51 protein-coding genes (2 of these 51 running past the window's edge) are annotated in these 57,671 nt (G+C 48.5%); 31 read left to right on the forward strand and 20 right to left on the reverse strand.

The window, feature by feature from the left end; genetic code table 11:
• The 5 genes from H608_RS22425 to H608_RS0114085 form a co-directional block, all read left to right on the forward strand.
• On the forward strand, window positions 1–303 hold the 3' portion of the coding sequence (locus H608_RS22425) for a LexA family protein (protein WP_071836957.1). Its footprint begins 186 nt before the window's first position; 303 of the gene's 489 nt are visible here — the last part of the coding sequence; its start codon lies beyond the left edge, outside the window; it ends in the stop codon at window positions 301–303.
• Window positions 287–1,567 (forward strand): Y-family DNA polymerase, encoded by a 1,281-nt coding sequence (locus H608_RS0114070; protein ID WP_028788236.1) that lies wholly within the window; start codon window positions 287–289, stop codon window positions 1,565–1,567. The genes H608_RS22425 and H608_RS0114070 overlap by 17 nt, the downstream gene beginning before the upstream one ends.
• 118 nt (window positions 1,568–1,685) lie before the next feature.
• The gene (locus H608_RS24845; RefSeq protein ID WP_281169181.1) at window positions 1,686–1,814 is read left to right on the forward strand and encodes a hypothetical protein; all 129 of its coding nucleotides are present in this window, start codon (window positions 1,686–1,688) and stop codon (window positions 1,812–1,814) included.
• Window positions 1,815–1,889: 75 nt separating this feature from the next.
• Window positions 1,890–2,315, forward strand: coding sequence for a hypothetical protein (locus tag H608_RS0114080; RefSeq protein WP_051268333.1), 426 nt, complete (start codon window positions 1,890–1,892; stop codon window positions 2,313–2,315).
• Between the two features lie 6 nt (window positions 2,316–2,321).
• Window positions 2,322–2,858: a hypothetical protein gene (locus H608_RS0114085; RefSeq protein WP_028788238.1), complete on the forward strand. Its 537-nt coding sequence runs from the start codon at window positions 2,322–2,324 to the stop codon at window positions 2,856–2,858.
• A 193-nt stretch (window positions 2,859–3,051) separates the two neighbouring features.
• Here the strand turns inward: H608_RS0114085 and H608_RS22430 are convergent, their stop codons facing one another.
• The gene (locus H608_RS22430) at window positions 3,052–3,972 is read right to left on the reverse strand and encodes a hypothetical protein (RefSeq protein ID WP_038008461.1); all 921 of its coding nucleotides are present in this window, start codon (window positions 3,970–3,972) and stop codon (window positions 3,052–3,054) included.
• 114 nt (window positions 3,973–4,086) lie between these two features.
• Here H608_RS22430 and H608_RS0114095 point away from each other — a divergent pair, with 114 nt between their 5' ends.
• The 11 genes from H608_RS0114095 (at window position 4,087) to H608_RS0114145 (ending at window position 15,303) form a co-directional block, all read left to right on the forward strand.
• Window positions 4,087–4,929 (forward strand): penicillin-binding transpeptidase domain-containing protein, encoded by an 843-nt coding sequence (locus H608_RS0114095; protein ID WP_245565764.1) that lies wholly within the window; start codon window positions 4,087–4,089, stop codon window positions 4,927–4,929.
• Between the two features lie 288 nt (window positions 4,930–5,217).
• Window positions 5,218–6,120 carry a VWA domain-containing protein gene (locus H608_RS0114100; RefSeq protein ID WP_245565765.1) on the forward strand — a complete coding sequence of 301 codons (903 nt, stop codon included), beginning with the start codon at window positions 5,218–5,220 and terminating at the stop codon, window positions 6,118–6,120.
• The gene (locus H608_RS22435) at window positions 6,117–6,758 is read left to right on the forward strand and encodes a tetratricopeptide repeat protein (protein WP_038008465.1); all 642 of its coding nucleotides are present in this window, start codon (window positions 6,117–6,119) and stop codon (window positions 6,756–6,758) included. The genes H608_RS0114100 and H608_RS22435 overlap by 4 nt, the downstream gene beginning before the upstream one ends.
• A 27-nt stretch (window positions 6,759–6,785) precedes the next feature.
• A complete protein-coding gene (gene ispG, locus H608_RS0114110) occupies window positions 6,786–8,798 on the forward strand; it encodes a (E)-4-hydroxy-3-methylbut-2-enyl-diphosphate synthase (protein ID WP_028788241.1) in 2,013 nt (670 codons plus the stop codon).
• A 1-nt stretch (window position 8,799) separates the two neighbouring features.
• Window positions 8,800–9,477: a lysoplasmalogenase gene (locus H608_RS22440; RefSeq protein ID WP_081658903.1), complete on the forward strand. Its 678-nt coding sequence runs from the start codon at window positions 8,800–8,802 to the stop codon at window positions 9,475–9,477.
• A gap of 83 nt (window positions 9,478–9,560) precedes the next feature.
• Window positions 9,561–11,177 carry an L-aspartate oxidase gene (gene nadB, locus H608_RS0114120; protein ID WP_028788242.1) on the forward strand — a complete coding sequence of 539 codons (1,617 nt, stop codon included), beginning with the start codon at window positions 9,561–9,563 and terminating at the stop codon, window positions 11,175–11,177.
• Between the two features lie 14 nt (window positions 11,178–11,191).
• Complete coding sequence (locus H608_RS0114125; RefSeq protein WP_028788243.1) at window positions 11,192–12,079, forward strand: lysophospholipid acyltransferase family protein; 888 nt, start codon at window positions 11,192–11,194, stop codon at window positions 12,077–12,079.
• 516 nt (window positions 12,080–12,595) lie between these two features.
• Window positions 12,596–13,042 carry a hypothetical protein gene (locus tag H608_RS0114130; RefSeq protein ID WP_155990177.1) on the forward strand — a complete coding sequence of 149 codons (447 nt, stop codon included), beginning with the start codon at window positions 12,596–12,598 and terminating at the stop codon, window positions 13,040–13,042.
• Between the two features lie 84 nt (window positions 13,043–13,126).
• Window positions 13,127–13,780 carry a hypothetical protein gene (locus H608_RS0114135; RefSeq protein WP_155990178.1) on the forward strand — a complete coding sequence of 218 codons (654 nt, stop codon included), beginning with the start codon at window positions 13,127–13,129 and terminating at the stop codon, window positions 13,778–13,780.
• 81 nt (window positions 13,781–13,861) lie between these two features.
• On the forward strand, window positions 13,862–14,647 hold the full coding sequence (locus H608_RS0114140) for a sensor histidine kinase (protein ID WP_028788246.1): 786 nt from the start codon (window positions 13,862–13,864) through the stop codon (window positions 14,645–14,647).
• Complete coding sequence (locus tag H608_RS0114145) at window positions 14,644–15,303, forward strand: response regulator (RefSeq protein ID WP_028788247.1); 660 nt, start codon at window positions 14,644–14,646, stop codon at window positions 15,301–15,303. Before H608_RS0114140 ends, H608_RS0114145 begins: the two co-directional genes overlap by 4 nt.
• On the opposite strand, the gene H608_RS0114150 is transcribed toward H608_RS0114145, so the two are convergent.
• The 4 genes from H608_RS0114150 to H608_RS23755 all read right to left on the reverse strand — a co-directional run bounded on the left by H608_RS0114150 (window position 15,300) and on the right by H608_RS23755 (window position 18,504).
• Complete coding sequence (locus tag H608_RS0114150) at window positions 15,300–16,709, reverse strand: MBL fold metallo-hydrolase (protein ID WP_028788248.1); 1,410 nt, start codon at window positions 16,707–16,709, stop codon at window positions 15,300–15,302. The genes H608_RS0114145 and H608_RS0114150 overlap by 4 nt on opposite strands.
• 94 nt (window positions 16,710–16,803) lie before the next feature.
• The gene (locus H608_RS0114155; RefSeq protein ID WP_028788249.1) at window positions 16,804–17,142 is read right to left on the reverse strand and encodes an ArsR/SmtB family transcription factor; all 339 of its coding nucleotides are present in this window, start codon (window positions 17,140–17,142) and stop codon (window positions 16,804–16,806) included.
• Window positions 17,143–17,205: 63 nt separating this feature from the next.
• Window positions 17,206–17,886 carry a tRNA (adenosine(37)-N6)-threonylcarbamoyltransferase complex dimerization subunit type 1 TsaB gene (gene tsaB / locus H608_RS22445; RefSeq protein ID WP_051268335.1) on the reverse strand — a complete coding sequence of 227 codons (681 nt, stop codon included), beginning with the start codon at window positions 17,884–17,886 and terminating at the stop codon, window positions 17,206–17,208.
• Between the two features lie 6 nt (window positions 17,887–17,892).
• Entirely contained in the window at window positions 17,893–18,504 is a 612-nt protein-coding gene (locus H608_RS23755; RefSeq protein ID WP_051268336.1) for a 3-hydroxyacyl-CoA dehydrogenase family protein, read from the reverse strand.
• A gap of 107 nt (window positions 18,505–18,611) precedes the next feature.
• Between H608_RS23755 and H608_RS0114170 the strand changes: the two genes are divergently transcribed.
• Entirely contained in the window at window positions 18,612–18,992 is a 381-nt protein-coding gene (locus tag H608_RS0114170; RefSeq protein WP_028788250.1) for a RidA family protein, read from the forward strand.
• 133 nt (window positions 18,993–19,125) lie between these two features.
• Here H608_RS0114170 and H608_RS0114175 read toward each other — a convergent pair whose 3' ends face one another.
• Window positions 19,126–21,639, reverse strand: a complete 2,514-nt coding sequence (locus H608_RS0114175; RefSeq protein ID WP_028788251.1) for a M12 family metallo-peptidase — start codon at window positions 21,637–21,639, stop codon at window positions 19,126–19,128.
• Between the two features lie 139 nt (window positions 21,640–21,778).
• Window positions 21,779–24,313 carry a M12 family metallo-peptidase gene (locus H608_RS23760; RefSeq protein ID WP_028788252.1) on the reverse strand — a complete coding sequence of 845 codons (2,535 nt, stop codon included), beginning with the start codon at window positions 24,311–24,313 and terminating at the stop codon, window positions 21,779–21,781.
• Between the two features lie 152 nt (window positions 24,314–24,465).
• Here H608_RS23760 and H608_RS0114185 point away from each other — a divergent pair, with 152 nt between their 5' ends.
• Window positions 24,466–25,560: a metallophosphoesterase gene (locus H608_RS0114185; protein WP_028788253.1), complete on the forward strand. Its 1,095-nt coding sequence runs from the start codon at window positions 24,466–24,468 to the stop codon at window positions 25,558–25,560.
• Between the two features lie 12 nt (window positions 25,561–25,572).
• On the forward strand, window positions 25,573–26,550 hold the full coding sequence (locus tag H608_RS0114190; RefSeq protein ID WP_028788254.1) for a 2-hydroxyacid dehydrogenase: 978 nt from the start codon (window positions 25,573–25,575) through the stop codon (window positions 26,548–26,550).
• A 56-nt stretch (window positions 26,551–26,606) separates the two neighbouring features.
• Here H608_RS0114190 and H608_RS0114195 read toward each other — a convergent pair whose 3' ends face one another.
• From H608_RS0114195 to H608_RS0114210, 4 genes are all read right to left on the reverse strand, one after another.
• Window positions 26,607–27,134 carry a YceI family protein gene (locus tag H608_RS0114195; protein ID WP_028788255.1) on the reverse strand — a complete coding sequence of 176 codons (528 nt, stop codon included), beginning with the start codon at window positions 27,132–27,134 and terminating at the stop codon, window positions 26,607–26,609.
• Window positions 27,135–27,281: 147 nt separating this feature from the next.
• Window positions 27,282–29,231, reverse strand: coding sequence for a M1 family metallopeptidase (locus tag H608_RS0114200; protein ID WP_028788256.1), 1,950 nt, complete (start codon window positions 29,229–29,231; stop codon window positions 27,282–27,284).
• Between the two features lie 241 nt (window positions 29,232–29,472).
• A complete protein-coding gene (locus H608_RS0114205; RefSeq protein ID WP_028788257.1) occupies window positions 29,473–30,189 on the reverse strand; it encodes a nucleotidyltransferase family protein in 717 nt (238 codons plus the stop codon).
• A gap of 14 nt (window positions 30,190–30,203) precedes the next feature.
• Window positions 30,204–31,676, reverse strand: a complete 1,473-nt coding sequence (locus H608_RS0114210) for a RapZ C-terminal domain-containing protein (protein ID WP_028788258.1) — start codon at window positions 31,674–31,676, stop codon at window positions 30,204–30,206.
• 245 nt (window positions 31,677–31,921) lie between these two features.
• Between H608_RS0114210 and H608_RS0114215 the strand changes: the two genes are divergently transcribed.
• Window positions 31,922–32,470 carry a DUF4760 domain-containing protein gene (locus tag H608_RS0114215; protein ID WP_028788259.1) on the forward strand — a complete coding sequence of 183 codons (549 nt, stop codon included), beginning with the start codon at window positions 31,922–31,924 and terminating at the stop codon, window positions 32,468–32,470.
• A 491-nt stretch (window positions 32,471–32,961) separates the two neighbouring features.
• Window positions 32,962–36,306: a methylmalonyl-CoA mutase family protein gene (locus tag H608_RS0114220; protein ID WP_028788260.1), complete on the forward strand. Its 3,345-nt coding sequence runs from the start codon at window positions 32,962–32,964 to the stop codon at window positions 36,304–36,306.
• A gap of 33 nt (window positions 36,307–36,339) precedes the next feature.
• On the opposite strand, the gene H608_RS0114225 is transcribed toward H608_RS0114220, so the two are convergent.
• The 5 genes from H608_RS0114225 to gndA form a co-directional block, all read right to left on the reverse strand.
• A complete protein-coding gene (locus H608_RS0114225; RefSeq protein WP_028788261.1) occupies window positions 36,340–36,546 on the reverse strand; it encodes a hypothetical protein in 207 nt (68 codons plus the stop codon).
• 82 nt (window positions 36,547–36,628) lie between these two features.
• Window positions 36,629–37,207, reverse strand: a complete 579-nt coding sequence (locus H608_RS0114230; RefSeq protein WP_028788262.1) for a type 1 glutamine amidotransferase domain-containing protein — start codon at window positions 37,205–37,207, stop codon at window positions 36,629–36,631.
• 90 nt (window positions 37,208–37,297) lie between these two features.
• Complete coding sequence (gene pgl, locus H608_RS0114235; RefSeq protein ID WP_028788263.1) at window positions 37,298–38,026, reverse strand: 6-phosphogluconolactonase; 729 nt, start codon at window positions 38,024–38,026, stop codon at window positions 37,298–37,300.
• A 31-nt stretch (window positions 38,027–38,057) separates the two neighbouring features.
• On the reverse strand, window positions 38,058–39,602 hold the full coding sequence (gene zwf / locus H608_RS22460) for a glucose-6-phosphate dehydrogenase (RefSeq protein ID WP_051268337.1): 1,545 nt from the start codon (window positions 39,600–39,602) through the stop codon (window positions 38,058–38,060).
• Between the two features lie 46 nt (window positions 39,603–39,648).
• The gene (gndA, locus tag H608_RS0114245; RefSeq protein ID WP_028788264.1) at window positions 39,649–41,094 is read right to left on the reverse strand and encodes an NADP-dependent phosphogluconate dehydrogenase; all 1,446 of its coding nucleotides are present in this window, start codon (window positions 41,092–41,094) and stop codon (window positions 39,649–39,651) included.
• A 164-nt stretch (window positions 41,095–41,258) separates the two neighbouring features.
• On the opposite strand from gndA, the gene H608_RS0114250 reads away from it, so the two are divergent.
• The 3 genes from H608_RS0114250 (at window position 41,259) to H608_RS22465 (ending at window position 47,496) form a co-directional block, all read left to right on the forward strand.
• Window positions 41,259–42,077: an N-acetylmuramoyl-L-alanine amidase gene (locus H608_RS0114250; protein ID WP_028788265.1), complete on the forward strand. Its 819-nt coding sequence runs from the start codon at window positions 41,259–41,261 to the stop codon at window positions 42,075–42,077.
• Between the two features lie 93 nt (window positions 42,078–42,170).
• Window positions 42,171–44,564, forward strand: coding sequence for a Plug domain-containing protein (locus H608_RS0114255; RefSeq protein ID WP_155990179.1), 2,394 nt, complete (start codon window positions 42,171–42,173; stop codon window positions 44,562–44,564).
• A 265-nt stretch (window positions 44,565–44,829) separates the two neighbouring features.
• The gene (locus H608_RS22465; RefSeq protein ID WP_051268338.1) at window positions 44,830–47,496 is read left to right on the forward strand and encodes an MGH1-like glycoside hydrolase domain-containing protein; all 2,667 of its coding nucleotides are present in this window, start codon (window positions 44,830–44,832) and stop codon (window positions 47,494–47,496) included.
• On the opposite strand, the gene H608_RS0114265 is transcribed toward H608_RS22465, so the two are convergent.
• A complete protein-coding gene (locus H608_RS0114265) occupies window positions 47,453–48,382 on the reverse strand; it encodes an AraC family transcriptional regulator (protein WP_028788267.1) in 930 nt (309 codons plus the stop codon). The two genes, H608_RS22465 and H608_RS0114265, sit on opposite strands and share 44 nt — an antisense overlap.
• Window positions 48,383–48,550: 168 nt before the next feature.
• On the opposite strand from H608_RS0114265, the gene H608_RS0114270 reads away from it, so the two are divergent.
• From H608_RS0114270 to H608_RS22470, 3 genes are all read left to right on the forward strand, one after another.
• A complete protein-coding gene (locus H608_RS0114270; protein WP_028788268.1) occupies window positions 48,551–50,083 on the forward strand; it encodes an aldehyde dehydrogenase family protein in 1,533 nt (510 codons plus the stop codon).
• A gap of 65 nt (window positions 50,084–50,148) precedes the next feature.
• Window positions 50,149–50,526 carry a DUF779 domain-containing protein gene (locus tag H608_RS0114275; RefSeq protein WP_028788269.1) on the forward strand — a complete coding sequence of 126 codons (378 nt, stop codon included), beginning with the start codon at window positions 50,149–50,151 and terminating at the stop codon, window positions 50,524–50,526.
• Window positions 50,527–50,719: 193 nt separating this feature from the next.
• Window positions 50,720–51,220, forward strand: coding sequence for a hypothetical protein (locus tag H608_RS22470; RefSeq protein WP_038008469.1), 501 nt, complete (start codon window positions 50,720–50,722; stop codon window positions 51,218–51,220).
• On the opposite strand, the gene H608_RS0114285 is transcribed toward H608_RS22470, so the two are convergent.
• Window positions 51,217–52,764: a sulfatase family protein gene (locus H608_RS0114285; RefSeq protein ID WP_071836960.1), complete on the reverse strand. Its 1,548-nt coding sequence runs from the start codon at window positions 52,762–52,764 to the stop codon at window positions 51,217–51,219. The genes H608_RS22470 and H608_RS0114285 overlap by 4 nt on opposite strands.
• Before the next feature lie 228 nt (window positions 52,765–52,992).
• On the opposite strand from H608_RS0114285, the gene H608_RS0114290 reads away from it, so the two are divergent.
• Together H608_RS0114290 and H608_RS0114295 are read left to right on the forward strand one after the other, a co-directional pair.
• The gene (locus tag H608_RS0114290) at window positions 52,993–53,712 is read left to right on the forward strand and encodes a YetF domain-containing protein (RefSeq protein WP_038008471.1); all 720 of its coding nucleotides are present in this window, start codon (window positions 52,993–52,995) and stop codon (window positions 53,710–53,712) included.
• A 9-nt stretch (window positions 53,713–53,721) separates the two neighbouring features.
• On the forward strand, window positions 53,722–54,621 hold the full coding sequence (locus tag H608_RS0114295; RefSeq protein ID WP_028788272.1) for a DUF72 domain-containing protein: 900 nt from the start codon (window positions 53,722–53,724) through the stop codon (window positions 54,619–54,621).
• A 266-nt stretch (window positions 54,622–54,887) separates the two neighbouring features.
• Here H608_RS0114295 and H608_RS0114300 read toward each other — a convergent pair whose 3' ends face one another.
• Window positions 54,888–55,601, reverse strand: coding sequence for an aspartyl/asparaginyl beta-hydroxylase domain-containing protein (locus tag H608_RS0114300; RefSeq protein WP_028788273.1), 714 nt, complete (start codon window positions 55,599–55,601; stop codon window positions 54,888–54,890).
• A 6-nt stretch (window positions 55,602–55,607) separates the two neighbouring features.
• Window positions 55,608–56,798, reverse strand: coding sequence for a glycine C-acetyltransferase (gene kbl, locus H608_RS0114305; protein WP_028788274.1), 1,191 nt, complete (start codon window positions 56,796–56,798; stop codon window positions 55,608–55,610).
• A gap of 192 nt (window positions 56,799–56,990) precedes the next feature.
• Here kbl and H608_RS24425 point away from each other — a divergent pair, with 192 nt between their 5' ends.
• Together H608_RS24425 and H608_RS0114315 are read left to right on the forward strand one after the other, a co-directional pair.
• The gene (locus tag H608_RS24425) at window positions 56,991–57,194 is read left to right on the forward strand and encodes a hypothetical protein (RefSeq protein ID WP_155990180.1); all 204 of its coding nucleotides are present in this window, start codon (window positions 56,991–56,993) and stop codon (window positions 57,192–57,194) included.
• Between the two features lie 180 nt (window positions 57,195–57,374).
• Window positions 57,375–57,671, forward strand: the 5' portion of a protein-coding gene (locus H608_RS0114315; RefSeq protein ID WP_028788275.1) for an RNA polymerase sigma factor. 189 nt of this gene lie beyond the right edge of the window; only the first 297 of its 486 coding nucleotides appear in the window; the start codon lies at window positions 57,375–57,377; its stop codon lies off the right edge, out of view.

The following is a 57,671-nucleotide window of genomic DNA, read 5'->3' on the forward strand; positions in this document are numbered from 1 at the left end:
GCGATGCTCGAGGCAGGTATTCATGACGGCGATGTATTGATTGTGGACCGCAGCATTCCGCTGCAGAACGGCCGCATCATTATCGCTGCAGTGGAAGGCGAATTGCTCGTACGCAGGTTCGAACAAACATTTAACCAACGCCGCCTCCTTCCCGAAAACAAAAAACACAAACCGGTTACCATCGATGAATTCAGCAACTACGCCAGTTGGGGTGTTGTTACCTGCGTGATCCATGTAACCGATAGCTTATTGCAGGCTTATATGCAAAACCGCAAAACCAAATCACATGATCGCGATCGTTGATTGCAATAGTTTTTATTGCTCCTGTGAACGTTTGTTCCGTCCGCCGCTGCTACAGCATCCCGTAGTCGTGCTCAGTAATAATGATGGATGTATTGTGTCGCGCAGTGATGAAGCGAAAGCATTGGGCATTCCCATGGCAGGGCCTTACTTCGAATCCCGTGACCTGATGCAGGCTCATGATGTAGCGGTGTTTTCGTCGAACTACAATCTTTATGGTGATCTGAGCATGCGCGTAATGGATTCGCTCCGGCATGTTGCGGGTGAAGAACAGGTAGAAGTATATTCAGTAGACGAAGCCTTTGTGAATCTTCCTGAAATGCATGTTTCCGCACTGGATGCGGCCGCACGTGAATTGCGGCAGACGGTTGAACAATGGACCGGCATCTCTGTATCCGTTGGTGTGGCTCCCACCAAAACGCTGGCGAAACTGGCGAATTATCTCGCCAAGAAAAACAAACAGGCATCCGGCTGCGTAACGGTGCTGGCCACGGCAGCGCAACAAAAGGAAGCGTTGCAGCAAACAAGACTGGAAAATATCTGGGGCGTAGGGCGTGCGTATGCACGTAAACTTTACGAGGTTGGCATCACCAACGGTTGGGAACTGATGCATCAACCCGAAGCCTGGATCAATCATCAATTGGGTGGTGTAAACGGCTTACGGTTGCTCCGCGAATTACGCGGCGAGCCGGCCATCGGACTGAAAGAAGAACTGGTGCAGAAAAAAATGATTGCGACCACAAGAATGTTTGGCTATCCCGTATCGGATCTGGTATCAATTAAAGAAGCATTGGCCACTTATACATCGAGGGCCGCGGAAAAACTGCGACGGCAACACAGCGCTGCCGGGGAAATAGGCGTATTCATGGTAAAAAAAGACGAAGATTATTTAACGGATTTCTATCACGGTTCCACCTTGCGGCGCCAGATGCGGCTGCCTACACCCACATCAGCCACGCAAATGCTCATCAAGCCTGCTCTGGAAATGGCGGAAGAACTTTTTGAGTCCGGACATTCCTATAAAAAAGCCGGTGTGCTGCTGAGCGGGCTGGTGCCCGATACCTCGCGGCAGGGCAACCTGTTTGCGGAAGAAACCACCAATTGCACCCCGCGGCTGATGGAGATGATGGACAATATCAACTTTAGCCAACGCGATGATATTCTGAAGTTTGCATCCAGCGGCACCCGGCGCGACTGGAAAATGAGACAGGAAAAACGCAGCCCCCGCTATACCACGCGCTGGGATGAACTGTGCGAGGTACGCTAAAAAATGACCGGATAGGATTATGAAATGCAATTTTCTGGCATTATCTTCGTTTCTCCTCAATTGCATCCCTTCCTCTGAATTTCCGCGAATTAATTTATTGGTTTTTTAAACGTACAGTATGAACAAGTTTATTACATGCCTCGCGGCGATGGTGCTATTGACCTTTGTACTCTCTTCCTGCGCGGCCACCAAACGCGACTGCCAGGGCGTAAAACACACCCGCCTGAAGAACGGCATTTATCTCTGATCTTATTTCGCATAGCGAAAATCAGCGGACAAATTATTTTCCCGGTACATACCGGGATTTTTTTATTTTAACCGGATGAATACGTCCACGCCTCAACCAGAGCAACACATTCTTTATGAACAACGGCTGAAACAGCCCGCCGATTTTAAAGTGGTCTACCGGTTTTACGGTGAAGAAGAAGGTGGGCGCAAATCAATTCCCTTTCAGGGATACCGCTCTGATTTCTGGTATCCGCATGAAGAACATGCAGCTTCAAACATCTTCATGATCTGGCCCGAATTTGAAGATAAAAAGGGAAACGTCATTCTTGAAAAAGACAAATCTGTTCCTGCTACCGGTATTGCAAGAATGTGGATTTTGATACCTGAAGGAAGAGGATATCACAGGGATAAAATAAAGATCGGGCTTAAAGGATATTTTATGGAAGGTTCCAGGAAAGTAGCAGAATGTGAGGTTATCGAAATACTGGGATTGCAAACTAATCCCATTGTCAGTAAATAGAAATTTATGTTTGAGCGAATTGCATTTACAATATTCCTAATTGGCGGACTGCTAACCTTCTCCGCCCGCGCACAATCAGAATTTCCCGGCAAATGGAAAGGTCATTGGAAAGGCAAGATCGCGTGGTACAAGACCGGCGCTGATACGGCAACGATGATAGATACGCAACTCAAAATTTTTCCTACCGACAGCGCACATAAATGGACCTGGCAATTGAGCTATGGAAATGCGGGGCAGGATGATCGCCCTTATACACTCATTGCAAAAGACACATCGAAAGGTCTGTGGACGATTGATGAAAACAATGGTATTGTATTGAGTCAATACTGGATAGGTAATCGTTTCACCGGCATCTTCACCGTGCAGGGCACTACTATTTTAAACAATTATTACCTGGATAATGATGAGTTGGTTGTCGAATTTTATGTGGTTGCCCAACAACCGTCCTATACTTCAGGCAAGGGAACAACCGACATTCCTTTCGTTGATAGCTATTCTGTGAAGGCAATTCAGCGCGGACGATTGGAGAGAGAGAGGTATTAGGTATTAGGTTTTAGGTATAAGGCGTAGGCTATAAGGCCCGACACTTCGGGCTAAGCTATAAGGCGTAAGGCATAGGGGCCGGGTCTGGCAGGTTTCACGCAGAGCACCTTAAGGAGCAAAGGCGCTAAGAAGGGCTGTTTTTATTCACCATTCACTATTGACCATTCACCATTGACCATTCACTATTCACCTCTCAAAGCACCTTCGGTACCATCCCCCTGATTCCCATATCCACCACTGCTTCCTGCTTGCCGGGCTGCCATTTTCCATCCGGTATCCGGTCTTCCCACTCAAAACTTTTATTCACCGAAAGCGACACCTGTACTTTTACATCATTCGTTTCATTACCCGTGATCACCAGTTTACCCGGAGCAAAGGCGGCCGTTACCACACAGGATCCCGCAGGCACCGGCGAGGTGGCAAATAAAGGGTTCACAACAGTGGTGGCACCTGCAGGTGCCTCGCCGCTGGAACTGAGCGGGTAGTTCTGCCCGAGTACATTGATCACCGTTTCAAAGCCCCAATAACCCTGGCGGCGGTTGCCATTTACCTGCAATTGCTGCTGTTTGATTTTATAACTGCTGATGTACGTGTTAAAACCAATGAACGAAGCCACCGTGCCGCCGAATTCGCCCTGGATGGGAATGCCGGAGATCACGGTATCCACATAATATTTTATATCATAGTTCTGGTAAGCGAGCGACAAACGCAGCCATTCATAACTGCCCGGAGCAACCTGGCTGAGCGGAAGTGAATAAAACTCCTGGTCCTGTCCCGCAAAAGCGGCTTTGGAAAAATCGATCGCATTGCTGCCTCCCACCGCCGTTTCCGGCGCCCGGTACAATACGGCACCGGCACCCAAAGCCGTCAATGGACCGGGAGCCAGCTCAAGGTAATGCGCGCTCATGGTATTGAATTTCGGATGCTGCCCGGCATGGCCCGCCGGCATCGGCGAAGGCTGCCCAACATTATTTAAACGGGCCTGTGTGGAATCGAAATGAAACACAAAAATCAGGCGCGGACCACCATTGTTATTAGAAACATCTTTTGTACAGGAAAAAAGGGTTACGGCTGCGCAAAGCAACAGCAGGCAGGCGAAACGGACAGTTGGCATACGGGGTTGTTTTGCTTTTAAACGTACCTGATCCGCAAAAATTGCGGGCTTATTTTGATATAAAAGCCCAGAACCCGGCCATTGGGTTTATTTTTGTCCAAATATATAGCTCGTATGATGTTGAAACGACCAGGTTTATCAGCAGGATTGATCGGTATTGTATTAATAATGGCCGCCTGCTCACAGAACAATGTAACCGTTGATGACAGCCTCAAAAAATATTTCGATGAAAATAAAGTAACCGGCTGCTTCGGCCTCATGAACAATGGCACCGGAGAGTTCACCGTTTACAACCTGAAGCGCTACCGTGACAGTACTTACCTGCCAGCCTCCACATTTAAGATCGTCAACTCGCTGATAGGATTGCAAACAGGTAAGATCTCCGGCGACAGCATGGTCATTCCCTGGGACGGCGTTACCCGCTCCGTAGCCGAATGGAATAAAGACCTCACCATGTACGATGCCTTCCGCGTATCGGCTGTTCCTTATTACCAGGAAGTGGCACGCAGGATTGGACAAAAAGACATGCAGCGCTGGATGGATTCATTGCACTATGGTGCCGGTAAAAAAGATACGCTGTTCCGCATCCATACCGCCATCGATACCTTCTGGCTCGACAACAGCCTGAAAGTAACGCCGGACGAACAACTCGGCCTCGTAAAGCGACTCTACTTTAACCAGTTGCCTTTCTTTAAACTTTACCAGGAAAAAGTAAAACATGCGATGCTCTTCGAGAACAACGCCAATTACCGCCTGGGTTATAAAACCGGCTGGGGTTTCAACGAACAAGGTCATCCGATCGGCTGGGTAGTGGGTTGGGTAGAAGAAAATGAACACCCTTATTTCTTTGTGCTGAACGTGGAATCAACCGACCATAATTTTGATATGGCACCCGTGCGACTGAAAATGGTCAAAGACATCCTTAAGCAACTCGGATTCTTCGAAGGGAAAATGTGATGTTTTTTGGCGGGAAGTTTGCTTCACTTCGCCTGCGGCGAAATGAAATGTGAAAATGTGTAAATGTGAAAATGTGTAAATTGTCCGGTAAATCATTTCTCACATTTTCACATTCCGCCATCGGCGGACACATTTACACATTGACTTCCTAAAACTTATAACTTAATACTCACAACTTAATACTCCCTCCTGTCGTACCAATTTCAATACCCGCATTTCATCTGGCTGGCCGGTGGCCTGCTCATCCTCACAGTGCTGTTTACATGGCTGCTGCTGTGGAAGAAACGCGTGCGTAGAAAAATCGGCGATCCGGAACTGGTAAAAGGCCTGACGGCGGCTTACTCACGCCGGAAATTTTTCGTGAAATTCATCCTCGTGCTGCTTGCCTTCGCTACAGGCGTGGTGACTGTAATGAATCTCCGCAAACCCGGCGGTCCCGATGGAGTGACGCGCAAAGGCATCGACGTAGTAATAGCACTCGATGTCAGCCGCAGCATGCTGGCCACCGATCTGGCACCTAACCGCCTCGAACGCGCCCGCCAGTTCATCAGCCGCTTACTCACAAAAATTCCTGACGACCGCATCGGCCTCGTGGTTTTTGCGGGCAAAGCTTACCTGCAAATGCCGCTGACCGGCGATCACAATGCCGCTCAATTGTTTGTGTCCAGCGCCAGCCCTGATGGCATTCCGCTGCAAGGCACCGTTATCAGCGATGCCCTCAAAATGAGCAACACCGCTTTCGGTGCCAGCGAATCAACTTATAAAGCTGTTGTACTCATCACCGATGGGGAAGACCACGACGAAGCCGCTTTGTCAACCGCCAAAGAACTGGCCTCCTACGGCATGATGATCAACACCGTGGGCATCGGCTCCGCAGAAGGCGCTTATGTCCCCGATCCGGCTACCGGCGAGCCCAAACGCGACGAGACCGGCAATCCCGTTCTCTCCAAACTCAACGAAGCTGAACTAAAAGAAATTGCGGGGTTAACCAACGGCGTTTATGTAAGACTGGAAAACAGCGAAGAGGCTGTCAACACCATCACCCAACAACTCAGCCAGATTGAAACCAAAGTAACCGGCGACGTTTCGCGCATGAATTATACCACTTACTACTGGTGCTTTGCCGGAGCCATGTTGCTTTTATTATTGATAGAATCTTTTATTCCCGAAACAAAAAAAGTACTGGCATGAACAGGCCCCTGCTGTACATATTATTCCTGTTGTTGCCGGTAACGGCATTTGCCCAAACCACCGACGTCAACAGAAGCCGGGAACTGACCGCCGAAGGAAATGAATTTTTCCGCCAGGGACAATGGGATAAAGCCTCCCTTTCATACGAGGAAGCACTGCGTAACGATGCCAATAACTCCATTGCCCGTTACAACCGCGCCAATGCACTTTTCCTGCTGAAACAACCCGATCAGGCCATTGCACTTTATGATGAACTGATCGCCGGCGAAAAGGTGCAGAAAAATCACAAATCCCTGGCCTGGTACAATAAAGGCGTGATCCTCACCGGACAGCAAAAACTGGAAGAAAGCATCGAAGCCTACAAACAGGCTTTACGCCTCGACCCCAACAACAAAGAAGCCCGGGAAAACCTGCAAAAGGCACTGCTGGAACAAAAAAAGAAGAACCCGGAGAAACAAAAACAACAGGAGCAGGATCAAAAGAAAAAAGAGCAGCAGGAACAACAACCCCAATCAAAAATGAACCAACGCGAGGCCCAACGCCAATTGGACCTTCTCCGCCAAAAGGAAAAACAAGTCCAGAACCGCGCCAACCAACAGAAAAAACAAGGCGGAGGTAACAATCAGAAGGACTGGTAAGCCCCAAGTTTCTAATATCTTTGCGGTATGCAATATTATTGTGAATCGCTTACCCGCTATCAGCGGCTCCTGACCAAAGAAGTAAAAATCGGAGACCTGTTGCTGGGTAATAACCATCCCATCCGTCTGCAGACCATGACCACCACCGATACCATGGACACCATGGCTACGGTAGAACAAAGCATCCGTTGCATTGAAGCCGGTGCCGAACTGGTACGCATTACCGCTCCCTCGAAAAAAGAAGCAGAGAACCTGCTCGCTATAAAAAATGAACTGCGCCGCCGCGGCTACCACACGCCGCTGGTTGCCGATATTCATTTCACGCCTAACGCCGCTGAAATCGCTGCCCGCATCGTGGAAAAAGTGCGCGTGAACCCCGGCAACTACGTCGACAAAAAGAAATTTGAACTGATTGAATACACCGACGCGGATTATGCAGAAGAGATCGACCGCATCCGCGAACGTTTTACACCGCTCATCCGCATCTGCCGCGAACACGGCACGGCCATGCGCATCGGTACCAATCACGGCTCGCTGAGCGACCGCATCATGAGCCGCTACGGAGATACGCCGGTTGGCATGGTGGAAAGTGCGATGGAGTTCCTGCGCATCGCGCGCGACGAAAGCTATCACAATATTGTGCTGAGCATGAAAGCGAGCAATCCGCAGGTAATGGTGCAGGCTTACCGGCTGCTCATCAAAACCATGCAGGAAGAATTTTCTGAATGTTATCCGCTGCACCTCGGTGTTACCGAAGCCGGCGACGGAGAAGATGGCCGCATCAAATCCGCTATCGGCATCGGCTCTTTGCTGGAAGATGGTATCGGCGACACCGTCCGCGTTTCCCTGACAGAAGATCCCGAACTCGAAATACCGGTGTGCCGCGATATTGTAAAACGTTACACGCCCGCTGCCGCAGCAACCGCCACAGACGAACCGATCCGGTTGCCCTACGATCCCTTCAACTATCAACGCCGCGATTCTTTTGCAATTGGCAACATCGGGGAAAAACAAGTACCCGTTGCGATTGCAGACCTGAGCAAGACAGGCGAACTGATACCGGAAAATCTGCGTGGCATTGGTTACAACTACGATGCTGCGCTGGATAAATGGCATATCGGAGATGCAGCCGCCGATTATATTTTTACCAATAATCATTTGCCGCCATTTGCCCTGCCCGGCACACTCAAAGTGATCCTGAATGCAGGCGCCTGGCAGACGGCAAACGATAAAGAAAACTGTTTTCCTTTATTCCAGGACAGCGGTTTTGTAAAAGCTGAACTGCGTCATCCATTGCTGAACTTTGTGATGGTGGATTGTTTCAGTGATGAAACAACCGTGAATGATTTCACCTTCCTCGATGCATTGGTCAACGATCCAACGGTGGTGCTCTGCCTAAGTAGTGAGCGCAAAAATGCCATGCAAAGCGTCCGTAAAATGTTTGTGGCGCTGGCGGAAAAAAATGCACGCAATCCGGTAATCCTTATCACCGATAGCAAATGGCAGACACCCGATGAACACCTGATCCATTTTGCTACGGAAACCGGCGCACTGCTGCTCGACGGAATGGGCGATGGCATTTGCCTTGGTCTTTCGCAGCATGCGTATCATCAGCTCGCCGGTGGCGACCAGGCATTGCAGGCATCCGGCAGAAATTATCTGCAAAACCAAAGTGCCGAAGAATTCGTGAACAATACGGCATTCTCCATCCTGCAGGCTACCCGTACACGTATTTCAAAAACAGAATATATTTCCTGTCCTTCCTGCGGTCGTACATTATTTGACCTGCAGGAAACAACCGCAAAAATCCGTTCGCGCACGCATCACCTGAAAGGGGTAAAAATTGCGATCATGGGATGTATCGTAAACGGTCCGGGAGAAATGGCCGATGCAGATTTCGGTTATGTGGGAAGCGGCCCGGGGAAGATCACCCTGTACAAAGGGAAAGAAGTGGTGAAAAAAAATGTGAACAGCGAAACAGCGGTGGATGAACTGATCAACCTGCTGAAAGAAAACGAAGCCTGGGTAGACCCGGCCTGATATGTATAAACGACTTGCCTGCCTTATCTCCGTTGGTGCATTGGTTACCAACCTGCTGGCCATTGCGATGGACAACCATCCGGTTGAACTATTCAGCAAACCGCTGATCGTCGCCGGATTGTTTGCCTGGTTGCTGCTGTCTGCTCCGGCATCATCGCGTTTGCGGAGTCTTGCACTGATGGCGTTGTTCTTTTCCTGGACCGGTGATGTGTTGCTGATGTTCCAGACGTACAAGCCGGTCTATTTCCTGTTGGGCCTTTCCTCTTTTTTGCTGGCACATATCTTTTACTGCATCATTTTTTATAAAATGAGGAAACAGGAGAATATTGCCATTCGTGGTGTGTGGCTACTGCCGTCCCTGTTGTTTTACGGAGGCATTATGTTCCTGCTGAATAATTCATTGACCGATATGCTTTGGCCCGTGCGGATATATGGGTTGGTGATTACGGTGATGTTATTCCTGGCCTTGCAACTATGGCGGTCACCGGTGCCGCGTGCAGGGCTGTTGATCGTGGCGGGGGCGATCCTGTTTGTGCTGTCGGATTCATTGCTCGCTATCAATAAATTTTATCAGCCCTTGCCCGCTGCGGGTATTTGCATCATGCTCACTTACGGGCTGGCGCAATGGAGCCTGATCCTGGGAATCAGCCGCTGGCTCAACTACCGCAGCAACCGTTGATCAAATACTGTCGTTTGTGGCGGAATATCCGGTAAATTTGCCTGCTGGCCCCGGCGTCACGGGATATCCCGGCAGTATAACGAATGGAAAGGAAAACCGATTATCTCGTCATCGGGTCGGGCATTGCCGGCCTCACCTATGCGCTGAAAGTAGCGCGTCATTTCCCTGACAAAAAAATATTGGTGATGACAAAGGCCGCGGCCGATGAAACCAACACCAAATATGCACAGGGCGGCGTGGCCGTGGTAAACGACCTGGAAAATGACAGTTTCGAAAAACACATCGAAGACACACTCATCGCCGGTGACGGCCTTTGCAACCCGGGCGTGGTGGAGATCGTGGTAAAGGAAGGCCCGGACCGGGTGCGCGAACTCATTGAATGGGGCGCAAGATTTGACAAAGAAAAAGACGGCGATTACAAACTGGGAAAAGAAGGTGGACACTCGGAGTTTCGCATCATCCATCACAAAGACATTACGGGTTGGGAAATGGAACGCACGCTGCTGGATGCAGTAGCGGCGCAACTGAATATTGAACTGGTTAAACACTTCTTTGTCGTAGATATCATTACCCAACACCATCTTGGTTATCTCGTAACCAAATCGACACCCGACATAACCTGTTATGGTGTATATGCGCTGAACCTCGAAACCAATCGTATCGAAAAAATATTATCCACTACTACGCTGCTGGCCACAGGCGGTAATGGGCAGGTATACCGCACCACCACCAATCCGGCGATTGCCACAGGTGATGGTGTGGCCATGGTGTATCGTGCAAAGGGACGTATCGAGAACATGGAATTCATTCAGTTTCACCCGACAGCACTTTACGAACCCGGGCTGCGCGGGCAAGCCTTTTTGATCACGGAAGCCGTGCGCGGCGATGGCGGTATTTTGCGCAACAAAGAAGGAGAAGCCTTCATGGAGCGGTACGATCCGCGTCGCGATCTGGCTCCGCGCGACATCGTTGCCCGCGCCATCGACAGTGAAATGAAACGCACCGGTACCGAACATGTATGGCTGGATTGCCGGCATTTCTCCAAAGAAAAATTCATCGAGCACTTCCCGAATATTTATCAGAAATGTTTAAGCATTGGCATTGATATTTCGCAGAACATGATACCGGTGGCACCGGCGGCGCATTACAGTTGCGGTGGCATCAAATCGGATGAATGGGGCCGCAGTTCCATTCAGCAACTGTATGTATGCGGCGAATGCAGCAGCACGGGCTTACATGGCGCCAATCGCCTTGCAAGTAACTCGCTGCTGGAGGCCATGGTATTTGCGCACCGTTGTTACCTGGATGTAACGGCCGCTACGGAAGCGAAAAAATACACGCAGGTGCAGGCAGAACACATTCCCGACTGGAATGCGGAAGGCACCAGTGAACCGAAGGAAATGATCCTCATTACGCAAAGCCTGAAAGAACTGCAGCAGGTGATGAGCGATTATGTTGGTATCGTGCGCAATGATATCCGTTTGCAGCGGGCACTGAACAGGCTGGACCTGCTGTGGGAAGAAACGGAGCAACTATACCAGGGCAGTTCCATCTCTCCGCAACTGCTTGAATTGCGCAATCTCATTACAGTTGGTTATCTCATTGTAAAAGGCGCTGATTTCAGAAAAGAAAGCCGTGGTCTGCATTTCAACACAGATTATCCCGGTAAAAGTGAATTGGTGCAGAATATCGTTTTATAAAAAGAACAGCAGACATGTATTATTTGGTATACGGATTTTTATGGTTGATCTCTCTATTGCCTTTGCGCGTACTATATGTGATCTCCGACATCCTGACATTTGTGGTATATCGTATGATCGGCTATCGCAAGGAAGTGGTGATGAACAATCTCGCGATTGCCTTTCCCGAAAAAACGATAGAAGAAAGGAAAAAGATCGCAAAGCGTTTTTATAGAAATTTTATTGACTCGTTTATTGAAACGATAAAGATCATCAGTGCATCGGAGCGTTATATTTCGAAACGCTTTACCGGCAACTGGGAAGTAGCCAATCAATTTTATGAGAGTGGCCGGAGAGTGCAAATGCACCTCGGTCATAACTTCAACTGGGAATGGGGAAACCTCGCGGGGAAAGCGGCACTGCGTTTTCAATTTCTCGGCGTATATGCTCCCATCAGTAATAAAGTGTTTGACCGTATATTCAGAAAAATACGTTCGCGCAGCGGCACGGTATTACTACGCGCCAATAATATGCAGGCAGATATCCTGCCTTATCGCCATAAGCAATACCTGCTGGGACTGGTAGCAGACCAGAACCCGGGACATATGTTGCGGGCATTATGGTTTGATTTTTTTGGTAAACGTGCACCGTTTACGGCCGGCCCTGCAAAGAATGCAATTGCCAATGACTGTGTGGTCATTTTCGCCTTCATTCATAAGCCCCGGCGCGGGCGTTATGTGCTTGAGCTCAAAGTTGAAGAAGAATTTCCCCAACAAACCACTACTGAAGATCTCACGCGTCGCTTTGTCGACTACCTCGAAAATGTGATCCGCACCTATCCTGATATGTGGTTGTGGAGCCACCGCCGCTGGAAGAATGAGTGGCGGGATGATTATACGTTTGTGGAGAGAGGTAGTAAGTAGTAAGTAATAAGTAGTAAGTTGTAAGTTGTAAGTTGTAAGTTAAACAGCCTTTATCCGTTTTAGGTGATCTTTGCGTCTTTGTCCCTATGTAGCTTTGCGTGAGCTTTTTCGCAAAGCTGCAAAGTAATTAAGCCACTGGAATGTTTGCCCGTATATAGGAGAAGGAACATTCACCATTCACCATTCACCATTGACGATTCACCATTCACCATTCACCATTGACGATTCACGATTCACCATTCCACGCAAAAAAAACTGCCCCGTTGTTACAGGGCAGCCACTTTCATAGTAAAGGTTTAGGTCGCAGGTTTACGTATTCTGATACTCGTTGTTCCGTCTAATTCGTGCTTGTTGAACAAAGAAACACCATCAGGCCACGGATATCAAGGTGATTATAACCCCTTTTGCCTCCGTTAAAAAACTTTGATGGAGGGTGAAAACACGGGTCTGGTAGATTTTGCGGATACGGAAAATCGCTGTATTATTATCGCTGTAACAATTCTAAACCAATTATTTATGATGAAAAAAACCGTCAATCTACTTTCCTGCGCCTTGCTTGCAGGATTAACCCTTGCATCGTGTAAAGACAAAGGAGTGGGACAGTCCGACAAATCAATGACCGTGGCTACTGCCCGCGCCATGATCGCCGCTTATGACAACGATACAAGCGCCATCAAACCCGTGTTTTACACACAGGAAGGCCAGCCCGTACAGGCCTTCACCATCCAGGCCGGCACGCTCGAAACCATCAGTAAAATGAACGGGTACACCGGCATCCGCCTTTACCTGGCCGTTAAAGACACTGTCAATGGCAAACCGATCTACACGTTGGTAGTAGTGCCCCGCGGAACCCCCGAGGGAAAATCCACTCAATATCCCAACATCCTGATCGATGATTTTATCTTTGACTGGATTCCGTCGTGCCCGACTGAATGTCCTGATCCAGCCACGAGTCTGCCTTAAGTAATATAAAAAGCGGCCCCGCAGGATCAGGGCCGCTTTTTAATTAAAACAATACCTCCGTAAGTACCCTGAATCAACATCGCCATGTCAGAAACCCTCGCGCTCATTAATATCGGATTTTTACTGCTTCTTGTCGTTATAGGTCTTACCCTGTATCCGAAACTCAGCCGTTCCTACCGGTTGCTGCTATGCATTCAGATTTTAACCTTTTTGAGCGCGGTTGTTCAATGGTACATGGCAAAGTTCCACGGTTACAATAACATCATTTTCCATATCTACACGTTCCTCAATGCCATACTTTTCGGTTTGATGTACCATTCCGTAATGCAGCAGCGTAAAAGCAAATTGTTTGTCCTGATCGCGACTATTACTCTGTTGCTTTTTCTGGCAGCCGATTCATTCTTTATACAGGGTCTGCGGGCTTATCCGCATTATGAACTTATTGCTATCAGCATTGTCTACGTCACCTTTGCCTTGTTATCAAATTATGAAATGATCCGTTATTCCAAGGAAGACCAGGTGATACGGTCCAGCATTTTCTGGGTTAATAGTTCCGTTATTCTCTTTTTCAGTGTCAATTTCATCTTCTGGAGTCTTTATGGGTACCTGCTTCGTATCAAATCGCCTATACACTTTGATCTGATCAAAGTGCTCTGGTGGCTCAACTTTGTGCACTACGCGTTTTTCACGGTAGCCATCTACCTGAACAGCCGCAAAATTCAATCTTCTGAAAACTAACCGGTAGGCCCGGATTAGCTGTTTTACAATACTTTTGCCCGTGCTTCGGAAGGACACTTCTATGCACCTAAACAATGCGACGTGAAAAACAGTGAACTCTATACCATCATTATTTCCGGGATTATTTTCTTCGTAATCCTCAGCGTCGGTGTGATCCAATTTACCCTGCTCTTCTATCGTCAGCGAAGTCTGCGGAAAAAAGAAGAAGAAAAATTTCAACAGGAAATTTTGCGGGCGCAGCTTGAAATACAGGAGCAAACACTCAAAAATGTTTCGGCCGAAATTCATGACAACATCGGTCAGACCTTAAGCCTCGTGAAACTCAATCTTGCCACTGCAGATGCCGCCCCTGCCGACCAGCTACAGGGAAAAATACAAGACTCCTACGAACTTGTCAGCAAAGCCATCCGCGATCTCCGTAACCTTTCGAAAAGCCTCAATACCGACTACATTGCAGAGAAAGGTTTGCTGCAACTGATCGAACATGAACTGAACATGATCGCCCGCACAGGCGCCATGCAGACAGAAATGACAATAAAAGGAGAACCGGCAAAGCTCGATCCCCGTCAGGAATTGATACTTTTCCGCATCATCCAGGAAAGCATTAATAATTGTATAAAACATGCCCAGGCAGAGAGACTGGAAGCAATCGTGGATTTCAGTGAAAGCGGGGTGATCATCCAGATCCGCGACAACGGTAAAGGCTTCGACACGCAGCAGTCCGCTGCGGAAGGAGCCGGCATCGGATTAAAAAGCCTCCAGAACAGAGCCGCCATGATCGGCGCATCCTGTGAAATCAACAGTGTTTTGTCAAAGGGAACAGAAGTAACTATCTTGCTACCCCCCGAAAAAATGAACGGCGTATGAAAGAAAAAATTAAAGTAGCCCTGGCAGATGATCATATTCTGCTGCGCAACGGTCTTGCTGGACTGGTGAAAAGTTTTGATGACTACACCGTACTGTTTGAGGCAGACAACGGTCAGCACTTAACAGAGCAGATCGCAGACAAAGGTGTGCCCGATCTTGTGCTGCTCGATATCAATATGCCGCTCAAAGACGGATTTGAAACTGCACGCTGGTTGCGCGACAATCATCCCGAAGTACGCGTGATGGCACTTTCCATGCTCGACAACGAACAATCCATCATACGCATGCTCCGGCAGGGAGCCAAAGGGTATATCCTGAAAGACACGCATCCGCGCGAATTCAAAACCGCACTGGATACCGTGATGCAAAAGGGATTTTATTATTCGGAAATGGTAACCGGCAAATTGATCAATGCCGTGAATAATCTCGACACTGCCGCAGACGAGGTAACAACATTGGTTAAACTTACCGAAAAAGAAATTGAATTCCTGAAGCTGGCCTGTACAGAAATGACCTATAAAGAAATCGCCGATAAAATGAATCTCAGCCCGCGCACGATCGACGGCTACCGCGATGCACTTTTTGAAAAATTAAAAGTGCGTACCCGCGTGGGACTCGTGATGTACGCAATCAAGAACGACATTGTACGTCCTTAATTCAGCACGGCCGTTTCTTTAACGATCTCTGCTTTTTCCTGTTCACGTATTTTGCTCCAGCCTCCTGTAACGTTGCGGAGATTATGAAAACCCTGACGTTTCAGCAAAGACGCTGCTATTACGCTGCGGTAACCGCCTGCGCAATGCACATACAGGTTTTGCTCCTCGCCGATATTGGCCATGGAACCGGGATCTTTCATATCTGCCAATTGAAGATTAACCGCGTTTTTCAGGTGACCGTCGGCATATTCCGCCGGTTTGCGGACATCTATAACCTGCAGATTGGGGTCGAAAGGAATATCCATCATCAATTCATCGGCTTCGATATCGATGATCATGTCGAGCGGCTTGCCCGCTTCTTTCCAGGCTTCATATCCGCCTTTGAGATATCCCTGTACTTTATCAAGCCCCACACGCGCCAGCCGGATGATCGTTTCTTTTTCCTGGCCATGCGGTGTAACAATAATCATGGGTTGATCAAAAGGCAGGAGACTGCCGGCCCATTCTGCAAAACGTCCCTCCAAACCGATGCTGATACTGCCGGGAATAAACCCTTCGGTAAAAAAAGCGGCAGGGCGCGTATCCAGGATCAGCACACCATTTTCTGCCTGCGCTTCAAATTCATCCGCATTCAACGGCTGCAATGCTTCTTCGAGAATAGCTTCCAGGTTGCCATACCCTTCGCGGTTGATGCGCGCGTTGACAGGGAAATAAGCGGGAGGCGGTGGAATGCCATCCGTAATAGCTTTGATAAATGCTTCTTTGGACTCCGCTTTCAGCGCGTAGTTGTATTGTTTTTCATCACCAATAGTACTGTATGTATCGGGGCCCAGGTTTTTACCGCAGGAGCTTCCGGGGCCATGTGCGGGATAAACGATTACATTATCGGCCAGCGGCATGATTTTGCGATGCAGGCTGTCATATAAGGTGCCGGCAAGATCATCTGTCGTGAGTTCTTCACCTTTCTGCGCAAGATCGGGGCGGCCCACATCTCCTACAAACAGCGTATCGCCGGTGAAAATGCAATGGTCTTTTCCGTCAGCATCGCGCAACAGGTAGCAGGAAGATTCCATGGTATGACCCGGCGTATGCAATACTTCGATGCTAAGGTCTCCTATTTTAAACTGCTCGCCGTCTTTTGCTTTGTGAAAAGTGAAAGCGGCTTCTGTCTGGGGACCGTACACGATGGGCGCGCCGGTGGCCTGTGACAGATCGAGGTGACCGCTTACAAAATCTGCGTGAAAATGCGTCTCGAAAATATACTTCAATTTTGCTTTTCGCTCGTGAAGGAGCTCGAGATAATCATCGATATCGCGAAGCGGGTCAATGATGGCCGCTTCGCCGTTACTTTCGATATAATAAGCCGCCTCACTCAGACAGCCGGTATATAATTGCTTGACGAACATATTAGTTAGAAAATTTATACTGCAAAAATACCTTATTTCCCAAAAACAAAAACGGAAGCCTGGGGCTTCCGTCCTGTATCAGGGAAAAGCTTGATTAATTTAACAAGGATTCAACGAATTTGTTCAACTCGATCATCCGGTCTGCATTAACGGAATAGTAGATGAATTTGCCCTCGCGGATGGTGTTCACGAACCCGGCTTTGCGCAGCACGGCAAGATGTTGCGAGGCTACCGACTGTTCAAGCCGGAGCTTCACATAGATATCCGTTACAGTGATGCGGCCTTGCTCATCAATGAGTTTGATCATTTGCTGACGCAGCTTATGATTGAGCGCGCGCAGGATCAGCGCCGCCTTCTTTACATTGAGCAGGTCTACGGTCAAGGGGGCATTACCCTCAGCCGCAGGGTTGAGTGTTAGCGTATAGTTGTTCATAGCATTGAGCGATTAACAGGAGTTACAAAATTAGTTCTAATTGCCTCCCGGAAAAATTAAAATTCACTGCTGCCTGCGGGTGTGTGCCGCCGCATCATAAAACTCTTTTACATAAAAAGGTTCCGAGTAGGCAATGTCTGAGAATCGTTTATTTCTGAACAGTAGTGTGGACAAATCCGATATATCCTGCGGCGTGTATCCGTTTTCGGAAAAAAACGCGTTGGGATGATGCAATACTTCACGGATTTTTCCAACTGCATTACCTGTAAATAATACAGTTTGTTCCGCGAGTTGTGTGGCAAAACTATGTGCATCTATTACGAGTGCACACGGTGCCATCACCTCTTGCATTTGTTTATTGTATAGTGCTGTAAAGACCTCCATTCGCCGGGCATCAATCACAGGACAGATCAGGTCTGTCTGCGCGTTGTGTTCTGCTCTCGCCATCAGCTCCAGCGTAGGCAAAGTGATTAATGGAATTTGCAGGGCGTAAGATAATCCTTTTGCTGCAGACAATCCAATTCTCAGCCCGGTATAGGACCCGGGACCGATCGTCACTGCCACTGCTTCCAGCTCCTGCAATTTTTTTTGCGTGTCTTCGAAACACCGGCTGATAGCCGGATGCAACCACGAAGCCTGATCACGCATGTCGTTGTTCTCCAGTGATTGCAGTACACGTGTTTCTTCAGCCAACGTTACCGTGGCTTTTCCCAGCGCACTATCTATATTCAATATTAATGCCATTCTTGCTTATTCCTTTACGCTCAATCCTTCTGCAGGCTGATACCGTAAATTTTCTGCGTGCAATTTACGAAGCAATTGCTGAACATGCTTTTTGCCAATCCGGTCGCACCATTCCAGCGGGCCGTAGGGATAATTTGTTCCGAGTTTCATCGCCGTATCAATCTCCTCCGCTGTGCTCAGTCCCTCTTCCAGCGCGAGATACGCTTCATTGATAATACCCGCTACCACACGTGCGGACAACAGCCCGGTGATATCGGGTACCCATGTTAGTGTCCGGTTAAAATTTTTTAATAAAACTTCCGTTGCCGGTTTTTGCGGCGCAGGCGCGCATGCTTCAACCATATTTCTTTCCAGGAATGTCAGCCATCCGTTGATGCGTACAAAATGATCCGGTAAATTTTTGAGCAATGTTTCCAGTGAATGCACGAGCACCAGCGGAAATTTTGCGGTTGTCAGCGAGGCGATACGCTCCGCGCTGCCGTCGAACAGCAGATCGATACAGGCATCGGCCGGCGCCTCTGTTATTTCTTCCGACACAATGAGCTCTATCTCCGCCGTCTGGCCGGTGCTCAGCCAGGCGGCCTTTCTTGCCTCATCTGCGATCAATAATACCGTCATGCAATCTGAATTTGATAAAAATACGGCAGCTTGTTAACTTGTGCCGCCGGCAGCACGTGTGCTGCCATGAATGCAAAGAAAACATTTCTCACTTCAAATAAGCTTTTATGCCCAGAATAATTATCCGCACAGAAGATGCCCCCGCTCCTATCGGCCCCTATAACCAGGCTGTACTGGCCAATGACACCCTTTATATTTCCGGGCAAATTTGTATCGATCCGGCCACCGGCAATCTGCATAATGACAGCCTGCAGGATGAAACTCATCAGTGTATGCGTAACCTTAAAGCCGTGTTAGCAGCGGCGGGTATGGATTTCGGGCATGTGGTAAAAACAACTATTTTCCTCACCGATATGCATCGCTTTGGTGAAGTGAATGAAGTATATGGTCAATATTTTTCCGATGATCCCCCTGCCCGTGAAACCGTACAGGTTGCCGCACTTCCAAAGTTTGTAAATGTAGAGATCAGTATGGTGGCGGTGAAGTGAGGGATAATTTGATGATTTGAAAATTTGATGATTTGAAGATGGAACAGCCATTCACTTATTGACCAATTCACTTTTCAATAAAAGAAAATCCCTTCGCGATGCGAAGGGATTTTCTTTTATTGAAGCTTCCCGGTTAATGAACAATAACCATTTTTAACGGATAAATTTTCCCATCAACCAATACCTGCAGATAGTAAACCCCATTAGCCATTACACCCGGATCGATCGTTTTGATCGTTTGGCCCGCAGGCAGATTTTCCGTCTGTAACAACTGGCGCACCAGCCTGCCTGCATTGTCATATAAATTCACCTGCAAAGTGAACGGACGCGTCGTGATGACTTCCAGGCTTCCCTGAGAACGCACCGGGTTGGGATAAAGACGTATGTGCAGGCCTGTATTGCCAAGATTGCCCGTGATAAACGAACCGATCCCGGAAGCCACATAAATAGTAGTGGTGGAACAGAGCGCCACAACGGAATATTCATATTCTGTATCAGGCATCAGGCCATTCAGTTTGTAAGATGATCCTTCAACATATACACGGTTCCATTCCGTTGTTCCCTTTACCCGATATCGCAGCGTATCGGTAGTGGCCCCTTCCGGGTTTGTCCATTGCACCTGTACATGAGAAGGGCTTAAGTGCGTTACTCTAACGTCTGTTGCATAACCACATCCCACCACATTAACCGTGGCGGTGGTAGTACCACGGCAACCGTTTGCATCGGTTCCGGTAATTGTATAAACGGTAGACGAAAGCGGACGAACATAACCGAAACGACCCGTGAAGCTTATAATATCAGGCTGTTCGGCCCAGTTGAAATTATCTGCACCGGTCATTGTGATCAGATGCTGATCGAATTTATTGATTGTACCAATGGCCGGGGTTGCAACAACGGTTGGATTAGCTACCTGTGTCAGTACTACAGAACGCGTACCCGAACAGGCCGGTGATGTCACCTGCACGCTGTAAGTGCCGGGTCCTGTGGAAGTGAAGGCCGATGAGGTAGCCCCCGGAATAGCATTTGTATTTTTAAACCACTGATAGGTAAATGAAGGATCGTTCGTAGCACTCAATACCGGGGTAGTACCTGCGCAGTAGTTGGCAGCGCCGGATGGCGTAAGTGAAAAAGTAAGGCTCGGCCCGTCATTGCCGATAATCACATCTTCCGTTATCTGACAGCCTGCCGCATCTTTTACCACAACCCAGTATGTACCCGGTTCAAAATTGGAAATATTCATGCCTGTCTGCCCGTTACTCCAGGTAGCAGTTACGGCTCCTGTGGCGTTAGTAGCGGTAATCACTGCTTTGCCATTCTCCGAGCCACAGGAGGCATTTGTTGTGGCAACGGAGACGGTCATGCGGCAGTTTCCGAGACAGTTGCTGTTCGCTACAAAAGCGCGTATAGTATCACCGGGATAGGGACCAAAGCCGTTATTAAAATTAATGCCGACGCTGACCAGATGACAATAACTCATGATCGTCCCGCCTGTTGTCGTCGGAAGGGGTCCGGGTGCGCAGTTTCCGTCAAAATAAGGGGGAGTAGCACTGGGACCGCATCCATCGATCGGACCTTCCGGCCATCCACACCAGTGTGTATGACCTGAACCAAGATTATGTCCGATCTCATGGGTCACTACTTCTACCGTCCATGAATAAGTAGGTACATTCAGATAAGTGGTATTAATGCCACTTACGGACGAACGTGACGACTTGCTGACTGTACATGCATTTTTGTTAATGTAAGCTACCCCACCACCGATGGGACGAGTGGAAATATAGGCAGCAAAATCGCCGACATAGTTTGTTCCGCCCATACGTTGTGCGAAAGGCTGCAGCGTTGTTCCCGCTGTGGTAAAACCTGCTTCGGGATCCTGTACCGTCCACACCAATACCTGCGACACCTGCAGTTTCACATTTTCATTCGCATACAGTTGTTCAACACCGTTGAAAAAGCCCAGCAGGTAATTCATCACGTTGTTGACGTTGCTTCCCTTATCCTGGTACAATTTATAATCACACTCAATGTAGATTTCTACCGGTTCTCCGACTGCGTTGGGAGAAGCGACCACCTCCGTATGTTCACGGGGAGCCACACCGGTAACAAATTCATCCGTGGTAAAACAATTGGTTGGGTTCCGTATTGCCAGATCGGATTCGCGATAGAGCATGTAATCATTGGTGCCAAAACCATTTTGCTCGATCGCTCCGAGCACCAGATTACTTTGGGCATCGGCCAGGATACCCATTACCTGGTTTTCGAAAATGGAAACAGCTGCAAATGTTTTTCTGTCACCGTTGATATGACCACGGTAGAAAATTCCGCCGTTATAGGCAACATTGCGCCGGCTCCCATCAGGCAATACTTCGATCACAGAAAAATTATCGGTTGTCACTTTTGCCTTTTCCAACTGCACATCCATGTATTGTCCTTCAAAAGGTACACGCATTGTCCAGGTAGCAGGAGCCTGCTGAAACAAAGACGATAAGTTTGCCGTGTTCAAAGCAAGTGGCTGATAGCGACTTACCACCTTACTGTATTCAGGTGCAAAACGGGATGTGGGAGTAAACAGTTCAACGGGCGTTTGAGCAAAAGAGTTCGCCAACCCTGACACGATCAGCAACAGCACCAAAGAAAATTTTCTCATTGAGTAGTTTAGTTAGTTCGGAATACTAAATCAAAGCACGTAAAGATAAAACGAAACAGGCAATTAAATCACCAAGTAGTGACTACAAAGAAAAATCCCTCGCAGAGCGAAGGATTTTTCTTTGTATATGAAGCTTTTATCAGCGTGCAATAATCATCTTCACCGGATGAATTTTTCCATCTATCAATACCTGCAGGTAGTAAACGCCATTAGCCATTACGCCTGAATCAATTGTTTTGATCGTTTGTCCGGCTGGCATATTTTCCGTTTGTGAAAGTTGACGAACCAGTTTTCCTGCATTGTCATACACATTCACCTGCAATGAATAAGGACGGGCGGCAATTACCTCCAAACGCCCCTGTGCCTGTATGGGGTTCGGGAACAGGCGCACATACACCCCGCTGTTGTCGAGTTGGAGCGTAGTAAAGGCATTTGTTTCCGATGCGACAAAAGTAGTGGTGGTTGTACAAAGCGGTACAATAGCGTATTCGTACTCGGTATTGGGTGTAAGGCCATTGAGTTCATACGAAGACCCTTCCACATACACACGGCTCCATATTGTGGAGCCTTTCACACGGTAGCGCAGTGAATCGGTTGTAGCACCTTCAGGATTAGTCCATTCAACCAATACACGTGAAGGGCTGTAAGGCGTCACTTTCATATCCGTTGCAGGCCCGCATCCGATAACGTTGACGGTGGCTGTGGCAGTACCGCGACAACCATTGGCATCGGTACCGGTGATGGTATATACGGTTGATGTCAGCGGGCGTACATAACCAAACCGGCCACTGTAGCTTACGATGGCTGGTTGTTCTTCCCAGTTGAAATTGAGCGCACCGTTTACTGTCAGCAAATGCTGATCAAATTTATTGATCGTTGCAGTGGTCGGCGTAACAGTAACGGTTGGATTTGCAACCTGTGTTAATGTTACCGAACGTGTACCCGAACAGGAAGGAGACGTTACCTGTACGGTATAGATACCCGGGCCGGTTGATGTAAAAGAAGAAGCCGTTGCCCCAGGAACAGGATTGGTATTTTTAAACCATTGGTAAGTAAAGGTAGGGTCGCTGGTAGCGGAGAGTACCGGTGCGGCCGAACTTGCACAATAGTTCACCGATCCTGATGGAGTAAGCGTGAAATCAAGTGAAGGGCCACTGTTGCCGATTACTACATCGTCCATCACCTGGCAACCAGCTGCATCACGCACGGTTACATAATAGGTGCCGGGCGCAAGGTTGGTAGGATTCGCGCCAGTAACGCCGTTGCTCCAGGTAACCGTTACTGCACCTGTGGCGTTGGTGGCGGTCACAACGGCTCTGCCGTTGTCTGATCCGCAAGACGCGTTGGTGGTAGCAATGGAAATGGTCATGCGGCAGCTGCCAAAGCAGGTGCGTGCCGCCACGTAGTTACGGATAGCGTCACCGGGCAGCGGACCAAAACCATTGTTGAAGTTGATGCCAACGCTGATCAGGTGGCAATAACTCATGATAGTTCCTCTAACGGTTGAGCTTGGCAGCGGACCCGGCGTGCAGGATCCTTCCATGTATGCCGCGTTGGCTGTAGGACCGCACCAATCGATAGGCCCGCCGGGCCATCCACACCAGTGTGTGTGACGCGAGCCGAGGTTATGCCCTAATTCATGCGTTACTACTTCCACTGTCCACGAATAAGTAGGAACGTTTGCATAGGTATTATTGATAGCGCTCACAGATGTACGACCGCTCTTACCCGCAGCACATGCATCGGTAGTGAGATAAGCAACACCTCCACCCAGCGAACGGGTAGATATATACGCCGCATAGTCACCAACATAGTTGGTACTGTTCATACGGCTCGCGAACGCAGGCAGCACAGCACCGGTAGTGTTTAGTCCCGCCGCCGCTTCCGGATCCGGAGAGGTCCATACCAGTACCTGCGATACCTGCACCTTTACATTTTCGTTGGCATACAGTTGTTCAATACCATTGAAAAAGCCAAGCAGGTAATTAATTACATTGGTTGTGTTATTTCCTTTATCCTGGTAAAATCTGTAATCGCATTCTACATAGATTTCTACCGGTTCACCAACCGCATTGGGCGACGCCGGAGAAGCAACAACTTCCGTATGTGAATCTGTTGAACCGCCAATTACATGTTCATCGCTGGTAAAGCAATTCAGGGGATTGGGAATAGCCAGGTCCGGCTCACGGTATAACATGTAGTTGTTGGTTGCATAACCATTCTGCTCGATGGCACCCAACACCAGGTTGCTTTGCGCATCGGCGAGAATACCAATTACCTGGTTCTCAAAAATAGAAATGGTTGCAAATGTTTTTCTGTCGCCGTTGATATAACCGCGGTAGAATACACCGCCGTTGTAAGATACCGGGCGGCGTGAGCCATCCGGCAATGCCTCCAATATGGAAAAATTATCGGTGGTTACTTTTGCTTTTTCCAACTGCACATCCATGTACTGTCCTTCAAACGGAACACGTAATGTCCAGGTGGCGGGAGCTTCTTTGAATACGGTGGATAAGATGGCAGTATTCAAGGCAAGCGGTTGATAACGGCTCACGACCTTACTATATTCAGGCGCGAAGCGGGAAGTAGGATTAAACAGCTCAACAGTATTTTGAGCAAACGCGGTTGTCAACCCCAATACGGTCAATAACAGCGCTAAAGAAAATTTTCTCATGAGGAGTAGCTTAGTAATTAGTTCGGAATGCGGCTTGTGCCGGATAACAATAAAGCGGGGTAAAGATAAAATGAAACAAACTAAAAGCTTTCAAAAAATACGAGGGAAATCCCTTTGGTTATTCACGTGATTTTCTGGAACTTGTACCGGTTATGCGACGTTTTCTCCGTTGGCTCCTGCTGAAGCCGGTTCGTTGGGCCACGGCACGTTTTGCCTCACGCCCCGACAAAGAACGTATCTATCAGTCACTGAGCCGTCTGTATGCACGTATCCTGGCGCATCCTGGTAAAAAAGGTCCTGTGATTCCTTTTGGTGCCACCACCGGCCGCTTCATTATTTTTTCCGATCAGCACAAAGGTGCGCGCAACGGCGCCGATGATTTTATGGCCGCGGAGGACAATTATCTCGCGGCACTGAGTTATTATAATAACCAGGGATATACGTTCATCAACCTTGGCGACAGCGAAGAACTATGGGAAAACACGCTTGCGCAGGTGCGCAAACACAACGAAAAAACATTCGAAGCAGAAAAAGCATTTTTGCAACGCAAAGCTTATGTAAAAATATTCGGCAACCACGATCTCTATTGGGGCAACGATCCGCTGGCCTCTCTTCAACTGAAAGAAATATTCGGCGAACCTGTTAAAATATACGAAGGAGTTATTCTGACGGTGGCAACGGGTAATAAAAACCTGCACATTTTCTGTACACACGGCCACCAGGGCGACAGAAGCAGCGATGGCAACTGGTTCAGCAAGTTTTTTGTAGCCCGCATCTGGGCACCGTTGCAAAGTTTTCTCCGCATAAACCCCAATACGCCGGCCTATGATCTGCATGAAAAAACATTACATAACGAAATCATGTATGAATGGTCGGCAGAACAGGAAAAAATATTGCTGATCACCGGCCATACTCATCAGCCTGTATTCGCCTCACTCACTCACCTGGAACGATTGTACAAAGAAATGCAACAGGCAAAAGCTGATGAAAACACACAACGCATAGAAGAATTAACGACTGAAATACGGCGGCGCGAACGTGAATACAAAACTGTTTCAGTTGATTATCTCACCATGAAACCAACCTATTTCAATAGCGGTTGTTGTTGTTTTCCCGACGGAGACATAACCGGCATTGAAATTGACAACGGATATATGCGTCTTGTAAAATGGAAAAAAGAACAACAGCAGCCTGCACGTACCATATTGGAAGAAATAAGTCTTGAAATACTTGGTACGCAGGTATAAAACAACATAGCCATGAATGTATTTGTATCCCGGCTGATACCCGAAGCAGGTATCAGCAAAATGGAAGAGGCCGGCATTAAAGTAACTGTATGGAAAGAAGATCGCCCGCTGACATCTGAAGAACTGATTCATCATGTTCAACAACATGATGCACTGCTGTGCATGAACCGGGAAAAAATCGACAAAGCATTTTTAAATGCTTGTCCGCATCTTAAAGTGATCGCGTTATACTCTGTGGGTTACGACAGCATGGACGTGGCGGAAGCAACACGCCTCGGCATTCCGATGAGCAATACGCCCGATGTGTTAAGTGATGCTACTGCCGATATTGCCTTTACATTATTACTGGCAGTATCGCGTAAAGCATTTTTTCATCACCGCCGTATTCTCAACGACGAATGGGATTTTTTTCGTCCCACAGCCAATCTCGGTATAGAATTGAAAAATAAAACGCTGGGCATATTCGGCCTCGGACGTATCGGGCTGGAAATGGCCAAACGTTGCCGCGGTGCCTACAACATGCAGGTGATCTATCATAATCGTAACCGCAATCAGGAAGCAGAAAAGGAAATCGATGCGCGTTATGTAAGTTTTGATGAGCTGCTGGAACAAAGCGATGTGCTTTCGTTGCATACCGCGCTCACACCGGAAACAAAAGATCGCTTTACTCTGAATGAATTCAGGAAAATGCGGTCGAAAGCGATCTTCATCAATACGGCGCGCGGCGCCATTCACCGGGAAGAAGATCTGTTAAAAGCAATACTGGACGGAATCATCTGGGGTGCAGGACTTGACGTTACCAATCCTGAACCGATGTCGCCGGACAGTCCGCTGTTGCGTCTGCCGAGTGTATGTGTTACCCCCCATATCGGATCGGCTACCGAAGAAGCACGAACAGGCATGGCGCTGGTAGCGGCTGAAAATATAATCGCGGGACTACGGGGTGAACGGTTACCAAACGTGATCGACCCTTCTGTGTACGATAAATAAAAAACCTCCCGGGTAAACGGGAGGTAGTGGATTCATTCGGTGACCCGGAAAAGGGATTAGCTGGCAGACTTCACAAACTGAAGTTCAGCAGACAGCTTCACTTCTTCGCTTACCAGTACGCCGCCGGTTTCGAGGGATGCGTTCCAGGTGAGTCCAAAATCTTTACGGTTGATCTTACCGGTGAGTGAGAAACCTGCTTTCTCATTACCCCAGGGATCTTTAGCGGTACCACCGAAATCAACATCCAGTGTCACCGGCTTCGTTACATCGCGGATAGTGAGATCACCGGTGATCTTGCCGTCAGCCGCGTTGTAGTTAGAAGATTTGAAACTGATGCTGGGATATTTTTCCACTTCAAAGAAGTCGGCTCCTTTGAGGTGTCCGTCACGTTGTTCGTTGTTGGTAGTAATAGAGCTTACATCTGCCGTAAAAGATACAACGGCATCTGAAAAGCTGTCATCGCCCGCTTCCACCGTACCGCTGATAGCGGGAAAGCCACCGGTTACGTTGGTAACCATAAGGTGTTTTACTTTAAACTGCAGTTCGCTGTGGGTAGGATCGAGATTCCAGGTTGTCTTTGCCATGATTATGTTGTTTTGTTTTAATCAATTTTTACACTGCAAAAGTAGCATGCCCGGTATGGCTGGACCAATGACCTAGGATAAGAAAAAGCGTTGACGTAGATCAACCTTTGTTACATAAAAAAGCCCCCGTTCCGGGGGCTTTGCTGATTATTTCTTAATATACTTATTGTTGTCGCGGTTGAGGTCCGGTAATTTTTTATCCGGATCAACGGTTACTTCGGCAATCTCGCTGGTGGAAGGAACATGGAATGTCCATTCCGATCCACGCTGCCATATTTCCACAGGAAGGTCAAAGCGGTGTTCCTTACCATTGGTCTCTTTTACAAGGACGCTGACCGGCATTGGCATTTTCTCGAGGTTTTCGATAGTCACGTCTGCTCCTTTAGCCGGCAGTTTATCTGTGTACTTCACGCCTTTAGCGGCCACATCGAGTTTCCAGGCATTCAGTACCCATGAGCGCCAGAACCAGCTCAGGTCTTCGCCCGCCACATTTTCCATTGTATGGAAAAAGTCCCAGGGTGTAGGATGTTTATAAGCCCAGCGCTGAATATACTCACGGAAAGCTGCATCGAAACGCTTTGCACCAATCACCTGATCGCGGAGCAGATGCAGCATTTGCGAAGGTTTCATGTAAGCAGCAATACCCAGGTTATCTTGCTGAATAACATCCGGAATATTGTAAAGGCCGTCCATTTTATCGTTGAACGTATACTTTACCATGAATGTAGAATTGGGGTCCTGGAAGAAACTTTGCTGTTTGAACTCTCCTTTATTGAATTCTTCCGTAGAGAAATCATTGATGAAAGTATTGAATCCTTCATCCATCCAGGCGTATTTGCGTTCGTTGCTGCCTACGATCATCGGGAACCAGGTGTGACCAAACTCATGATCGGTTACACCCCACAGACCCGCACCGCTTGAATTGTAGCTACAGAAAACGATACCCGGATATTCCATACCTCCTACGATACCTGCCACATTCACAGCCGCACCGTAAGGATATTCAAACCATTTAGAGGAGTAATGTTCGATGGATGCCTTCACCATTTCAGTGCTGCGCTGCCAGCCGTCCTTCTTGATGCTTTCAACAGGGTAAGCGCTTACTGCCAGTGATTTTTTTCCGCTTGGCAAATTGATGCGTGCGGCATCCAGTACAAACGCACGGGAAGCAGCCCAGGCTACGTCGCGTGTATTCTGGATCTTGAACTTCCAGGTAACGGCGGGGCGGGCCAGCCATGTTTTTTTGTCACCGATCTCTTTATCACCGCGGATGACAACAGTTTTATCACTGTTCTGTGCATCCTTGTAACGCTTAAGCTGGTCGGAAGCAAAACAATCCTGTGGATTTTGCAGATCACCGGAACCTACGATGATGAGGTTGGAGGGAGCGGTAACACTGAATTCGATATCGCCATATTCGAGATAAAACTCACCTGCGCCGAGATAAGGCAACACGTTCCATCCCTGGATATCATCATATACGGCCATGCGGGGGAACCATTGGGCGATTTCGTATACCCAGCCATTTTTGGTATTCAACCGGCCCATACGGTCGGTACCGTACTCGGGTACTTCAAAAGAAAAGTCGATGCTGAGCTTGATCTTTCCTCCGGTTGATTTGAGTGCATCCTGCAACCACACCTGCATACGCGTGTCTGCCACATTGTACTCGGGTTTGTATTTTTTGCCGCCGGCTTCTACGGTAATGGCGCTGATTACATCGCCTTCAGTGAAAGAAGCATTGGCCCAGCGACCGCCTGTTTGTGTGGTGGTTGCCGAACCGCGGGAATCTTTGCGGTAGATATTCTGATCGAGTTGGAGCCAGAGAAACTTGAGGTTATCGGGGCTGTTGTTGGTGTAGGTGATCTCCACATTGCCGGTAACGCCATGTCTGACCGTGTCCAGCGTACAGTTGATTTTATAATCGGCTCTGTTCTGCCAGTAGCGTGGGCCGGGTTCACCGCTGGCGCTACGGAAATCGTTGCCGGGATAAGGATAAAACTGCGGATTGAACGCTTCCCTGGCATTGTAAACAGACTGCGCCTGGCCGACACCTGCAAGCAACAGCAGCCATGCACTGAAAACAAGTTTCTTCATATTATTTATTTTATACAAACGGATGCCTAAGTTAAGTATTAAGTTGGAAGTATTGAGTTATAAGTAAAACGGCCGTAGCTCTTTATTCACGATTAGCTATTTCACCATTCACGAGGCCCCTTCGGGAGGCCGAAGTATCGGGCCGATACTTCGGCCTCAGGGACCGCAGATTCATTATTCACTTATTCACTATTCACCATTCACTATTCACTATTCACCATTCACTATTCACCATTTTGAATTACCGGAACATCTCCTCTGCCACCGTTACGCTCTCCGGCCGGCCGACATCAACCCATTTATCGCCCGTATGATCAAACCCTGTCAGCGTATGATCTTTTGCCAGTTCCAGGTAAGCATCTACCAGCGAAAACTTTCCCTGCTGTGATACCAGATCAAAAAATTCATACCGGAAAATACTGATGCCGCTGTAAGCTTTGTTTACTTCTCCCTCACCCTCCCTTACCCGCCGTTCCTGGCCGGTGGAAACATTTCTCCACGCAGTAAGCCTGTCATTCTTATCGAATACAAAGCAACGGCTCGTTGAGCGTCCTGTAACCGCCAGTGTGACAAGTGCGTTTTTTTGTTGATGAGCGGTCAGCATAGCGCGCACATCGAGGCTGGTAAGAATATCCACATTAATGGTCAGGAAATCTTCTCCCTGCGTCAAAAGACCACGGGCTTTCACCAGTCCCCCTCCTGTTTCCAATACCTCGCCCGACTCATCGCTGATCGCGACGCGGCTACCCCAGCCATTATTCTTGTTGATAGCTTCCCGGATCTGACCGGGAAAGTGATGCACGTTAACGATTACATCTTCGATGCCCTGCTGTTGCAGATACCGGATATTTCGCTCCAGCAGTGACTGCCCGTTAACAAGGGCCAACGCCTTGGGATGTTTGTCGGTCCATGGTCGAAAACGCGTACCAAGTCCGGCGGAAAAAATCATTGCCTTCATATCAATCGGATAAGTTATTTAGTAGTTGACGGCAATTCATTGATCCAGTTCTTTTCATCCTGTACGCAATGTTGCAACTGCACTTTCACTTTGAATTTATTTTTCAGATGGCGGGCCAGCGCATCTGCGGCGTAGACGCTTCGATGCTGTCCACCCGTGCATCCAAAGCTTACCATCAGGCTTTCAAAATCACGTTTGATATATTCTTCAACGGTGATGTCTACGATGTCGAAAACACTATTCAGAAAATCGGCCATTTTCGTTTGCTGCTCGAGGTAGTCCATTACTTCCTTGTCGCGGCCTGTTTTTGTTTTCATGCTGAAAATGCGACCGGGGTTAAGAATACCGCGGCAATCAAAAACAAAACCACCACCATTACCACTGTCATCGGCAGGCCAACCTTTACGATAAGAGAAACTACAGATTTTTACAACCAATGGAGTGTTCTCTGTGGCTTGAGTCGGCGTAAACTGCTGGATGACATCATCGGCCACGCAGATATCAAGCACTCTCCGGAATTCAGGAACAGTAATGCCAAGGCGTTGGTTATCGAAAAACTCCTTCAGGTTCTTCAAAGCCAGTGGAATACTGGTCAGGAACTGTGCTTTGCGCTCAAACAAACCGCGGAAACCATAAGCACCCAATACCTGTAGCAGGCGGATCAACACATAACCATTGTATTGACTGCGGAACACATTGCGATCGAGCGGGTGGCCGGAAACCTGTTCGAAAGAGTCCATATAATCTTCCAGCAGCCGGCTTTTCCAATCGTCGGAAAGGTTGGCGCGTGCCTGCCATAACATCGAAGCCACATCATACTGCGGTGCACCTTTCATCCCACCCTGGTAGTCGATAAAATGAACCGAATCGTTCGACGCATCCACCATGATATTGCGGCTCTGAAAATCACGGAACATGAAAAACTTGTATTCCGTATGTGTCAGATAGGTGCTGAGTGCTTCGAAATCGTTGATGAGTTGCTGCTTGTCATAGGGGCGGCGCAACGCATCAAGAAAATAATATTTGAAATAAAGCAGGTCGGCCATGATGGCTTCCTTCCCGAATTCTTTATTCGTAAGGCAGCGTGCGTAGTCGAGCCGTTCATCGCCTTTGATCTGCAACTCAGCCAGTGCATGCAGGCTTTTTTTGAAAAGATTGTATACTTCGTCATTGAAGCCGCCTTTCTCCAGGCGGTTCAGGAGGGAGACATCCCCGAGGTCCTCCTGCAAATAAAATTGTTTGTCATCGCTGAAAGCAAGGATTTGCGGTACCGCCAGTTTTCGCTCCTTAAAATGCTGGGTGAAATAATGGAAGGTTTCATTTTCACGTATGTTGGCGCCATAGGTGCCGATCACAGACGTACCGGCACCATGAAGCCGGAAATAACGGCGTTCACTGCCGGATTGGGGCAGTACATCCACGTCGAGTGGATCTTCGCCTTTCCAGGAACGGTACAAATCACGTATTGAAGCGATAATCTCTTGCATGAAGCAAAAATATGATTTGAAGGAGTGAAGCACCGCATTTGGAATGAAAGAATTTTCACAAAAAATGGGGCGCTTTTTCCCATTGGATGCGGGTCCCCGTGACCGAACTTTGTGCTTTTATGAACCGGAATAGCAGTCTGCCTCCAAGATCGTATTCCCTGAGGGGTTTTGAAAGAAGGCTCAATGAAATGGTGAGGTGGTTGTTCTTTTACCGGATGATCTGGATAGCGGTTTTCATAATAAGTATGGCCGTATTAGTAGTTATTTCCTGGACCCATTGGTCTCCGGCTGACCGTTTGAAAAACGCCGCCTGGTTATTGACCTGCGGATCGGTGCTGATGTCAATATTTTATGCTGTACTGAATCATGAAGTCAATCATTTCAGGCGGAAAACTGATCAGTTGGCGGCGAAGAAGAAATTGGCATTTGATGTTGTATCGGAGTGGCATAAAGAAGGTATTGTTACTTATCTCAGGATCACGCAAAAATTATATGAAAAACACAAGCATTTAATTGAAGAAAACCGGTCAACAGAATTTTCACAGCTTTTAGAGCAGGATGACAGTGCGAGGGCAGCATTCGTTTCTTTGTTTAATTATTTCGAATGCATTTCACTTGGAGTGGCTCAACAAATCCATGATGAAGAATTCATGCGCAAGTCTTTCCGAAACGTATTTATTGCGTATTTAAACGCTTACGATTTTTACATCCAATATCGCCGGAAAAAGTTCAATAATGATCGCATCTGGAAAGAATTTACCGACCTTGCTGTAAAGTGGAAAAACACTCTTTAAGACTATTTTTTTAACCCCTAAAACTTTAAAAGATGAATCAGATTCTTAGAGAACTCAGCGGCTGGTAAGCGATGCCGTTATAAGTTTTAAGTAATAAGTAGTAAGTGGTAAGTATTCAGCCAGTAAAGATGCAGGATCCGGGGATCCCTCCTGCCATGGCTAGTGTATGCACCAACCATGGCGAAGAGGCTTCGGGTTGATACGTTATCAATCACCCGTTGACAAGGCCGGCATAACTAAAGCCTGCATTTTTCGAGAACGTCCTGTGCCGCTTCCCCTCCGCACCTCACCGGCCTAATCAAGGCGAACCTTTGCGAGGCGCTTAAAACTTATAACGGCTGTTTTACTTACTACTTAAAACTTACGCCGTGAGCCCTATCCCTTCCACCTTAAACCTATTGCCTAAAACTTATCTGCCCATGTACTAACACTCATTAGCTTTTTACCTAAATTTGCCTTCCCGCGGCCTGGCCGCGGATTATCCACAGATTATGGCTTATCAACTCAATCACAAGATCCGGATCGTTACTGCGGCCGCGCTATTCGATGGCCACGATGCCGCCATCAATATCATGCGCCGCATCCTGCAAAGCAAAGGTGCCGAGATCATTCACCTCGGACACAACCGCAGCGTGCTCGAAATCGTAGAATGCGCTATTGAAGAAGATGTACAGGGCATCGCCATTACCAGCTACCAGGGCGGACATATCGAATTTTTCAAATACATGAAAGACCTGCTGGACCAGAACGGTTGCTCGCATATCCGCATCTTCGGCGGCGGCGGCGGTACCATCCTGCCACAGGAGATTGAAGAACTGCATCAATACGGCATCACCCGTATCTACAGCCCCGACGATGGCCGGCAGATGGGCCTCGAAGGGATGATCGAAGACGTAATCCGCCAATGCGATTTTGCACTCAACGGCACCGGCGATTATCCCAATCCCCTGCAATTGCAGGAGGTAAAAGATATCCGCCGCATCGCGCGCCAGATCACCAACGTGGAAAACGGGACCGGGTCCGCGCCGGAAAAAACGATTAAAACCACTCCCGTACTCGGTATCACCGGCACCGGCGGCGCAGGCAAAAGCAGCGTTACTGATGAACTCGTCCGCCGCTATCTGCATGCATTCACCGATAAAACCATCGCCGTTATTTCCGTAGACCCCTCGAAGAAAAAAACGGGCGGTGCCTTACTCGGCGACCGCATCCGCATGAATGCCATCTCGCATCCGAGAGCCTATATGCGCTCACTCGCCACCCGCGACGATAACACCGCACTCAGCGGCGCCGTTCAGGAAGCCATCGATATCTGCCGCACCGCAGGCTACGACCTCGTCATTCTCGAAAGCGCCGGTGTCGGACAAAGCGACGCATCCATCCTCGAACATTGCGACGTCAGCCTTTACGTAATGACACCCGAATACGGCGCAGCTTCCCAGCTTGAAAAAATCAATATGCTGGACTATGCCGATATCATCTGCATCAACAAATTTGACAAAGCCGGCGCCCTCGATGCCCTGCACGACGTACGCAAACAATACAAGCGCAATCATCAACTCTTCCATGCGGCCGATGCCGACCTGCCGATCGTCGGTTCCATCGCCGCACAGTTCAACGACGCCGGCATCAACGAACTTTTCGAAAAGCTCATCCTTACACTCGTGAAAAAGACCGGCGTACAATTCGGAGAGTTGACCATTCACCCGCATACGAAAGACACAACTACCCAATCGCAAATCATTCCTCCGCGTCGCGTACGCTACCTGTCTGAAATCTCCGACAGCAACCGTGCTTACGATCAATGGGTAAACGATCAATGCCTGATCGCCAGCAAGCTTTACATGATCAACGGACTAAAGGACGAAAAAGCACTGACCGGCTCCGCTGATCTGGAAGATATCCGCCGACACTACGATGAACAATTGCACCCCGATTGCCGCCGCCTGATCGCGCAATGGGAAAGCATCAAAGAAAAATACGCTGCCGATTATTTCGAATACCAGGTACGCGATAAAGTGATCCGCCAGGACCTGACCACACGCTCCCTCAGCGGCACACGCATCCGCAAAGTGGTACTGCCCACTTATAACGACTGGGGCGATCTGCTGCGCTGGCAGTTGCAGGAAAATGTGCCCGGCGAGTTCCCCTACACCGCCGGCGTATTCGAACTCAAACGCCAGGGCGAAGACCCGACACGGATGTTCGCAGGAGAAGGCGGACCCGAGCGGACCAATAAACGTTTCCATTATGTAAGCGTCGATCAACCCGCCAAACGGCTCTCCACCGCATTCGACAGCGTTACCCTTTACGGCGAAGACCCGGCGCATCGCCCGGATATCTATGGCAAAATCGGTAACAGCGGTGTGAGCATCGCCACTGTGGACGACGCCAAAAAATTGTACAGCGGCTTCGATCTCTGCAGCCCCAATACTTCCGTTTCCATGACCATCAACGGCCCTGCCCCCATCGTGCTCGCATTCTTTATGAATGCCGCCATTGATCAGCGCTGTGAAAAATGGATCAGGGAAAACGACAAACAATCGCTTATCGAAGAAGCTTTGCAACGCAAATACGGAAAAGACAATCGTCCCAAATACCTCAATCCCTCTTCTCCCGATGGCTTACCCGAAGGAAATGATGGACTGGGCCTCCAGTTGCTCGGATTAAGCGGCGAAGAGGTTTTACCTGAAGACATTTATACGCAACTGCGCAACGAAGCATTGATGCAGGTGCGCGGTACCGTACAGGCCGATATCCTGAAAGAAGACCAGGCGCAGAACACTTGTATTTTCTCCACGGAATTTGCCCTCAAGCTGATGGGTGACGTGCAGGAATATTTCATCCGGAAAAAAGTCCGCAATTTCTACAGCGTAAGTATCAGCGGTTATCATATTGCAGAAGCCGGTGCCAATCCGATCACGCAGTTAGCGCTGACACTTGCCAATGGGTTTACTTATGTAGAGTATTATCTCAGCCGCGGCATGAACATCGACGACTTTGCTCCCAACCTGTCGTTCTTCTTCAGCAACGGCATGGATCCTGAGTACAGCGTGATCGGGCGCGTTGCGCGCCGTATATGGGCTAAAGCCATGAAACAGAAATACAATGGCAACGACCGCTCACAGAAACTGAAATACCATATCCAGACTTCCGGCCGCAGCCTGCACGCACAGGAGATCGACTTCAACGATATCCGCACCACTTTGCAGGCACTCTATGCTATTTACGATAACTGTAATTCACTTCATACAAACGCTTACGACGAAGCAATTACTACGCCCACGGAAGAAAGCGTGCGCCGGGCAATGGCCATCCAGTTGATCATCAACCGTGAATTAGGCGCTGCCAAAACGGAAAATTATATCCAGGGAAGCTTTGCCATCGAAGAACTTACCAACCTCGTTGAAGAAGCCGTACTTGCCGAATTCGACCGCATTACCGAACGCGGAGGCGTGTTGGGCGCCATGGAACGTATGTATCAGCGCAATAAAATCCAGGAGGAAAGCCTGCATTATGAAATGCTTAAGCATACCGGTGAATATCCGATCGTAGGCGTTAATACATTTCTTAATAAAAAAGGAAGCCCGACCATCGTACCTGCCGAGGTGATCCGCAGTACCACGGAAGAGAAAGAACAACAGATCAATAACCTTCATGCGTTTCATCAACGAAACGAAAAAAAATCAGCCGCCGCTTTACAGCAACTGAAAGACGTAGCCGTGAAGAACGGCAACCTCTTCGACGAACTGATGGAGACCGTAAAGTATTGTTCACTTGGACAGATCACGCACGCACTTTATGAAGTAGGCGGTCAATACCGCAGAAATATGTAAATGAAGAAAGCGGCCGTAACAGCCGCTTTCTTTTTACCCTGCTTTGTCTTCATTAGCAGAGATACTCTCCACATATTCCTTAACTGAATGGGGGTCCTTCCCCAACTTCTTCGCCAGCCTGTCGATAAGCTCCCGATCCTGGCCCGGCGTATAGTGGAGATCGTCGTCTGTAAGCTGGATATTATTCTCTTTCAACCGTTCTTTCACACGCTCCCAGCTATTTTCAAGTTTTAATTGCATACTATTCTTTTTTAAACATAAAAACCACCGGCCGGTGGTTTTGGATTTATAGAGACAACAGCCTTATTGCACCGATCACCGATCAATGCGAAGGAGTTGGAGTGTGCGCTACAGGCGAGTGTTTGCCCTCCCTGATCTCTTCCACCATTTTTTTATTGAATGCCGGAAGATCTTCCGGACTTCGACTGGTAACAAGACCATTATCTGTAACAACTTCCATGTCTACCCAATGCGCCCCGGCATTTTCCAGATCGGTGCGGATAGATTTATACGAAGTCAGTTTTCGTCCTTCCAGTAAACCTGTTTCAATCAGCAGTTGCGGGCCATGACAGATGGCGGCAACCGGTTTTCCTGCTTCAAGAAATTGTTGCGCGAATTCCACACACTGTTTGTTGGCGCGCATCTGATCGGGATTGATTACACCGCCAGGCACAACCAGGGCATCATAATCAGCAGGATCTGCTTTATCAAGATTTACATCTACGGGTAATTCGATGGACCAATGATCGTGGTTCCAGGCTTTTACTTTTCCTTTCTGGGGGGAGACAATATCTACTCGTGCGCCTGCTTCCTCCAACGCCTTTTTAGGGCTGGTGAGTTCTACTTCTTCAAAACCATTTTCAGTAAGAATGGCTACTTTTTTTCCGGTAAGTGTTGCCATAGGTGATATGTTGAATAATGATGAATAATTGGTGTTACTATTCATCTTATCCAAAAAGAATACCAGTACGGCCAATGTGCAAAACTCGGATCAGTTGCCGGCAGCAGCTTCGTCCAGCATCCAGGTGATTTTTCCTTTTGTGGGAACTACTCCTTCTACCGGGTAGGGCGTATGTTTGGCGCGCCCGCGTATGGTGGCGATAACAGGTTGTTTCTCTTTGCCTGCCACCAGGAATATGGCTTCGCGGCTGCGGTTAATAAGCGGATAAGTAAAGCTGATACGGTGTGTTTGTTTTTCTTCCACCCAAACGGCACTTACCCATTTTTTCTTTTCATGGAGAATGGAAGTATGGGGAAAAAGTGACGCAGTATGTCCATCAGCGCCCATCCCCAGCAACATCCAGTCAAATGCCGGTGAGGAAGTGCCCAATAATTTACGCAGGCGTTCTTCGTATTTGGCGGCGCAGGCTTCGGGCTTGCCTTTGGTGGGAATGGCGAAAATATTTCCCTTCGGGATGGGTACATGGTCCAGCAACGCTTCGCGCGTCATGCGGAAATTACTGTCGGCATCGGTATGCGGCACAAAACGTTCATCACTCCAGCACAGAAACACTTTTTTCCAGGGAATGTTGCGGCTGAACTCAGGCGTTGCAAGCAACTGATATAAACGGCGCGGCGTACTTCCGCCGGAAAGGCCAACGATAAAACGTCCGCGAGCGGCCACCGCTTCGGCGCAGGCCTTTACAAAAAAATGTGCAGCGGCGAGACTGAGTGATTCACTGTCTTTCCAGATAAATGTTTCTGCGGTAGTCGATGCCATATTGATAGTTCTTTCAGTTATGTTAGTTAGTTCAGCCCGCTACCGCAGCTTTTGCTTTGCGTGGCTTGCGCGCCGGTTTTGCAGGCTGCAGCGGTTGCGGCAGGAAGGTCCAGTCGAATCCTTGTTGCTGTATTAATTCATTTGCTTTCTCTGGTCCCCATGTACCGGCTTTGTAAGATAACAGGTCGTCGCTGGTTGATTTCCATGCGTCGAGGATCGGCATTACTTTGGCCCATGCGGCTTCCACCTGGTCGGCGCGCATAAACAACGTTGCATCTCCTTCCAGTACATCGAGCAGCAATGCTTCATACGCTTCGGGAACCGCTTCGGTATAAGATTCTTTGTAAGTAAAATCCATTTCCACCGGTTTGAGTTTCATTTCCACACCGGGTATTTTACTTTCAAACAACAAACTGATCTCCTGCTCCGGCTGGATGCTGATGATAAGCCTGTTGGGAACAGTTTCCTTCTGAAACAGTTTATGCGGCGATTCGCGGAATTGTATCACGATTACCGAAGATTGCTTGGGCAAACATTTGCCGGTACGTAAAAAGAAGGGAACGCCCTGCCAGCGCTCGTTGTCGATATAAAGACGTGCGGCTACAAATGTTTCCGTAGTCGAATCCTTCGCTACTTTTTCTTCCTGGCGATATCCTTTCTGCGATACGCCATTAATCTTGCCTGCGGTGTATTGTCCGCGTACCACATTCTTAAATACATCTTTCTTTTTGAAAGAGCGGATTTCCTGCACCACTTTCACGCGTGCATCGCGGATCGCTTCGGCCTCGTATTTCCCCGGACATTCCATGGCCACCACGCACATGATCTGCATCAGGTGGTTTTGTATCATGTCGCGTAAGGCACCGCTTTGATCATAATAACCACCGCGGCCCGAAACGCTCACCTGCTCTGCCACACTGATCTGTATGTGATCGATGAAGCGGTTATTCCACAAAGGTTCAAATACATAATTGGCAAAACGGAAAGCCATCATGTTCTGCACCGTTTCTTTTCCCAGGTAATGGTCGATGCGGTAGATCTGGCTTTCTTTGAAATGTTTGGTCAGCAGTTTATTGAGTTCTTTGGCGGATGCGAGATCGTTGCCAAATGGCTTTTCCACTACGATGCGGTCTTTCCCTTCCACCGATGCCAGTCCATGCGATGACAGGGCAATGGAGATCGGTTCGATAAAACGCGGCGCCACGGAGTAATAGAATAAACGCGAAGCGCGCTCTTTCCATTTTTTATCGTTTGCTTCGAGTGTTTTACCGAGGCGCGTATAGGTATCTTCCTGCGTAAAGTCGCCCTGGAAGAAAAAGACATGCTGGGAGAATTTTTTCCATTCTTCTTTGGTGGCCTTGCCGCTGCGGGAGAAAGTATTGATGCCTTCGAGCAGGTGTTTGCGGTATTCGTCTTCGTCGAGCGCCTGGTGGTGAATGCCATAGATGGCAAACTTCGAAGGCATGAAATCATTGATGTACAGATTGAAGAAGGCCGGGATCAGTTTGCGCCAGGCCAGGTCACCGTTGCCGCCAAAGATGACGATATTGGAAGCTTCGGGTTTTTTGTGGGTCATGATCTTTCGTTGATAATGTAGATTAATCAGGTGTTGGCAGGCAGGGTTATTCCTGCAGATCTTTATTGGGTGGCGTTACCGTCGGGGCTTTGTTTTCCCAGTCGGCATGGAACACACCTTCCTTATCGATCCGCTCATAGGTATGTGCGCCGAAATAATCGCGCTGCGCCTGGATGAGGTTGGCAGGCAATCTTTCGCGGCAGTATGCATCGAAATAGCTTAATGTAGCGGCAAACGTAGCAGCCGGTAACCCCGATGCCATGGCCGTTTGCAGCAGCGATACCATGTCACCACGGTGTTTTTGCAATGATTCACTGAACACGGGTGAAAGAATGAGGTTGGACAATGACGGATCCTGCGTATAGGCTTTTCGCAGATCGTTGAGCATGGCAGAACGGATGATGCATCCGCCTTTCCATACCCGTATTACTTCGGCAATATTGATGTCGTAATTGAATTGTGCAGAGGCCACCGTCAGCAATTGCAATCCCTGGCCGTATGCCAGCAGGAAGCCCATGTACAGCGCATTACGCGCTGCCGCAATGAGTTGCTCCGCATCGGGATGTGCTTCAGCCGTATGACCGGGATAAATGTTGGCCGCCTTCTTACGTTCTGTTTTCAGGGCAGATAAATACCGCATCGTTACTGCAGAGTCGATCGTCGGCAGCGGTACATTCAGCTCCAGCGCGCTTTGTGAGGTCCAGAGACCGGTGCCTTTTTGTTTGGCCTTGTCGAGGATCATGTCTACGAGATCGTTGCCGGTATCGTCATCTTTTTTCAGGAAGATGTCAGCAGTTATTTCCACGAGGAAGGATTGCAGTTCGGCTTTGTTCCATTCCGCAAAAACCTGCTGCATGCGTTCATTGGAAACGCCGGCGCCGTATTTCAGGATGCCGTACACTTCGCTGATCAGTTGCATCATGGCATATTCGATGCCGTTGTGAACCATTTTGGTGTAATGCCCCGCCGCTGCGTTGCCGATGTAGGCCACACAGGCGCCTTCGTCGCTTTTGGCAGCAATAGCTTCCAGGATGGAGCGCATCAGTTCATAGCTTTCTTTATTGCCGCCGGGCATCAGGCTGGGGCCGAAACGCGCGCCTTCTTCTCCTCCGCTCACTCCCATGCCGATAAAATGAAATCCCGAATCGCGCAGCGCCGCGTAGCGGCGTTCTGTATCTGTGTAATGAGAGTTGCCGCCGTCGATCAGGATGTCTCCTTTGGACAACAGCGGTGTTATTTCACCGATAACGGTGTCTACAATCTTGCCAGCAGGCACGAGCAACATGATGATGCGCGGGGTCTGTAAAGCTGCTACAAATTCTTCGGGGGTGGCAGCGGTCGTTACCGGACGGTCGCCCGCAACTTCCTGCAATTTCTTACGTTGTTTTTCGTCGCGGTCGTATCCGCATACTTCAAATCCGTGGTCTGCAATGTTCATGACCAGGTTGCTTCCCATGGTCCCGAGTCCGATCATTCCAAAATGTGCCGGCATAACGTTTTTTTGTGGTTGGAGATCTGTCTGCTACTAGTTCCTGATTACGCAGCAAAAATAAGGATTGCTTTTTTTGCCATCAGGTATTTAATTTTGGATGGAGTTATTGACTGAATCAATTCGATCACCTGTCGCTTCGCGGCCCTTAAATTCTTTACTCTCCCATGCGTTTGTCCTTCATTTACCTGGCTGCTGCCTGCATGGCAGCTTCATTAATTGCCTGCCGTACCACCGCCGGCCCGTATGCCGAAACCAATACACGCTACCGCGAGCAGGCAGATTCCCTGGCAATGATTGTCAAACGTACACCAGCCGCTGATTCTTATTATAAAAACGGCCGTGACTGGGTAGGCACCACCAATTTCAACCTGCGCAAGCCCAATTATGTTATAATACACCATACGGCACAAAATAGTTGTGAGCAGACCCTTAAAACTTTTACGCTGCCCCGTACGCAGGTTAGTGCGCATTACGTAATCTGCAAAGACGGAACGGTATACCACATGCTCAATGATTACCTGCGTGCATGGCATGCGGGTGCCAGCCGCTGGGGCACCAACACAGATATCAATTCTGCCAGCATCGGCATTGAACTTGATAACAATGGCGCCGAGCCCTTTCCCGAAGCACAGATCAACAGCCTGATCAAAGTACTGTCACGTTTGAAATCGAGCTACACCATTCCAGCGGATCATTTCATCGGCCATTCGGATATTGCGCCGGGCCGCAAAGTGGACCCCAACAAAACATTTCCCTGGCAACAATTGGCGCAGCAGGGATATGGCGCCTGGTATGACACTACCAACGTGCAGGTGCCCGAATATTTCGATCCGATGCTCGCACTCCGCGTGATCGGTTATGATACGAGAAAACCTGAATATGCATTCAGTTCGTTCCGCCTGCACTTTTTGCCCAATGACACTACCCGCAGTTTTACGGACACCGACAAAAAGATTCTCTGGAGCCTGATGAACCGCCAATAAGCTGAACTGTTGTAAAACTGTTAAAGGGGGCACAGGTTCTTGCATTCTTAATGTAACTTCAGGGCTCGTTATATGATCAAAAATATACCCCTGATGAAATATTTCCTTGCCGCCATTACTATCTGCCTGTTCGTTACAAGTACTTCCGCGCAAAACGTGGAATCGACTATTGCGCTGTACGCAGATAAGTATCCGCAGGAAAAAACATATTTGCATTACGACAAATCGAGCTACGGCGCGGGGCAGACCGTGTGGTTCAAAGCCTATCTGATGAGCGGCATCATGCCGGCAGATGAAAGCAAAACATTTTATGTAGACTGGACCGATGACAAAGGAAAATTATTGGAACATGGCGTATACCCCGTTATACAGGCCAGTGCCAGCGGCCAGTTTGATATCCCGGCAAATTATAAAGGCGACTATATTCACGTAAAAGCTTACACCAAATGGATGCTTAATTTCGACACCGCATTCATTTACCAGAAAGACATACGTGTATTGCAACCGAAAGCGCCTGCTGCCGCCAATGCACCGAAGCCTGCGGTCATCCCAACCCTGCAGTTTTTCCCCGAAGGAGGCGACGCAGTAGCCGAACTTTCCAACAAAATTGCCTTTAAAGCCAATGACCAATGGGGGCGTCCGGTGAAAATAAAAGGCGTGGTGATTGACAGCAAAGGACAGGTGATCGACAGCCTGCGTCCGCGTCACGACGGCATGGGCTTCTTCTACATTCTTCCGCAATCGAACGAAACCTATACGGCAAAATGGAAAGATGAAAAGGGAAAAGACTATACGACCCCGCTGCCGGTTGCCAAAAAAGAAGGTATCACGCTGCAGGTAGCTGCCGCCGGAGATAAACGTACGGTAGTCATCAATTCGAACCTGGCTGCACTCAAAACAAAACCGACCATTCATGTGCTTGGTACGATGAACCAGAACCAGGCATTCAAAGTAACACGCGATATATCTTCGGGTAATACAAGACTGATTATCCCGACGGCAGACCTGCCCACCGGCATTCTCACGATCACCGTATTCGACGATCAATGGAAACCACTCGCAGAACGCATCACATTTGTCAATAACAACGAGGCCATCTTCAAACCAACGGTAAACGTCGATCATTGGGGATTGAGTCAGCGTGCGCGCAACAAAGTGGATATTATGCTGCCCGATACCATGTTCACCAACCTGTCGATTTCCGTTACAGATATCGGCATCGACAGCGACAGCAGCGACAATATCATTTCCCATTTATTGCTGGCCAGTGAGATCAAAGGACAGGTATACAAACCCGCCTATTATTTTTCATCCACCAGCGATACCATCAATCAGCACCTCGACCTGGTGATGCTTACACACGGATGGCGCCGTTTCAAATGGGATGAAGTAGTGGCCGGAAAAACACCCTCACTCATTTACCAGCGCGACACATCTTATCTCTCTATCGGCGGACGGGTATATGGCGTAAACCAGGCTTTGTTCAGAGACGCCGGCGAAATCATTTTGATGATCAAACCCATGGAAGGCCAGAAGGAAGGACAAAGTCTTTTATTACCAATCGGCACGGACGGCACATTCGGTGATCCCAACGTATTGCTTTTTGACTCCGTAAGAATTTATTACCAACTGTCGCAGAAGAAAGGCTTCCGTGATGCTTCGGTGAAGTTTATGGAAAACCTGCTGCCGCCACTCCGCAATAACCAGGCGGCCAACGGACTGTATTCGCAGCAATGGGACACGGCCGGCATGGCACGCAACCGCCTACTCGCCGATGAAGCTGCCAAACTGCTGGCCAATGCTGAGGGAAAAATGCTTGACAACGTCGTAATAAAAAGTAAAACCAAGACCAAAGTGGAACAGATGGATGAAAAGTATACATCCGCCTTTTTTAAAGGTGATGGCATGCAATTCGACATCACCGAAGATCCTGCGGCCATGGGCGCCATGACCATTTTCAATTACCTGCAGGGCCGTGTGGCGGGATTACAGATAACCACCGGAGGACCGGGCGGTAATACTTCTCTCCAATGGCGCGGCGGTTCTCCGCAATTGTACCTCGATGAAATGCCAACCGAGCCCGATCAGATACAATCGGTACCCGTAGCGGATATTGCTTATGTAAAAGTATTCCGTCCCCCGTTCATGGGTGGCTTCAACGGAGCCAATGGCGCAATCGCCGTTTACACACGCCGCGGAGGTGATATCAAATCAACACCCGGCTCAGGACTGGCCAACGAAAAAGTAGTTGGCTACTCGCTGGTCAAACAATTCTATTCGCCTAACTACGATTCCTATAAAAAAGAAAACGAGTCACGCGATCTGCGCACCACTTTATATTGGAATCCGCAATTGCGCGGCGGAGGCAAAGACCGCAAAGTGTCCGTCACCTTTCACAACAATGATATTTCCGAAGCATTCCGTGTAGTAATAGAAGGTATGACGGGCGATGGAAGACTGGCGCATGTGGAGTATGTGATGGAATAAAGCACCTTTGGTGCAATGTGAAAATGTGAAGATGTGGAAATGTGAAATCGTTTTAGCTACAGCGTCTCTGCTCCTTATGCGCCTTTGCGTGAAGCGGTGTTCTTTTTTACGCAAAGTTACCCATTGACCATTCACCATTGACCATTCACCATTGACCATTCACGTTTTTGAATTCTTGCATCTTTCTAATAACATCCTCCCCCGTATTGCACTATTTTTGCAACATGCATAACCGGCGCTTGCCATTCAACTAAACAAGCAGCAGATGACAGCAGAACACCAGCGACTGGCCGTAAACGCCACCAAAGCAGTTCCTCTCGCACAATGGGGACCTTACCTGAGTGAAAGACAATGGGGCACCGTACGCGAAGATTACAGCAATAATGGCGATGCCTGGCATTATTTCCCCTTTGAACACGCTCACTGCCGCTCCTATATCTGGGGCGAAGACGGACTAGCGGGCATTTCAGATTTCTTCGGTAACCTCTGTTTCGGTATCTCGTTGTGGAACGGACAAGATAATATTCTCAAAGAACGCCTGTTCGGCCTCGGTAACCCGCAAGGCAATCACGGGGAAGATGTAAAAGAGCTTTACTATTATCTCGATAATCTTCCCACGCACTATTACATGGAGTTCCTGTATAAGTACCCGCAACAGGCATTTCCCTACGAACAACTGCGCGAAGAAAATAAGAAGCGCTCCAAACAAGACCCGGAGTATGAAATACTCGACACCGGCGTATTCAACGACAACCGTTATTTCGATGTAAAAATCACCTACGCCAAAGAAAGCGCACAGGATATGTTCATCCGCATCGACGTAACCAACCGTTATTCACAGGCAGCAGATCTTAGTTTGTTGCCCACACTTTGGTTTTACAACCGCTGGGAACAAGGTGCTTTCCGCCAGAAACCCTGCATTTCTTATATTAATAAAAACAGCGTCAAGGCAGAACATGAACGCCTCGGTGATTACTATTTCTATTTTCAGAATCCTGATAAACTACTGTTTACGGAAAATGAAACAAACACGGAAAAAGTAACCGGTGCACCCAATAAATCCATTTTTGTAAAAGATGCGTTCAATGACGCCATCATTGAAGGCAAAAATGTAAATGAACTCACCGCCAGAAAAGCCGGCACCAAGGTATCACCCGTTTATCAGTTAAAAATAAATGCCGGTGCTACCAAAACAGTCTATTGCCGGCTCAGCAGCAAGCAGATCGACGCTCCTTTCGCCAGGGGCTTCAAAGATGTTTTTAAAGTACGCAAACAGGAAGCCGATGAATTTTATGCGGCCATCCTGCCCAAAGGCACGGACAGCGAAAAAGCCAATATCCAGCGCCAGGCACTGGCAGGTATTCTGTGGAGCAAACAATATTATCATTTCGATGTGGAAGAATGGCTGACGCAAAGCGATGGCATCACACCTGTCAGCGCTTCCAAAATGAGCGGACGCAACAACGACTGGAAACACCTTAAGAACCAGGACATCATCATGATGCCCGACAAATGGGAATATCCCTGGTATGCGGCATGGGATCTCGGCTTTCAATGCATCTCGATGGCCGTGGTAGATCCAACTTTTGCCAAGCATCAACTGCAACTGATCATGCGGGAGTGGTACATGAAACCCGACGGTCAGCTGCCTGCTTACGAATGGAATTTCAGCGACGTAAACCCACCCGTACAGGCCTGGGCCGCCATGCAGATCTACCACATTGAAAAAAAGCAAACCGGCAAAGGCGACATTCAATTCCTAAAAAAAGTTTTCCATAAACTGCTCCTCAATTTCACCTGGTGGATCAACCGAAAGGACGTCAATGGCAACAACATCTTTGAGGGGGGATTTCTTGGCCTCGATAACATCGGTGTATTCAACCGCAGTTTTCATTTCCCCGGCGAAATGCAGCTCGAGCAGGCCGACGGCACCAGTTGGATGGGCATCTATGCACTCGATATGATGGACATGGCCGTAGAAATCGCGCTGGAAGACCGCTCTTTCGAAGACATGGCCACTAAATTCTTCGAGCATTTTGTGTTGATTGCGGAATCATTAAACGAACATGGCCTTTGGAATGAAGAAGACCGGTTCTTTTACGATGTATTGTGCGTAACCGGTGCCGATCCCGTGCCCTTACGCATTCAATCAGTAGTGGGCATCACGCCGCTCTATGCCGTTTCAACCATCAGTAAAAAAGCCATGGACCTGCTCACCGACTTCAAAAAACGAGTGACCTGGTTTGAAAATTACCGTAAGAAGAACGCTCTTTTCTGGCCCAACGAAGAACGCAGCCAGGACGGTGAAATATTATTATCCCTGGTGCCGAAAGACCGGTTAATCGATATGCTGCAGCGCCTGCTGAACGAAGAAGAATTTTTATCCGAAGGCGGTATCCGCGCATTATCTAAATACCACGATCAGCATCCTTATTCCGTTACGGTGGATGGCAATATCTACAGTATCCGGTACGATCCGGGCGATTCCACCTCCGATATGTTTGGCGGCAACTCTAACTGGCGCGGCCCCGTATGGATGCCGATCAACTTCCTCATCATCCAGTCGATCCGCCGCTACGGCGAGTTCTACGGCGATTCATTGAAAGTAGAATACCCCACCGGATCGGGCCAGCACTTGAATCTTGAACAAGTGGCCAATGAACTTTCACTCCGCGTAGTGAACCTGTTTGAAAAAAATGAAGAAGGTGCGCGTACCCTTTACGGCGATTATAGCTGGTTTTATAAACAACCGGGTAACGAAGAACTGGTGATGTTCTACGAATATTTTCACGGAGATTCGGGAAGAGGACTGGGTGCTTCACATCAGACAGGATGGACGGCACTGGTAGCCGAATTGATCAGCGAGATCGGTGAAAGAAAAGAAACGATCAGCGATCGTTCAACAGCAGTCCCTGATAAGATCCTGGAGTAACGCCTTCCGCTTTGCGGAACAGTCTTACAAAATAATTCACATCGCTAAAACCGCATTGCTGGCTCACGCTGGTGATGCTGTTTTTTTTATCGGCCAGCAACTGCTTGGCCAGCCTGATCCTTTCGCGGTTGATATATTCCAATGGCGTTAAGCCGAATTGTTCGCGGAACCATTTGAAAAACATATTACGGCTGAGATAAGCCTGCCTGCAAAGTATATCGATGCTGAATTTTTCGGTAAGATGCTCGTGTATATAATGCAGTACGTAATGTAACCGGCTGCTGTTGTTGCTCTCCTGGCTTTCGGCTACTACCTGGTACAGATGCTGGCTCTGCACCAACCGGATCAGTAGCTCTTTCATGTTAAGATCAGCAAAAATATTCTTGGCCTTATCGCCACTGCTGCATACACGGATCAGCTTATTGATGATCTCCGTTACTTCATCATCATTCTCAAAATGATATTGATTGAAACGGAGTTGCCAGTTGTGTTGCTCATCACCCGCATTGTAATAGTTATCGAGATAGTGCAGCGTATCGTCGATGTAGCGCGGGTCTACTGCCAGCGCGATGCATTGTGTGGGGTTCTCTACCTGCGCTTCAGGAAAATCGATCACCATGGTTTCATTGGCCGGCACAATCACCGTTTCGCCCGGCATATACTCGAAAGCCGGCTTATCATAAAGGTGCATTATTTTTTTGCCGCGCACCATGCTGGTGATTACGAAGTCGGTGAAGGTGAGCGGCACACGGTATGCCTGCTGATAGCTTTCAAAAATATTCAGTTCACAATTGGTGAGATTGAATACACGCCTGTTTTCTACCAGCGTATTGAGACGCCCGGGCGCAGTGAGGTCAATCTTGTTCAGCATTTTTCCGGCAGGCATAGCGGCTCAAATTTTTGGCAATGACACTTCCCTGAAGTTACGGCATTATCCGGGCAGGGATAATACAAAGGGTACAATTGTGCTATAACTAAGTACAAAAATACCGTGTGTTCGTTCGTAAGTTTTGAAAATTAGCTGAATTAAATAACGATTTAAAACAGCTTGACCATGAGTACTAACACAGCCACAGCTCCGCAACCGGCTATTGCTTCCCGTCCCAAATTCAAGGACCGGTACGATCATTATATTGGAGGAGAATGGGTTGCCCCTTCGTCGGGCGAGTATTTTGATAATATTTCCCCCATTGATGGAAAGGTATTTACGCGGGCGGCCCGCGGCAATGCCCGGGATGTGGAGAAAGCCATAGAAGCCGCACACAAGGCCTTTGCTACCTGGGGAAAATCCGCTGCCGCTTACCGCAGCAACCTGTTGCTGAAAATCGCGCAGGTGATTGAAGACAACCTCGAACACCTCGCTATTGTAGAAACAATCGATAATGGTAAAGCCATCCGGGAAACAAGAGCCGCCGATCTCCCGCTTGTTGTTGATCATTTCCGCTACTTCGCGGGTGTGATCAGAAGTGAAGAAGGCACCTTAAGCGAACACGATGAAACCACCGTCAGCATCAACCTCCATGAACCCATCGGCGTTGTGGGCCAGATCATTCCCTGGAATTTTCCGCTGCTGATGGCCGCCTGGAAAATTGCACCGGCCCTCGCCGCCGGTTGTTGCGTGGTGGTGAAACCCGCAGAGCAAACCCCGACCAGCATCATGGTGCTGATGGAACTTGTGGGAGATATTTTACCGAAGGGTGTACTCAACATCGTAACAGGTTTCGGCCCGGAAGCCGGCAAGCCACTGGCCACTTCTCCGCGTATCAACAAAGTAGCCTTTACCGGCGAAACCACTACCGGCCGGCTGATCATGCAATACGCCTCCGAAAACCTGATTCCGGTAACCATGGAACTTGGCGGTAAAAGCCCCAACATCTTTTTTGAGTCTGTGGCAGATGCCGATGACGATTTCTTTGATAAAGCCGTGGAAGGTGCCGTAATGTTTGCCCTGAACCAGGGTGAGGTCTGCACTTGTCCTTCGCGCATGCTTGTGCATGAAAACATCTTCGACCGTTTCATGGAACGCGTGATCCAACGTACCAATGCTATCAAACTCGGCAACCCGCTCGACGGCACCGTGATGATGGGTGCGCAGGCCAGCGAAGACCAGTATAATAAGATTCTCAGCTATCTCGATATCGGCCGCCAGGAAGGTGCCCAGGTACTTGCCGGTGGTGAAGCATTTCATCAGAACAGCGGACTTGAGCACGGTTATTATATTCGTCCCACCATTTTCAAAGGCCACAATAAAATGCGCGTATTCCAGGAAGAAATCTTCGGCCCTGTAGCGTCGGTCACTACTTTCAAAACCACGGAAGAGGCGATTGAAATAGCCAACGATACGCTCTACGGTCTCGGTGCCGGTGTATGGACCCGCGATGCACACGAGTTGTACCAGGTGCCGCGCGCCATTCAGGCCGGACGGGTTTGGGTGAATTGTTATCATGCCTACCCCGCTCACGCACCGTTTGGCGGTTACAAAAAATCAGGCTTTGGCCGGGAAACGCACAAGATGATGTTGAATCATTACCGGCAAACGAAAAATATGCTGGTTTCCTATGGAAAACAGAAACTCGGTTTTTTTTAAATGGCACAGGGCAAGTGCACAGTGGCGCCGAAGCGCCACTGTTTTTTTTTAATAAAAAATAAACCATGCCGATCCCTCGTGTTACCGCTACTCCCGCCGCATTGGAATTGATCGCCCGTTTGCAGGAACTGCACGGACCGCTGATGTTTCATCAAAGCGGAGGCTGTTGTGATGGCAGCCAGCCGATGTGTTTTGCCAACGGTGAATTCCGCACCGGCGGAAGCGATGTACTGCTCGGCCATATCGCCAGCACTCCTTTTTATATGGGCCGCGATCAATTTGAATACTGGAAACACACACAACTGATCCTCGACGTCACGCCAGGCAGAGGCAGCAGCTTTTCATTGGAAATTCCATTAGGCGTTCGATTTTTGATACGATCCCGGGTGTTTACGGAGGAGGAATTGGGGAATTTGGAGAGCGGCGTGGCCGGTGAATCGTGAATCGTCAATCGTGAATGGAAACAGCCATATCCATGGTTCGTGTCAACTTACCAGGGCTGTCACACACCTTATGCCTTAACCCTACGCCTTACGCCTTAAACCTTAAGCCTTAGCCCGAAGTGTCGGGCCTTATTCCCTCACAACTCAACTTTGGCACAACTATTTCAATAGTTATTCCCTAAAACTTTGCCCCATGCGTTTAATCATGCTATCTATCGCCTTTGCCGGTATCGCCGGTATGAGTGCCTGTAACAATGCGGAACAGAAAGAAACGGTGAAAGACTCCGTTGCAGTCGATAATACATTGCCGCCGCCACCATCTACACCAGAAGAGAGAGCCGCCGCACTGGCCGGATGCTACAGCGTTATCCACGGCCGTGACACTTCATCGCTGCAACTGGACGTACGCGGTACCGCTGTCACAGGTCCGTTGAGCTATATGTTGTATGAAAAAGATAAAAATACCGGTACTATTCAGGCCGAGATAAAAGATGACCTGCTGACCGGTTGGTATTTTTTCAAATCCGAAGGCATTATGTCTGTAAGACAGGTAATCTGGAAAATACATGGTGCAGACCTCTGGCCCGGAATGGGGGAAATGAAATCGAATAAAGACACCTTGTCTTTTGTAAATCCCAACAACCTGCAGTTCGACACCACGCATCCGTTCAAGAAAGTGCCATGCATGCTTTAAGGCAGCTCGCCGGCCGGATCGCGGTCGTCATATTGACGGCGCAGTTTTTTCATTTCTTCTTTCAACTCTTTTAATAAAGCCTGGTGGGACTTATCCCCTGCCAGGTTTTTTTGTTCATTGGGATCCTTCTCGAGGTCATAGAGTTCCCATTCTTTCGCCGTATAAAAATAGATCAGTTTGTACTTGCTGCTGCGGATAGCCACATGCGGCAGCACCGTATGATCTTTTACAAACTCATAGTAATGATAATAGAGGTAAGGACGTGAGAGGTCTCCTCTTTTTCCTTCCAGGATCGGCAAGAGGCTCAGACCCTGAACAGAGGATGGCGCTTTAGCTCCGGCTATGCCAAGAATAGTTGGCGCGAAATCGATGTTTTGTACCAACGCATTCGTAACCGTGCCGGGTTTGATATGGCCGGGCCATTTCACCAGCAAGGGCGTACCCATCGATATATCGTAAGCAAACCGTTTATCAAACCATCCATTTTCTCCCAGATAAAATCCCTGATCGCTGGTATACACAACGGCGGTATTGGCTGACAGGCCATTTTTATCCAGGTAATCTAATACCCTTCCCACACTTTCATCGATCGACGCCACGCAGGCGAGGTAATCCTGCATATACCATTGGTATTTATAACGGAGCAATTCTTTTCCCGCCGGCTTTTTATCGCGCAGCACCTTTCCTCGTTCGGCAAAAATGGCTTCATAACGTGCACGCTGATCCGCGGGTATGCGCCGCATAATGGCTTTGTAATAATTGATCTCTTCCAGACCGGGCGCCAGTTCCGGAATTTCTTTCAGATAAACCGGATCAATTTTCAGATCGCTGCAAAGCTGCATGTCTTCCAAAATGCGCATGGTCTGCGTGCGCCATGCCGTTCCTTTTCCTGTAGAATCTACATAAAGTGTTGATGGCTCTGGAAAAGTCTGACGGCTGAATTGTTCGAGGTATTTCAGTGCCGGAAAGAAATAACGATGCGGTGCTTTGTGATGAAAAAATAAGGCGAACGGTTTTTGTTTATCGCGGCTGTCGAGCCACTGCAGGGCATCGTCCGTCAACACATCCGTGGCATATCCTTTCTCCGTAATCGTATCACCTTTCATGGTAATCATGCGCGTATCAAAGTATTGACCCATGCCCGGCAGAATGCGCCAGTAATCAAAGCCTGCAGGTAATGAATGCAAATGCCATTTTCCTATCAATGCCGTTTGATAACCTGCTTGTCGCAGCCATACCGGCAATGTCTGCAGGGAGGAATCAAACCTGGAACGGTTGTCGCGTACGCCATTTTTATGGGAATGTTGCCCGGTCAGCAATGTCGCGCGCGCAGGTGCGCAGATCGAATTGCCGACAAAAGCTTTATTGAAACGCATCCCTTCTTTGGCAATGCGATCGATGTTGGGCGTCTGGATCAGTTTGTTGTTATAAGCGCTGATGGCATCATGATCATGATCGTCGCTCATGATGTAAATGATATTGGGCGACTGGGCTCCTGCTTCATACAAGCGGAAAAGCAGGGCAAATAACAGGATTATGCGCATATAATGGCCGGTTTTGATCATGATAGTGAATGGTGAATGATGGCTGAGGCCGATACTTCGGCCTCCCGAAGCCAGCTTTCTCACGCAAAGATGCATAAGGAGCAAAGAAGCAAAGCTTATCACTTAAAACTTATTACTTTCAACGGCTGTTTATTGCCTTCCACCTTCAATTTTTAAAGTTACGGGCAAAAAGGGAATGTAATTTGATACCCTGTTCTCTAAAAAACTATGTTTTCTTTATTGCAAGCCGGCTCCCACCAGATCTTCGATTGGCCGAAACTGCTGTTTGGCGAGCAGGATAGCTGGTTTGTGTTGGAAATTCTGTTCCGCACGGTGATCATGTACATCGTGATCCTCGTCGGATTACGGCTCGTGGGCAAGCGCGGCGTCCGCCAGCTTTCAGTATTCGAACTGGTGGTGATCATTGGCCTGGGCTCGGCGGCTGGCGATCCCATGTTTTACCAGGAAGTAGGATTGGTCAGTGCCTTATTTGTTTTCCTGACCATTATTATGGCTTATCGCGCTACCACCTGGCTCACGGCCAAATCAAAAAAATTTGAAGAACTGATCGAAGGCAAAACAATCTGCCTGATCGAAGACGGGAAATTCTGTCATAAAAGTTTTGACAAGGAAGACCTGGCCCAGGACGAGTTCTTTGCCGAACTGCGCAACCGCGGCGTATCGCAGGTAGGACAAGTAGAACGAGGCTATCTCGAAACTTCCGGTGAGATCAGCTTATTCTTCTACCCCGACGACCAGGTTAAATCCGGCCTGCCGATATTGCCGCATGAATTCAGGCAATTAGTGACCACCATCTCCGAAAAAGCAAACTATGCCTGCCGGAATTGTGGCAGTACCTTTACACTCGACCCTTCGCCTGTTCATGTATGCACAGAATGCGGGCATGATAAATGGGTAAAAAGTTCTGATAGAAAAAGAGTCAGTTAAACTACCATTATGGAATTTGGACGCGTCAACGAAAACGAATTGAAGAAGATCGACTTCTCTCTTCCTCCCGATCCGGCAATGAACAAGTTCGTGCTCAAAGGCAAACCATTGAAACATCCGCATATCTATGTAGGTTGCGCCAAATGGGGACGGCAGGAATGGGTAGGAAAAATATATCCCGCGAAAACAAAAGAAAAAGACTTTCTCGAACACTACGTGAAGCATTACAACTCCATCGAACTGAATGCCACGCATTATAAAATATACGGTGAAACCGGCATCGCCAAATGGGCTGAAAAGGCGAAAGGCCGTGACTTTCTCTTTTGCCCTAAAATGTACCAGGGCGTTACACACCGCGGCGCGTTGAATGGAAAAGATTTTATCAGCAATGAATTTTTCCGCGGCATCATGGCTTTCGGTAAACACCTTGGCCCCATCTTCATACAGGTAAGCGATACATTCAGTCCGAAAAGAAAAGCTGAATTGTTCTCCTATCTTGAAAGCCTGCCCAAAGACCTGAGTTTTTTCCTGGAAGTACGCCACCCGGATTGGTTTACGAAGGAAAGCGAAGAGTTGTTTGGCTTTTTACACAAACAAAAGATCGGCGCCGTGATCACCGACACGGCCGGCCGCCGCGATTGCGCTCATATGCACCTGACCATCCCCAAAACCTTTATCCGTTTTGTGGGCAACAGCCTGCATCCATCGGACTATCCGCGCATCGATGCATGGGTAAAGCGTATAAAAAAATGGCTGGACAATGGCATGAAGGAGGTTTACTTTTTCATGCACATGCACGATGAAGCCACCTCTCCCGAACTGACCGTTTATTTAGCGGAAAAATTAGAGAAGGTTGGAATTACCATTCCGCAACCGCAGTTTGTTGCCGGGCAGCAGAGCCTTTTTTAATTCAAAAGTTAAAAGTCAAAATTCAAAAGGGGAATGCGAATGACTGAGCAGGACCACCAGTGAGTAAGCTTTCCATGGTTCGTGTATACACGAACCATGGGGGTGGTAAGTTCAAAACTACCACCTACTACTTATTATTTAAAACTTACAACGGCGAGCCCTTTTTAATTCAAAAGTCAAAATTAAAAATTAAAAAATGGTTCGTGTATACACGAACCATGGGAGGGGAAGTTCAAAACTATTACTTACTACTTATTACTTAAAACTTACAACGGCTGTTCCAACTCCCTACCTAACTCCTCCGCCAACTGTTTTGCCGCAGGCGTATCCTGCCGCAACAACTCCTCGATCATACGGCGGGTAGTTTCTTCATCGCGTTTCTCCACTCTTTGCTTGCCGAACTGCATGCTCTCCCGGAAGGCGGGTTCATCGAGCAACTGTTTGATCTGATCATTCACCAGGCAATCGATCACGAGGTGAACGCGGTCAACCGGACTTTCATTTTTCACACTATGAGGAAGCGTGAGATTGAGATAATAACAACCGCCTTCGTTCATCGGAATGCGCGTGTCTTCCAGGAAAAAATGAACATCCTCATGTGTTTGCACCGGCACATGTAAACGCAGCTCTCCTTCTTCCACACAAAGTGAATGATCCGAATGTTCTTTGATCACCGCGCCGGTACTCAGCTTCATGAGCCGTACGCTTGTTTTCTCACAGGGAAAAAAATCAATTACCGACTGCATATAGGGGCACTGCTTCAGCAAAACAGTATCCTGGTAAGTATTTCCTGTTACGTTATTGCCGACCGCAAATCCGCTGGTCACCGATCCGCCGATGGACCGTAACGGCAGCAGACTCCAGTCACCTTCGTAGTGGCTTTTATTATAATGCCCCTGCCATTCCGCAGTAAGGAGGTTCAGTTCCTGTTTAAGTTTTGCAGCATCAAATGTTACCGGCCAGCGGAAATAGCGGATCATATCGTATTAGTTTTTCAGTACGCCGAGTTGCTTGCCGATTTTGATGAAGGCATCGATCGCTTTATCAAGATGTGCCTGTTCGTGTGCGGCACTCAATTGTACGCGGATACGTGCCTGGCCTTTCGGCACCACGGGAAAGAAGAATCCAATCACATAAATCCCTTCCTCCAGCAGTTTGGCAGCGAAATCAGCGGCCAGTACTGCATCGTATAACATGATCGGTACGATCGGGTGGTCGCCTGGTTTGATATCGAAACCGGCAGCAGTCATCTTATCGCGGAAATAACGGGTATTGTTTTCGAGTTTATCTCGGAGTTCGGTGGTTTCGGTAAGCATGTCCAGCACGGCAATAGAGGCACCGGCAATAGAGGGCGCCAATGTATTGCTGAAAAGATAAGGGCGTGATTTCTGGCGCAGTATGTCGATCACTTCTTTGCGGCCGGATGTAAAACCTCCGGATGCACCGCCCAGGGCCTTGCCCAATGTGCCGGTAATGATATCGATTTTGCCCATCACACCGCGGTATTCGTGTGTACCGCGACCGGTTTTGCCGAGGAAGCCGGATGAATGGCATTCATCGATCATGATAGCGGCGTCGTATTTTTCTGCAAGCGCTACGATTTTATCCAGTTGCGCGATGGTGCCGTCCATGCTGAAGGAACCGTCGGTAACGATAATGCGGCTGCGGGCGCCGGCAGCTTCTTTGAGTTTTTCCTCCAGGTCGGCCATATTGTTATGCTCGTAGCGGAAACGCTGTGCTTTGCAGAGGCGGACGCCATCGATGATTGAAGCGTGGTTAAGCGCGTCGGAAATGATCGCATCCTGTTCGTTGAAGAGCGGCTCGAACACGCCACCATTGGCATCGAAGGCGGCCGCATAAAGAATAGTGTCTTCCGTACCGAGGAACGCGGAGATCTTCTGCTCCAGTTCTTTGTGGATATCCTGCGTACCGCAGATGAAGCGTACGCTGCTCATGCCGTAGCCGTGAGTTCTGATGGCTTCGTGCGCGGCTTCAATCACTTTGGGGTGAGAGGAAAGCCCCAGGTAATTATTGGCGCAGAAATTCAGTACAACTTTATCATTTACAAGGATCTCGGCGCCCTGTGGCCCCTGGATCACGCGTTCTTTTTTATACAACCCTGACTGACGGACATCTTCCACTTCCTCCGCGATGCGGCGGACAAACTTTTCGTTCATATATGGCTTTGCTTTTAGGCCACAAATATATCATTTTGCGTCCAGCGCTTAGTTTTTGTCGCCAGTTTTGAGCATTTCACCCGCTTTAAACGATCGTTAACCGAAATTAACCTGGGCCTTTTCTTTAAAAGTTTAATTTTGTTGTAACAAACGGATGCCGGCAGGCGTCTAACTCTCAAAACCACACCAATTATGAAAAAGAATGTGATTTTCCGGTTGACAATGCTTGCGCTGGCCCTGGTGGCGGTTTTCTGTCTGCTGCATTTTTCTGACGGCCCGGATGTGGCGGCTGCCACTGAAAGTCTGCAACCCGATCCGAATGCAGCGGCTCGCCCGATCGAGAAGGGAATCTGGCAGGCGATTTCCAATCCGATCTATTCGGCGCTTGGCTTTTAATATATTCGACAAGAGACTATTAACCAATAGATTACCCGGCTTGCGCCGGGTTTTTCATGTCCGGACGGGAAAAAACCCATGATTTTCAGAAGAAAAAAGCGGATTAACTGTAACAATGTGGCGCTGTAAACGTACTACCTTTAAACCCGGCAACGAGGTTGCCACACACCGGCTGAATTTATGACAGAAAGGGAATACAATGAATGCGTAACAACTTACTCGGATAACGTGTACCGTTTCATCCTGAAGAATCTTCGCCATGAAGAGGACGCAAGGGATGTGGTACAAACGGCTTTTGAGAAAATGTGGCGCAACAGAGCGGAAGTAGAAGCGGCTAAAAGCAAATCTTATTTGTTTACAGTAGCTTATCACCAGATGATCGACCATATCCGTAAAGTAAAGCGGATCAAACTGCAGGACGAATTCAGTGAAGGAGCGAAAGTGCAGGACCGCCCGGCCAGCAACCTGAAAAAGGTA

The organism is Terrimonas ferruginea DSM 30193 (assembly GCF_000425585.1).
Taxonomy (GTDB): domain Bacteria; phylum Bacteroidota; class Bacteroidia; order Chitinophagales; family Chitinophagaceae; genus Terrimonas; species Terrimonas ferruginea.

Bases quoted from the DNA above. Each gene is read 5' to 3' on its own strand.
- H608_RS0114300 (WP_028788273.1), bottom strand. From the start codon at position 55,601: ATGATCCGCTATTTCCGCTGGCCGGTAACATTTGATGCTGCAAAACTT.
- H608_RS0114125 (WP_028788243.1), top strand. From the start codon at position 11,192: ATGTATTATTTGGTATACGGATTTTTATGGTTGATCTCTCTATTGCCT.
- H608_RS0114190 (WP_028788254.1), top strand. From the start codon at position 25,573: ATGAATGTATTTGTATCCCGGCTGATACCCGAAGCAGGTATCAGCAAA.
- H608_RS0114200 (WP_028788256.1), bottom strand. From the start codon at position 29,231: ATGAAGAAACTTGTTTTCAGTGCATGGCTGCTGTTGCTTGCAGGTGTC.
- H608_RS22465 (WP_051268338.1), top strand. From the start codon at position 44,830: ATGACAGCAGAACACCAGCGACTGGCCGTAAACGCCACCAAAGCAGTT.
- H608_RS0114185 (WP_028788253.1), top strand. From the start codon at position 24,466: ATGCGACGTTTTCTCCGTTGGCTCCTGCTGAAGCCGGTTCGTTGGGCC.
- H608_RS0114285 (WP_071836960.1), bottom strand. From the start codon at position 52,764: ATGCGCATAATCCTGTTATTTGCCCTGCTTTTCCGCTTGTATGAAGCA.
- H608_RS0114250 (WP_028788265.1), top strand. From the start codon at position 41,259: ATGCGTTTGTCCTTCATTTACCTGGCTGCTGCCTGCATGGCAGCTTCA.
- H608_RS0114225 (WP_028788261.1), bottom strand. From the start codon at position 36,546: ATGCAATTAAAACTTGAAAATAGCTGGGAGCGTGTGAAAGAACGGTTG.
- H608_RS0114155 (WP_028788249.1), bottom strand. From the start codon at position 17,142: ATGAACAACTATACGCTAACACTCAACCCTGCGGCTGAGGGTAATGCC.
- H608_RS0114145 (WP_028788247.1), top strand. From the start codon at position 14,644: ATGAAAGAAAAAATTAAAGTAGCCCTGGCAGATGATCATATTCTGCTG.
- gndA (WP_028788264.1), bottom strand. From the start codon at position 41,094: ATGCCGGCACATTTTGGAATGATCGGACTCGGGACCATGGGAAGCAAC.
- H608_RS0114215 (WP_028788259.1), top strand. From the start codon at position 31,922: ATGGCCGTATTAGTAGTTATTTCCTGGACCCATTGGTCTCCGGCTGAC.
- kbl (WP_028788274.1), bottom strand. From the start codon at position 56,798: ATGAACGAAAAGTTTGTCCGCCGCATCGCGGAGGAAGTGGAAGATGTC.
- H608_RS0114150 (WP_028788248.1), bottom strand. From the start codon at position 16,709: ATGTTCGTCAAGCAATTATATACCGGCTGTCTGAGTGAGGCGGCTTAT.
- H608_RS22430 (WP_038008461.1), bottom strand. From the start codon at position 3,972: ATGCCAACTGTCCGTTTCGCCTGCCTGCTGTTGCTTTGCGCAGCCGTA.
- ispG (WP_028788241.1), top strand. From the start codon at position 6,786: ATGCAATATTATTGTGAATCGCTTACCCGCTATCAGCGGCTCCTGACC.
- H608_RS0114275 (WP_028788269.1), top strand. From the start codon at position 50,149: ATGCCGATCCCTCGTGTTACCGCTACTCCCGCCGCATTGGAATTGATC.
- H608_RS0114195 (WP_028788255.1), bottom strand. From the start codon at position 27,134: ATGGCAAAGACAACCTGGAATCTCGATCCTACCCACAGCGAACTGCAG.
- H608_RS0114170 (WP_028788250.1), top strand. From the start codon at position 18,612: ATGCCCAGAATAATTATCCGCACAGAAGATGCCCCCGCTCCTATCGGC.
- H608_RS0114210 (WP_028788258.1), bottom strand. From the start codon at position 31,676: ATGCAAGAGATTATCGCTTCAATACGTGATTTGTACCGTTCCTGGAAA.
- pgl (WP_028788263.1), bottom strand. From the start codon at position 38,026: ATGGCATCGACTACCGCAGAAACATTTATCTGGAAAGACAGTGAATCA.
- H608_RS0114270 (WP_028788268.1), top strand. From the start codon at position 48,551: ATGAGTACTAACACAGCCACAGCTCCGCAACCGGCTATTGCTTCCCGT.
- H608_RS23760 (WP_028788252.1), bottom strand. From the start codon at position 24,313: ATGAGAAAATTTTCTTTAGCGCTGTTATTGACCGTATTGGGGTTGACA.
- zwf (WP_051268337.1), bottom strand. From the start codon at position 39,602: ATGACCCACAAAAAACCCGAAGCTTCCAATATCGTCATCTTTGGCGGC.
- H608_RS0114135 (WP_155990178.1), top strand. From the start codon at position 13,127: ATGTCAGAAACCCTCGCGCTCATTAATATCGGATTTTTACTGCTTCTT.
- H608_RS0114205 (WP_028788257.1), bottom strand. From the start codon at position 30,189: ATGAAGGCAATGATTTTTTCCGCCGGACTTGGTACGCGTTTTCGACCA.
- H608_RS0114080 (WP_051268333.1), top strand. From the start codon at position 1,890: ATGAATACGTCCACGCCTCAACCAGAGCAACACATTCTTTATGAACAA.
- H608_RS0114230 (WP_028788262.1), bottom strand. From the start codon at position 37,207: ATGGCAACACTTACCGGAAAAAAAGTAGCCATTCTTACTGAAAATGGT.
- H608_RS0114070 (WP_028788236.1), top strand. From the start codon at position 287: ATGATCGCGATCGTTGATTGCAATAGTTTTTATTGCTCCTGTGAACGT.
- H608_RS0114085 (WP_028788238.1), top strand. From the start codon at position 2,322: ATGTTTGAGCGAATTGCATTTACAATATTCCTAATTGGCGGACTGCTA.
- H608_RS23755 (WP_051268336.1), bottom strand. From the start codon at position 18,504: ATGACGGTATTATTGATCGCAGATGAGGCAAGAAAGGCCGCCTGGCTG.
- H608_RS22470 (WP_038008469.1), top strand. From the start codon at position 50,720: ATGCGTTTAATCATGCTATCTATCGCCTTTGCCGGTATCGCCGGTATG.
- H608_RS0114095 (WP_245565764.1), top strand. From the start codon at position 4,087: ATGATGTTGAAACGACCAGGTTTATCAGCAGGATTGATCGGTATTGTA.
- H608_RS0114175 (WP_028788251.1), bottom strand. From the start codon at position 21,639: ATGAGAAAATTTTCTTTGGTGCTGTTGCTGATCGTGTCAGGGTTGGCG.
- H608_RS0114290 (WP_038008471.1), top strand. From the start codon at position 52,993: ATGTTTTCTTTATTGCAAGCCGGCTCCCACCAGATCTTCGATTGGCCG.
- H608_RS0114255 (WP_155990179.1), top strand. From the start codon at position 42,171: ATGAAATATTTCCTTGCCGCCATTACTATCTGCCTGTTCGTTACAAGT.
- H608_RS0114130 (WP_155990177.1), top strand. From the start codon at position 12,596: ATGATGAAAAAAACCGTCAATCTACTTTCCTGCGCCTTGCTTGCAGGA.
- H608_RS0114295 (WP_028788272.1), top strand. From the start codon at position 53,722: ATGGAATTTGGACGCGTCAACGAAAACGAATTGAAGAAGATCGACTTC.
- H608_RS0114220 (WP_028788260.1), top strand. From the start codon at position 32,962: ATGGCTTATCAACTCAATCACAAGATCCGGATCGTTACTGCGGCCGCG.
- H608_RS24845 (WP_281169181.1), top strand. From the start codon at position 1,686: ATGAACAAGTTTATTACATGCCTCGCGGCGATGGTGCTATTGACCTTT.
- H608_RS0114265 (WP_028788267.1), bottom strand. From the start codon at position 48,382: ATGCCTGCCGGAAAAATGCTGAACAAGATTGACCTCACTGCGCCCGGG.
- H608_RS24425 (WP_155990180.1), top strand. From the start codon at position 56,991: ATGAAAAAGAATGTGATTTTCCGGTTGACAATGCTTGCGCTGGCCCTG.
- H608_RS22435 (WP_038008465.1), top strand. From the start codon at position 6,117: ATGAACAGGCCCCTGCTGTACATATTATTCCTGTTGTTGCCGGTAACG.
- nadB (WP_028788242.1), top strand. From the start codon at position 9,561: ATGGAAAGGAAAACCGATTATCTCGTCATCGGGTCGGGCATTGCCGGC.
- tsaB (WP_051268335.1), bottom strand. From the start codon at position 17,886: ATGGCATTAATATTGAATATAGATAGTGCGCTGGGAAAAGCCACGGTA.
- H608_RS22440 (WP_081658903.1), top strand. From the start codon at position 8,800: ATGTATAAACGACTTGCCTGCCTTATCTCCGTTGGTGCATTGGTTACC.